The organism is Pseudomonas sp. GW460-LB5 (assembly GCF_059423245.1).
Genome location: NZ_JBWKXT010000015.1, coordinates 55,607 through 106,770 on the forward strand (window position 1 = coordinate 55,607; position 51,164 = coordinate 106,770).

Consider the following 51,164-nt stretch of genomic DNA (forward strand, 5'->3'; position numbering starts at 1 on the left):
AATTTCGCTGGCCAGGATTGACCGTGCACCTGATGCCAGATTTACTGTATATACATACAGTCTGTACTGGGCCTTTCATCATGACCATCACGTTATTGGGTGCGCCAGCCGGCGGCACCGAACCACTACCGCTCTATTCATTCCACGTTCCGGCCGGCTTCCCGTCGCCTGCTGCAGACCATCTGGAAGGCCATATTTCCCTCGATGAGTTATTCGACCTCCGTGCACCCCATGTGTATCTGGTGAAAGTGGAGGGGGACAGCATGCAAGGGGCGGGGATCTATTCAGGTGACATCGTCATCGTAGACCGCGGCCGTGAAGCCGGGCACGGCGATGTGGTGATTGCCGCCGTCAATAGTGAACCGGTCTGCAAGCGCCTTTACCGTCGCGACGGCGTGGTGATCCTGAAGTCAGAAAACCCCGCCTATCCGCCACGCTATGTCATGGAAGGCGACGAGCTCGTCATCTGGGGCGTGGTTCGATACAGCGTTCGCGATCATGCGCAGTGACCCGGTATTTGCACTGATCGATTGCAACTCGTTTTACGCGAGCTGCGAGCGGGTATTTCGGCCGGATCTGACCAAGACCCCTATCGTGGTGCTGAGCAACAACGATGGCTGCGTGATCGCCAGGTCATACGACGCCAAGCCATACGTGAAGATGGGTGAACCGTACTTCCAGGCGAGGGACAAGCTGCGTCGGCACGGCATCATGGCCTTCAGCAGTAATTACGCGCTGTACGGCGACATGAGCGAGCGTGTCATGTCCCTGATCGAATCGATGGTGCCTGACACTGAGGTCTACAGCATCGATGAATGCTTCGCCGATCTGTCGGGTATTCAGGAAAACCTGACCCAGTTCGGACGCAAGCTGCGGGCCAGGATCTTCCAGTGCACCAGTATCCCCGTGGGGGTCGGCATCGCTGGCACAAAGACGCTCGCCAAGCTGGCCAATCATACGGCGAAGCGCCTGCATGCGCAGACGGGCGGGGTGGTCGACATTACCGATCCGTTCAAGCGCGATTGGGTGCTGCGCAACACCGACGTGAAGGAGGTGTGGGGCATTGGCCGGCGAATGACCGCCCACCTCGAGGCAATGGGCATTCATACGGCGATGGACCTGGCCAAGGCTGACGCCCGCACGCTTCGGCAGAAATTCAGTGTGATCGTGGAGAAGACTGCCCGCGAGCTGGCGGGCACGCCGTGCCTGGAGCTGGACGAGGCCGAACCCCCTAAACAGGAAATCTGCTGTAGCCGGATGTTCGGCAAGCGGCTGACAGAGCTTGCGCCCATCCAGCAGGCAGTGGCCACTTACGTTGGCCGAGCAGCGGAGAAGCTCCGGGTTCAGGGCTCAGTGTGCAAGCGCATGCGTGTGAGCATTCGCACCGGCATGTTCAACCCGGATGAGGCGCACCACGCACAAGGCGCGCTGGTGGAGCTGCCATACCCAACCTGCGACACGCTGCTGATGACCCGACTGGCTACCGACGCGGTCGGGCAGGTCTTCAGGCCAGGGTTTCGCTACAGCAAGGCAGAGGTGCTGCTGATGGACCTGCGGCAACCAGATGAATTTTCAGGGGACTTGTTTGCGCCCAGGCAATCGGTGGCATGTCACCGATTGATGCAGATGATGGATGACATCAACCAGCGCTGGGGGCGAGGGACAATGCGAGCCGCCAGCGTGCCGGCAACACCGGACTGGGGCATGAGGAGAGAGATGATGAGCCAATCCTATACCACGCGGATTGATCAGCTGTGGACGGTCAAATGTTGAACCTGTCATCGGCTTGGCCCCGTCTGCTTCCCCTTCCATAGGCGTGTGGTGTACAGAAGAGGGGGACCGGCGGAGGAGTCTCGCTCCAAGCCGCCGGCCATAAAGGTCATTGCTCTACGATGCAGATCCAGCGGTGGTTGTATCTGTAAGGCGCTCTGGTAAATGCAACCTCTGATACCAGGTTCATGCCGTGCTGCTTAAGCGCCTCGGTCAGTTGAGCGAGTGTCTCTGCTTGGATAGTCATTGCTGTCACCTCGTCAGATTTACTGCGTTCATTATTCTTGACCGAACAGGCAGCTACCGAATTCATTTTTTTGAGTGACGGTTTCGAGCCTTTACGCGCAGCCAGTGACCATGTCATGCGCAAGCGCTATCGCTTTCTGTGTATTGGGTTACATCGGTGGGGTAAGGGCGACGAGCCGCGAAAAGCAGCTGCTTCATTATGAAAATGAGTCAGCCGGTTTTACCTGGAACAGGCTCATGACTGTGTCGAGGAATTGTGGCTTGTTGCCGCTTGGCTGCCCACGAGGCATTAAGCACGTTGACGCCCAGGCAGTGGGAAACGCAGTGAACTTCTGAGAGGGGTAATCGCTCTGAGGTTGGCCGTTACGTTAGATGCGTGGCGCCCCCCCTCTCTCAACGCTTATCTGCGGAATGACTGACATGTTTTCGGAAGACTTTTACGGCGTGTTTCTGGTAGCTGAGGCCGTGCTGGCATTCACTGTGCTGGCCGTTGCTTTTCACTGGAATCGAAGCGCATAACCCCTCAAGGATGGCGTCCTGCGTGCCCTCTCCCAGGCACTTATCTTGAACCTCTGCTCTGAAACGCTGGTCTTCAGCATGAGAGGCATCCTTCTTCGGCTTCCTCATCAAAGATTGAAATGTTCTGAAGCTAGGGTTGTACCGAAGCCAATTCCATTATTGACGGAGTCAGGAAATGGATTATTCCAGCATGGTTGAATCGTTGGACAAAATGCTGAAAGACGCGGCTGGCGCGCAGTCCGGGTTGCAGGGGGCAGGTGCCGGTTGTCATCGATGGAGTCGCTGCCATTCGTCCGCGACTTCGCCCATCGTCGACGGTGCCCCGGTTTTGATCCATGCCATAAAGGAGCGGTCGAACCGGAATGACGGGCCGCACTCACTGAGCAGAAACTGACGCACTTTGTGCGTGTTGCGGTAATGCTTGTCTAGCGCGGTGGTGCGGGTAATCGGCCCGGCGTGCCAGTCGACGCTCATGGTCTGCTCCTTGACTGCGAAAAGGCACAAAGCCCGTAGACCAAAAATCTACAGGCCTTGTCGGCGTGTGAAAATAGTCAGTCTTCGAACTGGATCACCATGCGGCCTTTGATCGTGCCCTCCAGCATCTCGTCAAAGATCTGGTTGATATCTTCGATCGGTCGCAGCGTCACCTTGGGCACGACTTTGCCTTCTGCGGCAAACTGGAAGGCTTCCTGCAGGTCCTGGCGTGTACCGACCAATGAGCCCACTACTTCAATCCCATCCAGCACCAGGCGGGGAATGTTCAGGTCCATGGACTCCGACGGAAGCCCGACAGCAACCAGTCGCCCGCCAGCGCGCAAGGCATCGACGGCCGAGTTGAATGCGCCTTTGGCGACGGCAGTCACTACGGCAGCGTGGGCGCCACCGGTCTTGGCCTGGATAACCTTCGCGGCGTCTTCGTTGAGCGGGTTGACCACCAAATCTGCGCCCATTTCGCTGGCGAAGCGCAGTTGCTGTTCATTGACGTCGATGGCGATCACTTTCGCGTTGAAGACGTTCTTGGCGTATTGCAGGGCCAGGTTGCCCAGCCCGCCGAGGCCGTAGATGGCGATCCACTGGCCGGGGCGGATGTTGGAGATTTTCACCGCCTTGTAGGTCGTGACGCCAGCGCAGGTAATGCTGCTGGCGGCAGCGGAATCGAGGCCGTCGGGTACTTTGACCGAGTAATCGGCGTTGACGATGCAGGCCTCTGCCATGCCGCCGTCCACGGTGTACCCGGAGTTCTTCACCTCGCGGCACAGGGTTTCGTTGCCGCTGTTGCAGTACTCGCAATGCCCGCAACCCTGATAGAACCAGGCAACACTGGCACGGTCGCCCGGTTTGAGCGAGGTAACCCCCGGCCCGACTGCCTGGACCACGCCGATACCTTCATGGCCCAGCACGACGCCGGTCTTGTCACCGAAGTCGCCATTCTTTACGTGCAGGTCGGTGTGGCACACACCGCAGCATTGCATCTTCAGCAGCGCTTCGCCGTGTTCGAGGGGGCGCAGGGCTTTCTCTACTATGTCCACGCGACGGCCTGGTGCAACGACAGCAGCTTTCATAAGAGCCTCCGTGTCTATCTGAGTGAGCTTGGGTTATCGCCGGGTTAGCATAGCCCTTGGCGGGCCGGGCAAAACTGCTACAGGTCATGCGCGGCTGGATTAGCAGGTGTAGCAGCGGCCCTGCGTATGCTTCATGAACACGTCGCAAAAAGAAAAGCCCGCGGCAATGATGCGGCGGGCTTCAAGAACGTACGGAGCAGGGTCAGTGTGCCGGTCTGGTTGTGAGTATTTCGTGAAGCTCAGGTCATGAGGCTGTCATGTTCCCTGGGCCATAAAAAAGCCCGCCATGAAAGGCGGGCAAAAGACGTTTGAAGGGAGAGCCTGCAGGCTGCACCCGGCCGGTTAACCCAGGATTAAGCGGAACACATTGACCTTGGCACCTGATCAGCCTATACAGGCCTGCCATCACCCCAGGAGCCAGCATGCACGACCAAGACGACCTGCACGAACCCGAGCATGATCACTTGCTTGACCATGAATTTCTCTACGAAGACATGGAGCCCGAGGCGGATGCCCAAGGCGCCGAGGATGAAGTGGAAGAAGATGAGGAAACGCTGGATGACCTTGATGATGAAGAGCGTGATCACCCAGCCTGGTTCGATGACTGCGAAGACGACTGACTCAGCGCCCGTCCACCGAGAAACGCCCAGGGCCGCTCACTGCCAGCAACAGCAAGCCACCCATGATGGCAAGGTTTTTCAGGAACTGGGTCATGTTGGCGCTGCGTTCGGGGTCGACCATGTTCCAGAACGGGTGGCCCAGCAGTGCCGTACCCAGCACGAACAGTGCGAATAGAAATGCCAGCGGGCGGGTGTAAAAGCCCAGGATGAGCAGGATGCCGACGACGAACTCCATGAGCACGGCAATCGCTGCCGCCAGCATGGGGGCAGGGGCGCCGAGCGACGTCATGTAGCCAACCGTGCCATCAAAGCCGGTCAGCTTGGCCCAGCCAGACAAGACGAACAAAATCATCAGCAGTACGCGGGCAATCAGGATAATGATGTCGCGTTGGCCATCTAGCAGCGAGTAGCGCATGGCGGCGTTCCAGTGGAAGAGGACACGCTCCACTTTAGCAGCTGCGCCAAGGATTGCTGGCAGGCAGCAAAAAGGCGCCGCAAGGGCGCCTTTTCGAGGAAGTTTGGTGCGAGTGGCGGGACTCGAACCCGCAAGGCTCACGCCGACAGATTTTAAGTCTGCTGTGTATACCAATTCCACCACACTCGCACGCTTGAAAGGGTCGTGACGACCAGCCCGCTTCTAGGCAGAAGGGCTTTGCAATCAAGCGCGCTTTATAACCCATTGTTATATTTGAGTCAACTGCAGCACCTATGATCAACAGAAGGGTTGGACCACTGGGCAATTGACACCTTGGTGTCATTACGCCACTGTTGCCGCCTTTATTGGATCCAAGAGTATGCCGCGATGACTCGGTCTGACCCTTGCACGCAAGTGGCGCGCCCACGGCTGTTCTGGCGGCTGCTATTTGCCCAGGTGATGGTGTTGGGCGCGTTTCTGTTCCTCAGCCTGATAAGCCTGGGTGGCTACCTGTTGATGCTCGGTTTCGATGCTGAGCACCCACAGCCGCAGCGGTGGATGGCTTTGGTGGGCGGAGGGGTTATCATGCTGGTTGGCCTGTGGCTGTTGAGGGTGGCGATGCCACGGCGCATCAGCCCCGTGCTGGTCGAGCCTGAACGCTGACCATCGCTAGCCGCTGGCGGGCACCCTCGGCTAACGTTTATGTCCCTTGCGCTGTGCCAGTGGAGTCTTCATGGTTTCAGCTGACTGCCTCGACAACCCCGTCATGCCTGAACACCGCTATGAGCAGCTGGTTCAGTCTGTGGTGGATTACGCCATCTACATGCTGAATACGTCTGGCCATGTGGTGTCGTGGAATGCCGGGGCGCAACGGATCAAAGGCTACCGCGCCGATGAAGTGATCGGCCAGCATTTCTCGCTGTTTTTCACCCCCCAGGACTGCGCCGACGGCCGCCCTGAGCGCTTGCTGCGCCAGGCGCTGGAGGAAGGAGTGGCGCAGGATGAGGGCTGGCGCGTGCGCAAGGATGGCACACAGTTCTGGGCCCTGGCGGCGCTGGATGTGATCCGCGATGACCAAGGGCAGATCATCGGCCTGGCCAAGGTCACGCGGGACATCACCGACCGCCGCGAGTCGGCGATGCAACTGGATGCAGTGCGCGCCCAGTTGTTCCAGGCGCAGAAGCTGGAAGCTCTCGGCCAGTTGACCGGGGGGCTGGCGCATGATTTCAACAACATGCTCACCATCATCATCAGTTCCGCGCGACTGGCGCTCGCCAGCAAAGACCCGGCGCGCATCGAGCGCATGTTGCAGCACATTCTCGTCGCCGGGCAGCGGGGCACTGAACTGACCCAGCAGCTGCTCAGCTTTGCTCGCCACCGTCAGCTCGATGTAGCGCGTGTCGCACCGGCAGACCTGGTCGCTGCTACCCGCGGCCTGTTGGAGCACGCACTGCCCAGCTCGATAGAGCTACAGGTGCAGTTGGAAGCGGACTTGCCGTTGATTGAAGTGGATGCCGGGCAGTTGCAGATGGTGCTGCTGAACCTGCTGTTCAACGCCCGCGATGCTATCGCAGAGGAGGGCCGGATAGGTCTGACAGTCGATGTGGTTGAGCTGGCTGGCGAGGTGGGAGGGCTGCACGGCAGCTTTGTGCGCTTCGTGGTGGAAGACAGTGGTGGAGGGATTGCACCAGAAATTCTGCCGCGCATCTTCGAGCCATTCTTCACGACCAAGGCGTTCGGCAAGGGTACTGGCCTGGGCCTTAGCCAGGTATATGGCTTTGCCAGGCAGAGCGGTGGCGCCATCCACGTCGACAGTGAGCCCGGCCATGGAACTTTCATGCAGCTTTACTTGCCAACGTATCAGGACAAGACCAACAGCCCACTCGACAGGTAAGCATCATGGCGCAGGCACTCAGGCGGTTGGTGACAGGTATCGAAGGGCTCGATGCGCTGCTCAAGGGGGGGCTGGTAGCCGGAGCCTCCTACATCATTCAAGGCCCGCCGGGTGCCGGCAAAACTATCCTGGCCAATCAGCTGGCCTACGGGCACGTGCGCTCGGGTGGCCGCGTGCTGGTCGCCACCTTGTTGAGCGAGTCGCATGAGCGGCTGTTCCAGTACCTGTCCACCCTGGACTTTTTTGACCCGACGCTGGTTGGCGATCAGATACAGTTTGTCAGTGCCTTCGATACCCTTGAGCAGGAAGGTCTGGATGCTGTGGTGCGGCTGCTGCGCCAGGAAATCGCCCGGCAGCAGGCCAGCCTGCTGATTGTCGACGGTGTGCTCAATGCCCGGGTGCGTGCCGAAACCACGCTGGACACCAAGAAATTCGTCTCCGAGCTGCAGGGCCATGCGGCCTTTGCCGGCTGCACCGTCCTGCTGCTCACCAGTGCGCGGCTGGACGAGGGCAGCCCGGAGCACACCATGGTCGACGGGGTAATCGAGTTGGGTGAGCAACTGGTGGGCAGCCGCGCCGTGCGCCATATCCAGTTGCGCAAGACCCGCGGCAGTGCGGCGTTGTCGGGGCGCCATGAATGCCTTATCAATGAAAGCGGCATGCAGGTCTATCCGCGCCTGGAAGCGTTGTTCAGCCACCCGAGCCAGATGGGCAGCGCCACCCCGGCGCGCATCAGCAGTGGTGTGTCATCCCTGGATGAGATGCTCGAAGGCGGCCTGGCGATGGGTTCGGTCAGCCTGTTGATCGGGCCCTCTGGTATTGGCAAGACATCATTGGGGCTAGCCTTTCTTGGCGCCAGCACCGTGCAGGCGCCGGGGCTGCATTTCGGCTTTTATGAAACGCCCGAACGCCTGCGCAACAAGGCTGCGTCGCTGGGTTATGACTTTGCAGCGATGGAGCAGGACGGTAGCCTGCAGTTGTGTTGGCAGCCGACTACCGAGGGCCTGCTAGACCAGATCGGCGCGCGCCTGCTCGAACGTGTCGAGGCGCAGGGCAGCAAGCGCGTGCTGATTGACAGCCTTGGGGCATTCAGTCGCCTGGCCGTCGATCCGGCGCGGCTCAATGGGTTTTTCCGCGCCATCGCCGGCGAGCTGCGTGCGCGTGATGTGAGCGTGATGTTGACTTGGGAAATGCGCGACATCTTCGGCGCGGAAATCAGCGCTCCGGCCCCGGACCTGTCGAGCATTGTCGACAACCTGATGCTGATGCGCTTCGTCGAGCTGGATTCTCAACTACGGCGCATGCTGTCGATCCTCAAGGTGCGTGACAGTCACCATGACCCGGCCTTGCACGAACTGTTGATCGGGCCGCAGGGCATTAGCTTGCGCAAGGCGTTCGAAGGCGCCAGTGGTGTGCTCTCGGGAACGCCCGTGCCGCAGGGGAGCGGGTGACGGAGCAAACCGATGAACACCATCCTGATCGTCGATGACGAATACCTGATTGCCGATATCCTTGGTTTTGCCCTGGAGGACGAAGGCTATCTGGTAGAAAAGGCGAGCAACGGCTGCAAGGCACTGGAGGCCTTGAAGGAAAAGCGCGTTGAGCTGGTGATCACCGACTACATGATGCCGCTGCTCAATGGTGAGGAGCTGGTTCGTGCCATGCGCCAAGACCCATTGCTGTGCGAATTGCCAGTCATTCTGATGAGCGGCGCACAGGCCAGCCAAGGATGCCCGGCCCTGTTCGCCGCCATATTCGACAAGCCTTTCGACATGGACGAGATGATCGCCAAGGTGCGCCAGTTGTTGGGCACCTGAGCCTGGCGATCAAGCGCAGCCATGTTCCCTGGGGGCTCAGTGTGAGTCTTCGTGTTTCTCCGGGGCCGGGCTGCCAGCCTGAATACGCTTGAAGATCTCTTCGCGATGGACCTGAACATCTTTCGGTGCATCGATACCGATCCTCACCTGCATCCCTTTGACGCCCAGAATGGTGACTTTGATGTCATCGTTGATGACGATGCTTTCGCCAACCTTACGGGTGAGTATCAGCATGTAGTTCTCCTTGGTAATGTAAGAGTCCGCCGGCCTATTTGCCGCAGCGGTGGGAGCTTGTCCCTCTTCCTTCTCATTAAAGACGCTTTCGGCGGATAAGAATTCCCAGACAGACAAATTCTGTTGCGTGTCTTCACTTGCAGGGGCCGGTGCAAACCGTCAACGGTTTGTCGGCCGAGGTGCTCGATGGCAAGGATAGGGGGCTTGGACGCTAATGGGAAATTTCTTCGCATCATGGGCTAGATAGACAGGCTTAATGGTCATCCTGTTCCTCAAGCGCCTGAAGAAACAGCAATAATGCCACTTCTTCGGGGTCCAGGCCTTTGCGTACACGGTTTTTTGGCAAACTGGCCAAACGCCCCAGTGCATAGTGCTCCAGTACTGCCGGGTGGATATAGCAGCGCCTGCAGACTGCCGGCGTATTACCCAAGCGCGTTGCGACCTGGCGGACTATCGCCGCGACCTGGCGTTTGGCTTCGCTTTCCGGCTCCCAGGCCAGCGGTTTAAGTAAGTCCAGCGCCAAGCTGCTGCCGGCCCAGGTGCGGTAATCCTTGGCGGTAAAGTCCGCGCCGGTCAGTTGCTGCAGAAACTGGTTCACCTCACCCGAGCCTACGCTGTGGCGCTGGCCGTCTTCATCCAGGTACTGGAACAGCGCTTGCCCAGGTAACTCCATGCAGCGTTTGAGCAGGCTGGCCAGGCGCCGGTCGTTGAGGGTGACATTGTGTTCGACGCCGCGCTTGCCGCGAAACTGGAAGCGGATGGTGCTGCCTCTGACTTGTACGTGGCGGTTGCGCAGGGTGGTCAGGCCGTACGACTGGTTATCGCGCAGGTAGCGCTGGTTGCCGATGCGGATCAGGGTGTGGTCCAGCAGGCTCACCACCAGCGCCATGACTTTTTCCCGGTCCAGCCCTGGGCGAGCCAAGTGGGCCTCCAGTTGCGCGCGCAGCTTGGGCAGCGCTTTGGCGAAGGCCAGCATGCGCCCGTACTTGTGCTGGTCGCGCAGTTCGCGCCACTGCGCGTGATAACGGTACTGCTTGCGGCCACGGGCATCACGGCCGGTTGCCTGCAGGTGGCCCTGCGGGTCGGTGCAGATCCACACATCGGTATAGGCCGGGGGGATTACCAGGGCGGCGATGCGCGCAAGGGTTTCGCTGTCGCGTACCCGTTGGCCATCCGGATCCAGGTAAATGAAACGGTCACGCCAGCGTCGCCGGGTCAGGCCCGGCTGGCTGTCGTCAACGTAATGCAGCGTGCGCGGCAGGGGGCAGTCGAGCATAGGGTGCGGGCCTTGATCGGGTCACTGATCAATGGACAACACCTGAGCGCAGGATGCTCAGCCTAAAAGGGCCACCGACTTGATCTGGGCGAACAGTACCTGGCCCGGGTGCAAGCCGAGCTGGTCTGCCGAGAAGCGGGTGATGCGCGCAAGCAGGGCATTGCCACCGGCATCCAGGCTGACCAGCACATGCGCCGGGTTGTCCGCCGGGCGGCTATCACGCACACGCACTGGCAGGCGGTTGAGGATGCTTGACGTACTGTCTGCCGCCAGTGCCAGGCTTACGTCCCGGGCCTGCACCTTGACCCGCAGCGTGCTGCCCATCGTATGCGCCGGGTGGGCGATGCGCAGCAGCGGCCCGCTACTGCCGGGCAGGCGCAAGTCGAGCAGGTCGTAGTGCGGATCGTGGCCCACCACCATGCCCTCGAACACCACGCCAGCATCGTCGCCCTGGGCCAGCGACAGGTCCAGGCGGGCCAGGGTTTCGCCGATCGGGCCGCTGGCGACCGCCCTGCCTTGTTCAAGCAAGACCAGATGGTCGGCCAGTCGCGCCACTTCATCCTGGGCATGGCTGACGTACACCAACGGGATGTCCAGTTCGTCGTGCAGGCGCTCCAGGTAGGGCAGGATCTCGCGCTTGCGAGGCCCGTCCAGCGCCGCCAGCGGTTCATCCATCAACAACAGCCGTGGGCTGCTGAGCAAGGCGCGGGCAATGCCCACCCGCTGCGCCTCGCCGCCAGACAAGGTTGCCGGGCGGCGCTCCAGCAAGTGGCCGATACCCAATAGCTGGCAAGCCTGGTCGAGGCTGACCTTGCGTTCAGCAGCCGCTACCCGGCGCCAGCCGAATTCCAGGTTACCGCGTACCGACAGGTGCGGGAACAGGCTGGCCTCCTGGAACACGTAGCCCACCGGGCGCAGGTGCGGCGCCTGGAAGTAGCCGCGGGCGCTGTCTTCCCAGACTTCGCCATTAACCTCGATGTAGGCACTGGCGGCCCGTTCCAGGCCGGCCAGGCAGCGAAGGCAGCTGGTCTTGCCGGAGCCCGAGTGGCCGAACAGCGCGCTGATGCCGCGCCCGGGCAGGTGCAGGTCAACGTCCAGGGTGAAGTCGTCGCGCGCCAGGTTCAGGCGCGCCACTATCGATGCGGTCATGTCAGCTCCAGCCAGCTTTGCCGCGGCGTCCGGCGTACAGCAAGAGCAGCACCAGGAAAGAGAACACCAGCATGGCACCGGCCAGCCAGTGGGCTTGCGAATACTCCATGGCCTCGACGTGATCGAAGATTTGCACCGACACCACTCGGGTCTTGTCGGGAATGTTGCCGCCGATCATCAGCACCACGCCAAATTCGCCCACGGTATGGGCGAAGCCGAGGATGCTGGCCGTGACGAAGCCGGGGCGGGCGAGCGGCAGCACCACATGAACGAAGGTGTCCCATGGGCTGGCGCGCAGGGTAGCGGCGACTTCCAGCGGTCGCTGGCCGATGGCGCCAAAGGCATTCTGCAGCGGCTGCACGACGAACGGCATGGAGTACACCGTCGAACCGATCACCAAGCCTGTGAAGCTGAACACCACGCTGCCCAGGCCCAGTGCCTGGGTAGCCTGGCCTAGCCAGCCGTGTGGCCCCAGGGCGATCAGCAGGTAAAAGCCGATCACCGTCGGAGGCAGTACCAGCGGCAGTGCCACTACCGCACCCACCGGGCCGCGTAGCCATGAGCGCGTGCGCGCCAGCCACCAGGCGATGGGGGTGCCGATGACCAGCAGGATCAGCGTGGTCAGGCTGGCCAGCTTGACGGTCAGCCAGATGGCACCCAGGTCACTGGCGTCCAGGGGCATCAGCGTTCATAGCCGTAGGACTTGATCACCGCTGCGGCTTTCGGACCTTTCAGGTATTCGACCAGCGCCTTGGCGGCAGCATTGTCCTTGCCTTTGTTAAGGATCACGGCGTCCTGGCGGATCGGGTCGTGCAGGTTGGCCGGTACGATCCAGGCCGAGCCGTTGGTTACCTTGCCGTCCTTGTAGATCTGCGACAGCGCAACGAAGCCCAGCTCGGCATTGCCGGTGGAGACGAACTGGAAGGCCTGGGTGATGTTCTGGCCTTCGACAATCTTGCCCTTGGTGGCTTCGGTGAGCTCCAGCTTGTCCAGCACCTGGGTGGCGGCCAGGCCGTAAGGTGCCGCTTTCGGGTTGGCGATGGACAGGTGTTTGTAGTCGTTCTTCTTCAGCACGTCACCCTTGGCGTCTACGTAGCCTTCTTTCGCCGACCACAGGGCCAGGGTGCCGATGGCGTAGGTGAAGCGCGACCCGGGGACAATTTCCTTTTCTTCTTCAAGCTTCTTCGGGGTGCTGTCGTCAGCGGCGAGGAACACTTCGAACGGTGCGCCGTTCTTGATCTGTGCGTAGAACTGCCCAGTGGCGCCGTAGGCCGCGACCAGTTTGTGGCCAGTGTCTTTTTCGAAGTCCTTGGCGATGGCCTGGATGGGGGCAGTGAAGTTGGCTGCGACCGCGACCTGGACTTCGTCGGCCCAGGCAGTGTTGAAGGCGAACAGGGTGGCCAGGGCGGTGGCGGCCAAGTGGGAGGGGCGGATACGCATCAAGACAGCTCCTTGGGGTTATCGTTATGTCCTGAACTATATAGCGATAGGCCATTTGCCGGGAAGGGGCTGGGTGATGCATTTGCAGGCTCGGCCTCTTCGCAGCACAAGGCTGCTCCTACAGGCGCCGCACCTTTTTAGGAGCAGCCTTGTGCTGCGAATAGGCCGAGCCTGTATATGAAGATGCCTAACGATTAACCAAGGCCAGTGCCTTTTCGGCAATCTCCCGGGTCAGCTCCCCCGCAGGCATGTGCCTACCCAACCTCAGAGCCTGCCCTGCCCAGAGGTTGCTGAAGTCACTGTTACCCTGCGGATCGGTGATCGCCCGCAAAGGCATCAGTGCCCCACCCGCCAGCGGGAAGCGCGGTGCCAGGTCGCTCATCGGCCCTAGCTCGCGCATGATGCGGTTGTTGATGCCACGCGCCGGTCGGCCGGTAAACAGGTTGGTCAACGCCGTGTCGCTGGCGGGCGCGCTGTCCAGCGCCTGGCGGTGCGCCGGCGAAACCTTGGCCTCGGGGCAGAACAGGTAAGCCGTGCCGATCTGCACTGCCGAAGCGCCCAAGGCCAGTGCCGCCACCAGGCCGCGGTGGTCACCGATACCGCCTGCGGCAATCACCGGCACGCTGACCGCGTCCACCACCTGCGGCACCAGGGCAAAGGTGCCGATCTGGCTGGTAATGTCGTTGCTGAGGAACATGCCCCGATGGCCACCGGCTTCATAACCCATGGCGATGATCGCGTCACAGCCATTGCGTTCCAGCCAGACTGCTTCTTCCACCGTCGTCGCGCTGGACAGGACCTTGGCACCACTGGCCTTCACCCGATGCAGCAGGTCAGCCTGGGGCAGGCCGAAGTGGAAGCTCACCACCTCCGGGCGCAGTTGCTCGATCAGCTGGCAGCTTTGTTCGTCGAACGGCGCACGGTTGGACACTGGCGTGGGGGCCGTGAAATCGGCACCCGTTTCGCTGTAATAAGGCTCAAGCGCCTGCTTCCAGCGTGCATCACGCTCGGCATCGGGCGCTGGCGGCTGATGGCAGAAGAAGTTCAGGTTCAGCGGGCGGCCCGGGCAAGCCTTTCGAAAGGCTGCGATCTCGCCACGCACCTGTTCGCCTGTGAGCATGGCGCAGGGCAGGGCGCCAAGCCCCCCGGCGTCGGCCACGGCAATGGCCATGGCCGAACCGCTGGCACCGGCCATGGGCGCCTGCAGAATGGGCAACTCGATGCCCAGCAGATCGAGGATACGACGGTCGGGCCAGTTGCTCATGCAGTTCTCCTTGGCGCGCAGCCTTACAGTGCCTTGCTCACCTGAATGTCGCTGATCTTGTCGGCGTCGTCGCCGTGGATCTTGCGCAGGGCATCGAGGGCCTGCTCCTGCGAGGCGTCGGGCATGACGGCGAAATCCCAGCGGCGCTCGCCGTCGAGCTTGTATTTGATGACGTATTTGATGTTCTGGGTCATGGCAGTCTTATCTGAGTTTCGACGAAGAGCGACGGATGATCTTGATCTTGTGGCTCAAGGTTGGCTTGCGCGTCACCGAGATCGGGCGCGTGGTCACGGTGTCGATGGTGATGTTCCAGAAACCGGTGCTGGGTACCGTAATTTTGGCCGGGAAGTCGACAAACTGACCGCCGTGGTAGGTGTGACGGCCGCCGTTCTTGAAGCTGCGGAAGTTGGCGTCGTTCATCAGGCGGATATTGCAGCGCTGGGAGCATTCGATGACGACGATGTCGTCCTCGTTGAGGTGCTCGCGCTGGTGGACGAATTTCATGTGATGCTCCGCAAGGGTTGGATCTGTAAAGGCAAAAGATACCACGATGTGTCGCTACACTGGCGCGCTCGATGGTCAGGCCCCGCTAAATCTGCCAATGCAGGGAGCAAAACGGCCTGGTTGTGGTCGAACTGGATTCTTGAAGGCTGAGGTGCTCTAAATGAAGTGGATGGTGGCGGTGGTGTCTTTGGCTCTGGGCGGTTGTGTGAGTGTTTCGGAACTGGAGCAATCCCACGAGACGCTGGATGTGATTTCCGGCAAGACCCCGCGTGAATATGCCGACTGCATCAAGCTAAAGCTGGCTGATACGCGCGATCCGTTGGTAGAGGAGCCACGTGGCGACGGCCTGCGCCTGATCGTGCCGCAGAAAATCAGCTCCGGGGCAGGCCCTGCGGCGCTGGTGGACATCGACAAGCGTGGCGGCGGCAGCAGCATCAAGCTGCATGAGCGGCTGAACAACTTCCCCCTGCGCCTGGGCGATGTGCGCACGGCGGCCACCCAGTGCATCTCCGGACATTGATCTGAGGCAACGGACCTTCCTGTCTTTGCTTATATGTTTTAAGCCTAAACATATAACAAAAGAAAAGGAGATTCGTGATGACACCGTTCAGACGCGCCCTGGTCGGCGGCATGCTGGTCCTGGCCTGGCCCATGGCACATGCCGTGGAGGGCCAGAAAATCTTCACCCAGGGTGGGGCCAACCCCGCCGCCATGGCGTGCCTCGGGTGCCATGGCCCGGACGGCAAAGGTATCGCCGCTGCCGGCTTTCCACGTCTGGCCGGGTTACCGGCCGGTTACCTCAGCAAGCAATTGCACGATTGGCGCAGCGGCAGCCGCAAGCAGCCGGTGATGGAGCCATTGGCCAAGGCCTTGACCGAGGATGAAATCGAGGCGGTGAGTGCCTATCTGGCCAGCCTGCCGGCCGACCCCGCCAGCAAGTTGTGGCGCCAGCAAATCGCCGTTGACCCTACCACCCGAATGGCCCTTTACGGCGACTGGAGTCGTCAGATCCCGGGGTGTGTGCAGTGCCATGGTCCTGGCGGCGGTGGCGTTGGCGAACACTTTCCGCCTTTGGCCGGCCAGCCTGCCAGTTACCTGGTGGCCCAGCTCAATGCCTGGCGTGACGGCAGCCGCAGCAATGACCCCAACCAGCTGATGGTTGGCGTGGCCAAGGCCATGACCGATGAGGAGATCAAGGCTGTTGCCGAGTTCTTCGCCCGCGCCGTCAGCCAGGAGGTCAAGCCATGAAACCGATGATTCCAACGCTGTTGCTGTTGGCCATGGGCAGCGCCCAGGCGGCCGTGCCGATCGCCATGGAAGATCAGTCGCAGTTGAACGTGCCTGGCCTGCAGGCTGCGCCGCAGTTCGTGCCGCCCGCTGAAAACGCGTTGCCCGACAACGCCTTTGGCAAGATGGTGCGCGAGGGCCATGCCCTGTTCGTCGATACACGCCGGCTGATGCCCGAGGCCGTGGGCAACGGCATGAACTGCAGTAACTGCCACCTCGACCAGGGGCGGCTGGCGCATTCGGCGCCGATGTGGGGCGCTTATCCGATGTACCCCGCATACCGCAAGAAAAACGACAAGGTGAATACCTATGCCGAGCGGATCCAGGGGTGCTTCCAGTTCAGCATGAATGGCAAGCCACCTGCCGCTGACAGCCCGCAAATGACGGCATTGGCGACCTATGCCTACTGGCTTTCGACCAAGGCGCCAACGGGGGTGGAAATTGCCGGGCGGGGTTACCCGGAAGTGCCGCAGCCCCAGGGCGGCTATGACTTCAAACGTGGCCAGCAGGTGTACCGCGAGCAATGCGCGATCTGCCATGGCGACAACGGTGAAGGGCAGAAGGTGGCCGGTGAGTACGTGATGCCGCCGTTGTGGGGCAAGGAGTCCTACAACTGGGGCGCCGGTATGCACCGTATCAACACAGCGGCGTCGTTCATCAAGTCCAACATGCCGCTGGGCAAGCCGGGCAGCCTCAGCGATCAGCAGGCCTGGGACGTGGCGGCGTGGATCAACCGCCACGAACGGCCGCAGGACCCGCGGTTGGTCGAGGGCTCCATCGAGAAGACGCGGGTGAAGTTCCATGCCAATGACGGCGTGAACCTGTATGGTCAGAAGGTAGATGGGGTGCTGATCGGGCAGGGCACCGGTAGCTGATGCAGCACCTGTGCCGGCCTCTTCGCGGGTGAACCCGCTCCCACAAAATCTGTGCAGAGCTCAGGCCTGATGCGGTACCTGTGGGAGCGGGTTTGCCCGCGAAAGGGCCGGTACAGGCACCCTTATTTTGCTGTCATCCGCCCGTCATGTGTGACGTTATTATTTACGATCCCCCGGAACTATCTACACTGGGTTATCTCTATGATGGCATCGGTCGCTATCGGGGGGCATTGTAAGGTGAGTGCCGCCTGATTAGACTGCGGCGAATTCCACAGGCCTAGCCTTTGTTAAGGACGTATATGATCAAAAAATGCTTGTTCCCGGCGGCCGGCTACGGCACTCGCTTCCTGCCCGCAACCAAAGCCATGCCCAAGGAAATGTTGCCGGTGGTCAACAAGCCACTGATCCAGTATGGCGTTGAAGAAGCATTGGATGCTGGTCTGAACGAAATCTCCATCGTGACCGGCCGCGGCAAGCGCGCCCTGGAAGACCACTTCGACATCAGCTACGAGCTGGAAAACCAGATCAAGGGCACCGACAAGGAAAAATACCTGGTGGGCATCCGTCGCCTGCTCGACGAGTGCTCGTTCTCCTACACCCGTCAGACCGAAATGAAAGGCCTGGGCCACGCGATCCTCACCGGCCGCCCGCTGATTGGCGACGAGCCGTTTGCAGTGGTGCTGGCGGACGACCTGTGCGTCAACCTTGACGGTGACGGTGTGCTGGCGCAGATGGTCAAGCTGTTCAAGCAATACCGCTGCTCGATCGTCGCGATCCAGGAAGTCGATCCGCAGGAAACCAACAAGTATGGCGTCATTGCCGGCGAGGAAATCCGTGACGGTATCTTCCGTGTGGACTCGATGGTCGAGAAGCCCAAGCCTGAAGATGCGCCATCGAACCTGGCCATCATCGGCCGCTACATCCTGACCCCGGATATCTTCGAGAAGATCGAGCAGACCGAGCCGGGCAAGGGTGGCGAGATCCAGATCACCGACGCGCTGATGAAGCAAGCGGCCGAAGGTAACGTGATCGCCTACAAGTTCAAGGGCAAGCGTTTCGACTGCGGTGGTGCCGAAGGCTACATCGAGGCGACCAACTTCTGCTTCGAGAACTTCTACAAGGCTGGCAAGGCTTACTGATAAGCCCCGCAGGTCATAGAGAGCCACCCTTCAGGGTGGCTTTTTTGTTTGCAGTGGCCAACGGCGTTATGCTGTGCGCCTGCCTAGGAGAGTGAATACATGGCCTACGATTTTGATCTGTTCGTGATTGGTGCCGGGTCCGGCGGTGTGCGCGCAGCGCGCTTTGCGGCGAGCTTCGGCGCAAAAGTGGCAGTGGCCGAAAGCCGCTACCTGGGTGGCACCTGCGTCAACGTCGGCTGCGTGCCAAAAAAACTGCTGGTGTACGGCGCGCATGTCGCGGACGAACTGGAGCAGGCCGCGGGTTACGGCTGGACCCTGGAAGAAGGGCATTTCGACTGGGGCACCCTGATTGCCAACAAGAACCGCGAGATCGAGCGCCTCAACGGCATCTACCGCAACCTGCTGGTCAACAGCGGCGTCACCCTGCTGCAGGGCCATGCACGCCTGACCGGTGCCAATGAAGTGGAGGTGGAAGGCCAGCGCTACACCGCCGAGCACATCCTTATCGCTACCGGTGGCTGGCCGCAGATCCCGGACATACCGGGCAAGGAACTGGCGATCACCTCCAACGAAGCGTTCTACCTCAAGGCGCTGCCAAGGCGGGTGCTGGTGGTCGGCGGTGGCTACATTGCCGTCGAGTTCGCCGGTATCTTCCAGGGCCTGGGGGCCGACACCACGCTGCTGTACCGTGGCGACCTGTTCCTGCGCGGCTTCGATGGCTCGGTGCGCACGCACCTGAAGGAAGAACTGGAAAAGCGTGGCCTCGATCTGCAATTCAATGCCGACATCCAGCGTATCGACAAGCTTGAAGATGGCAGCCTCAAGGCCACCCTGAAGGACGGCCGCGAGCTGGTTGCAGACTGTGTTTTCTACGCTACAGGCCGGCGCCCGATGCTGGACAACCTGGGCCTGGAAAACACCGGTGTCGAGCTGGATGCGCGTGGTTACATTCGTGTCGACGAGCAGTACCAGACGACTGCGCCTTCGATCCTGGCCATTGGCGATGTGATCGGCCGTGTGCAGCTTACCCCGGTGGCCCTGGCTGAAGGCATGGCCGTGGCGCGGCGCCTGTTCAAGCCGGAGCAGTACCGCCCGGTGGACTACCAGAACATCCCGACGGCGGTGTTCAGCCAGCCGCCTATCGGTACTGTTGGCCTGACCGAGGAGCAGGCGCTGGAGGCCGGGCACAAGGTGCAGGTGTTCGAAAGCCGTTTCCGCGCCATGAAGCTGACCCTGACCGACATTCAGGAAAAGACCCTGATGAAGTTGGTGGTGGATGCCGAGACTGACAAGGTGCTGGGTTGCCACATGGTTGGCCCTGACGCTGGCGAGATCATCCAGGGCTTGGGCATTGCCCTGAAGGCCGGTGCGACCAAGCAGCAATTCGACGAAACCATCGGCGTGCACCCGACGGCGGCCGAAGAGTTCGTGACCATGCGTACAGTCACTCGTTAATGGCACTGGCCTCATCGCCGGCAAGCCAGCTCCCACAGGTATTGCAAGTCCATGGGCCTGCGCGGTACCTGTGGGAGCTGGCTTGCCGGCGATGGGGCCAATGAATGCAGCGCAATCCTTTGCTCAGCCCATTCCCTTCTATTAATTAACCCCGGTTATAGCCAAAACCAATCACAAGCATGAGCTTTGCCAATGAGCCTTCAGCGGGATGATTAGTTAGGATTCTATCCATCAACTGATTCCAACCCCATGAAGGAGCGTCTCTCATGCCAATCATCAACAGCCAAGTCAAACCGTTCAACGCCACCGCCTACCACAAGGGGGAGTTCGTCCAGGTCAGCGAAGCCGACCTGAAAGGCAAGTGGTCTGTCGTGTTCTTCTACCCGGCTGACTTCACCTTCGTCTGCCCGACCGAGCTGGGTGACCTTGCCGACAACTACGCCGAGTTCCAGAAACTGGGTGTGGAAATCTACGGCGTGTCCACCGACACCCACTTCACCCACAAAGCCTGGCACGACACCTCGGACACCATCGGCAAGATCCAATACCCGCTGATCGGTGACCCGACCCACGTCATTTCGCGCAACTTCGACGTGCTGATCGAAGAAGCCGGCCTGGCGGATCGCGGTACCTTCGTGATCAACCCGGAAGGCCAGATCAAGATCGTCGAACTGAACGACGGTGGTGTAGGCCGCGATGCTGCCGAACTGCTGCGTAAAGTGAAGGCTGCCCAGTACGTTGCCGCCCACCCAGGCGAAGTGTGCCCGGCCAAGTGGAAAGAAGGCGAAGCCACTCTGGCGCCATCGCTGGACCTGGTAGGCAAGATCTAAGGTCATGCCCATAACGTGGGCGGTAAGCAGCCGCCAAAGCTGAAATACCTACCGCCCCGTCAAACGCCCGGGCGACATCGCCTGGGCGTTTTTGTATCCGAGTTTTGAAAAAAAAGGAATCGCCCGTATGTTGGACGCCACGCTTAAATCGCAACTGAAAACCTACCTGGAGCGGGTCACCCAGCCGATCGAGATCGTAGCCTCCCTCGACGACGGCGCGAAGTCCCGCGAATTGCACGACCTGCTGGTGGAAATTGCCGGTTTGTCGAACCTCATTACCTTCAGCGCAGACGGTACCGATGCCCGTCGCCCGTCGTTCTCGCTGAACCGCCCGGGTAGCGATATCAGCCTGCGCTTCGCCGGTATACCCATGGGCCACGAATTCACCTCGCTGGTGCTGGCGCTGCTGCAAGTGGGCGGTCACCCGTCCAAGGCCAGTGCCGAGGTGATCGAGCAGATCCAGGCGCTGGAAGGCGAGTTCACCTTCGAAACCTACTTCTCGCTGTCGTGCCAGAACTGCCCGGACGTGGTCCAGGCACTTAACCTGATGGCGGTGCTCAACCCCAATGTGCGCCACGTGGCCATTGATGGTGCGCTGTTCCAGGATGAAGTGGAAGCGCGCAAGATCATGGCGGTGCCCAGCGTGTACCTGAACGGCGAAGTGTTCGGCCAGGGCCGCATGGGGCTGGAAGAAATCCTAAGCAAGATCGACACCAATGCCGGCGCTCGCCAGGCCGAAAAGATCAACGCCAAGGATGCCTTTGACGTGCTGGTGGTCGGGGGTGGCCCAGCCGGGGCTGCAGCGGCCATCTACGCCGCACGCAAAGGCATCCGCACCGGTATCGCCGCCGAGCGTTTCGGTGGCCAGGTGCTCGATACGCTGGCCATCGAGAACTTCATCTCGGTGCAGGAAACCGAAGGGCCGAAGCTTGCCACTGCATTGGAAGAACACGTCAAGCAATACGATGTGGACATCATGAGCCTGCAGCGCGGCGAGGCGCTGATTCCGGCCACCGATGGCGGCCTGCATGAAGTACGCCTGGCCGGCGGCGCCTCGCTCAAGGCCAAGACCGTGATCCTGGCCACGGGCGCCCGCTGGCGCGAAATGAACGTGCCGGGCGAGCAGGAATACCGCGGTCGCGGCGTGGCCTACTGCCCGCACTGTGACGGCCCGCTGTTCAAAGGCAAGCGCGTGGCGGTGATTGGCGGCGGTAACTCAGGCGTGGAAGCGGCCATCGACCTGGCCGGTATCGTTGCCCAGGTGACGCTGATCGAGTTCGACAGCCAACTGCGTGCCGATGCGGTATTGCAACGCAAGCTGCACAGCCTGCCGAACGTGAAAGTGATCACCAGCGCGCTGACCACCGAAGTGCTGGGCAATGGTGAGAAAGTGACCGGCCTGCGCTACAAGGACCGCACGACCGATCAGCAGCACGAGGTGGCGCTGGAAGGCATCTTCGTGCAGATCGGCCTGCTGCCGAATACCGATTGGCTGAAAGGCACCGTCGAGCTGTCGCCGCGCGGCGAGATCATCGTCGATGCCAAGGGCCAGACCAGCATCCCAGGTGTGTTTGCCGCAGGTGACGTGACCACCGTGCCGTACAAGCAGATCGTGATTGCAGTGGGTGAAGGGGCCAAGGCTTCGCTGGCAGCCTTCGACCACCTGATTCGTACTTCGGCACCGGCATAAGCCTACGCTGGCCCTATCGCCGGCAAGCCAGCTCCCACAGGTGATCACAGCATTCGAAACTGTGGTGCACCTGGGGGAGCTGGTTTGCCGGCGGTAGGGCCTTCGAAGGCTGAGGGTGTCTATGATTAGTGCAGATCCCCTCAGGAATCACGCCTATGACCCTGATCAGCCGCGAACCCTGGTGGCTAGTACCCCCAAAGCCCGGCCAGCAAGAACAGGACCTGCACTGGGGCTACCTGGAAATCTACGCCGACGGCCGCGCCGTGTTTGTCGACCAGCGCCCCAGTGACCGGGAGCTGGCCGAACGCAAGAGCTGCCGCAACTTCCCCGAACGCGAGCCGTGACGGCTTAGCCTTCCAGCTCGGCCAGCCGCGCTTCCAGCGCCGCGATGCGGGCCTCGAGTGCTTCGATGCGGTCTTCCGAAACGCTGCCGCCACTGCTGCGCGCGTTACCTTCCTGTTGACGTGCAGCGAGGATGGTCTCGATCTCTGCCGGGTCGCCCAGCGCATGGGTGTAGCGGTCTTCACGCTGGCCGGCCTGGCGTGGCAGGTGCAAGGCCAGGCCGCGCGAGATCAGGCGCTCCAGCTGGTGCTGGATCTGCTCGGTGTCGTCAAAGTCGTGCAGGCGGTTGCTGCGGGTGAGCAGTTCGTTGAGGGTTTGCGGGCCGCGCAGGAACATCAGGCCCATCAAAATCAGCTGTGCCGGCACCAGCTCCAGGGCCTTGTCCACCCGTTGTTCCCAGCGGTCGGCACGGCTGCCCATCTGCAGGCGGGTCATCCCTTGCCCTTCGAGTGTGCGAAGGGCCTGCCCAACCTGGCCTTGGGTAAGGTTCATCACCGGCTCGCGGCTGGTCTTCTGGTTGCAGGCCAGGACCAGGGCATTAAGGGTCAGCGGGTAGCTTTCCGGGCTGGTGGCCTGCTTCTCGATCAGCGAACCGAGAATACGGATCTCAACGCTGCTGAAGCGGCCTTCATCGGCGGTTTCTTGTTCTGACATGGCCCTGTCTCAATTGCTGGGGAAAGGCCACTAGCCTAGGTAATGCGCCTGGCTTAAGCAATCATTGGCATCATCGCTAGCAGGCGCAGGCTTGCCTTCGATGGGCCGCAAAGCGGCCCTTTGGTCTGCTCAGGCGCTACGCCCCTCTTCGGCTTGGCACGCCGCCGCTGTGAACAGCACATCGGTCGACGAATTCAGCGCTGTCTCGGCCGAATCCTGCAGCACGCCGATAATGAAGCCCACCGCCACTACCTGCATGGCAATTTCGCTGGGGATGCCAAACAGGCTGCACGCCAGTGGAATCAGCAGCAGCGAGCCCCCGGCCACACCCGAGGCGCCACAGGCGCACACCGCCGCCACCACGCTGAGCAGCACGGCCGTTGGCAGGTCCACCGGGATACCCAGGGTATGCACCGCGGCCAGGGTCAGTACGGTAATGGTGATTGCCGCACCGGCCATGTTGATGGTTGCGCCCAACGGGATCGACACCGAGTAGGTGTCTTCATGCAGGCCAAGGCGCTCTGACAGTGCCAGGTTCACCGGGATGTTGGCCGCCGAGCTGCGAGTGAAGAACGCGGTAATGCCGCTTTCGCGCAGGCACAGCAGGGTCAACGGGTAGGGGTTGCGGCGGATTTTCCAGAACACGATCAGCGGGTTCATCACCAGCGCCACGAACAGCATGCAGCCGATCAGCACAGCCAGCAAGTGCAGGTAGCCGAGCAGGGCCTGCAGGCCCGACTGGGCGAGGGTGGAGCTGACCAGGCCAAAGATGCCCAGCGGGGCGAAGCGAATAACCACGCGCACGATAAGGGTCACGCCATTGGACAGGTCTTCGACCACGGTGCGGGTGGTTTCACCCGCATGGCGCAGGGCCACGCCCAGGCCGATAGCCCAGGTCAGCACGCCGATGAAGTTGGCGTTGAGCAGGGCATTGATCGGGTTGTCGACCGCGCTCAGCAGCAAGTTCTGCATCACCTCGGAGATGCCACCCGGGGCGCTCAACGTTGCCTCACCGCTGCTCAGCACCAGGTCGGAGGGGAACAGCATGCTGGCGACCACGGCTACGACCGCTGCGGCGAAGGTACCTAGCAGGTACAGCCAGAGGATCGGCCGGATATGGGTTTCCTGGCCGTGACGGTGGTTGGCGATCGAGGCCATGACCAGGATGAACACCAACACGGGCGCCACGGCCTTGAGGGCGCTGACGAACACCTTGCCCAGGAAGGCCAGGTCGCGGGCGATGGCAGGCGCGAGCAGGGCAACGGCGATGCCCGCGAGCAGGCCGATGACGATCTGTGTCACCAGGCTGGTGCGGTTGAGGAGGCGGAAGACAGGGGTCATGTGCAGCGGCATCTCGGAATCTGGAAAGGGCGAGACTTTACCATAGACCACGTGTACGGCTGTTCTGGCGTCTTCGCCGTGTACCGAGACGTGTGCAGTACCGGTGGGAGCGGTTTCACGGACAAAGACGCCACCACGATCACCAATGAAACAATTCCCGCCGCGCCCCCTCGGTAATCGCGACAATCCCCGGGTGCTTGACCTTGCGCTCTACCGAAATGGCATAGAACGATTCGTGCACGGCCTCGGTCTGGCCGATCAGCGCCACACCATATTGGCGGCACACCTCGTCGGCGATCACGCTGGGGGCGACGAAAATGCCGCTGCCCGACTGGCCGAACGCCTGCATCAGGGCACTGTCATCGAACTCGCCCACGATGCGGGGCTGCAGCTGTTGCTCGCCCAGCCACCGCAGCAAACGGCTGCGCACCACGGTTTCCTGCCCGGGCACCAGCAGCGGAGCATCCTGCAGGCAGGCGGGGAAGGGGCCGTTCAGGCGTTGTGCCAGTGCCGGCGTGGCGAAAAAGCTCAGCCCGCACTCGCCCAGCTTCTGGCTGTAGCCCTTGATGTCCAGATTGCTGGGCATGGGGCTGTCGGAAATCACCAGGTCCAGGCGCTGGATGGCCAGGTCTGCCAGCAACCGCTCAAGTTTGTCTTCGCGGCAGTTGATGCGCAGCACCTCATCCAGCTCCATGGTCGGTGCCAGCAGGCGGTAGACGATGGATTTGGGCACCACATCGGCCACCCCCACACGGAACAGGATCTGCTCCTGCGGGCCGGCGCGCAGCATGGCCTCCAGTTCGCCGCCAATCTGGAACATCTGTTCTGCGTACACCAGCGCCTGGCGGCCGGTCTCGGTCAGCTCCAGTTGGCGGCCGACGCGCTGGAACAGTTCCAGGCCGTAGGTTTGCTCGAACAGGCTGATTTGCCCGCTGATGGTCTGTGGTGTGAGGTTCAGCTGTTCGCTGGCGCGGGTGATGCTGCCCGTCTTGGCCACGGCCCAGAAGTAATGCAGCTGGCGATAGTTGAGCACCGTCGGTCGTCCCGATTCGTAAAACCCGAAGTATACGCCATGAAAATACGAATTTTCCTGAACTGTCGGCATCTCTAGAATGCACCGCATCAGGCGCCATGCGCCGCCGGGATATTTCAAACGAGGACACCATGCTGCAATTCAAATCCATCGGTACCCCATTGGTGCTGGCGTTGGCCCTGTTCACCCTGGCAGGCTGCGACCAAGCCGAGAAATCCGCCCAGCAGATGCTCGACCAGGCCGCCCAGTCGGCCAAGCAGGCCATTGACGACACCAACAAGGCCGCCCAGCAGGCGTTGAACGAGGCTATCGGCGGCGAAGCGCAACAGCCTGAAGATGCCGACAAGAAAAAAGACACCCAGGAAATCTGACCCTAAACCGCCGCTGCAGGATTTGAACAATGGAATACTTGCTGGAACTCGCCGCTAGCCCTACTGCCTGGGTTGCCCTGGCTACATTGGTGGCCATGGAAGTTGTGCTGGGCATCGACAACCTGATCTTCATCTCCATCCTGACCAATAAACTGCCGGTGGAGTACCGCTCCAAGGCACGGCGGATCGGGATCAGCATGGCCTTGGTCATGCGCCTGGCCTTGCTCAGCACGGTGGCCTGGATCGTACAGCTCACCGACCCTGTGGTCGAAGTGTTCGGTAACGCCTTCTCGTGGAAGGACATGATCCTGATTGCCGGTGGCCTGTTCCTGCTGTGGAAGGCGACCAAGGAAATTCACGAAAGCGTTGACCCGCACGGTGCCAAGGAAGAAGCCAAGGTCGGTTCGACTGTAACCCTGGGCTTTGCTGCGGCAATCTTCCAGATCCTGCTGCTGGACATCGTCTTCTCGGTCGACAGCATCATCACCGCTGTGGGCATGACCGAGCACTTGCCGATCATGATCATTGCCGTGATCACGGCAGTCATCGTGATGATGGTGGCCGCTGACCCGCTGGCCAACTTCATCAATGACAACCCGACCGTGGTCATGCTGGCCTTGGGCTTCCTGATCATGATCGGCATGACACTGATCGCCGAAGGCTTTGGCGCTCATGTGCCGAAGGGGTATGTGTATGCGGCCATGGCGTTCTCGACCGCGATCGAGATCCTCAACATTCTGGCTCGCCGGGCGCGTTTGAAGCGTGAGGCTGCTGAAGGTTGATGAAAAAAAGACGGGGCGCATTGCGCCCCGTTCGCGGGTTCTGAAATCTTAGTGCACCCCGGCTGGCCGTCGTGGCCGTCGCACAGGTTGCGGCTTGGCAGGTACCAGCGGTGGCCGGTGGTGGTGGGAATGGCGCCGCACGATACGCAGCACACCCCACAGCATGGCGGCTGCAACGCTCAGCCACATGCCCACCAGCATGAGGATTGCCATAGTCAGGCTCATCTGTGCCTCCCTCTCCAAGGGCAGCGCTCGGTCAGCCAGCGCTTGCCTTCCAGACACTGCTTTAGTCTAGCCCTTCGCCTGTGACGTTCCATCGAACAAAGGTCTATCCCTGAGTCCGATTCGCTCCAAGCCGCTGTCGGACTATACCCGCGCCGCTGTCGGACCTATGATCGGTGCCAGAGCCGGGCGCTGCCTGCCTGGCGTTGGAACAAGCGAGTGTCCATGCAGCAACATTCCGTCAAAACTGCCCCCCGGCGGCTGCTGGCCGTCTGTCTGATGGCAGCCACCCTGGCTGGCTGTGCCAGCGCACCGCCCGCCAATCTCAAAGGCCTGGCGCAGCGGGTCGAGATCAGCAGCGTGCCGTTCTACCGTGGCAACGCCAACCACAGCGGTGCCATGGCGCTGGCAGCGGTGCTGTCGCAACAGGGCGCGCCGATTACGCCTGGTTTGCTGGACAAGCCGCTGAACCTGCCCCAAGGCGCAGATGCGCTGGACACGGCTATCCCTCGCGTGGCACGTGACTACGGCATGGTGGTATACCCACTGGACAAGCAACTGGACGCGCTATTGACCCAGGTGGCGGCGGGCAACCCGGTGCTGCTGCGTTACGAAGAGGGTTCGGCCTGGTGGGGTGAGCCACGTTATGCGGTGCTGATCGGCTATGACCGCTACAAGCAGCGTGTGCTGCTGCGCTCGGGCATGCACCGGCGGCAGGTGATGGCGTTTGATGACTTTGCCTCGGCGTGGGCAAAGCAGGGGAGTTGGGCGGTGCTGGTGCAGCCACCGCGGCAACTGCCGGCCCAGGTGGATCGCCAGCGCTGGTTGCAGGCTGCGGATGAGCTGGCGCGGGCGGGGCAGGAAATTGCGGCGAAGCAGGCCATCAGCAGCCTGAACAAATAGCGGTGCCAGCTCCCACAGGTAGCGCACTGGGTTCGACGCCTGTGCGGTACCTGTGGGAGCTGGCTTGCCGGCGATAGCGCCAGGCCGGCTTACATCAGAAGCCCAGGCGATCGCGCAGGCTGTAGTACCAGGCGCCAATGGCGCTGAACGGCACGCGCAGCATCTGGCCACCCGGGAACGGGTAGTGCGGCAGGCCGGCGAAGGCGTCGAAACGCTCAGCCTGGCCGCGCAAGGCCTCGGCCAGCACTTTGCCCGCCAGGTGGGTGTAGGTCACGCCGTGGCCCGAGCAACCCTGCGAGTAATAGATGTTGTCGCCGATCCGGCCAACCTGGGGCAGGCGCGACAGGGTCAGCAGGAAGTTGCCGGTCCAGGCGTAGTCGATCTTCACGTTTTTCAGCTGCGGGAAGGCCTTGAGCATTTTCGGACGGATGATCGCCTCGATGTTGGCCGGGTCACGTGCCCCGTACACCACGCCACCGCCGAAGATCAGGCGCTTGTCGCTGGTCAGGCGGTAGTAGTCGAGCAGGTAGTTGCAGTCCTCGACGCAGTAATCCTGCGGCAGCAGGGTGCGCGCCAGTTCTTCGCCCAGGGGTTCGGTGGTGATCACCTGGGTACCGCATGGCATGGACTTGGCGGCCAGTTCCGGCACCAGGTTGCCCAGGTAGGCGTTGCCGGCGACGATGATGAACTTGGCGCGCACTTTGCCTTGCGGGGTGTGCACCACTGGGTTGGCACCGCGCTCGATACGCACGGCCGGGGTTTGCTCATAGATGATGCCCCCCAGCGACTCGACCGCAGCTGCTTCGCCCAAGGCCAGGTTCAGCGGGTGGATATGGCCGCCGCTCATGTCGAGCATGCCACCGATATAGCTGTCGCACGCAACCACTTCACGGATGCGCTTCTGGTCCATCAGCTCGAGCTGGTTGTGGCCGAAGCGTTCCCACAGGCGCTTTTGCGACTCCAGGTGGCCCATCTGCTTGCTGGTGAGGGCGGCGAACACGCCACCGTCTTTCAGGTCGCACTGGATGTTGTATTTGGCCACGCGCTCACGAATGATGCGCCCGCCTTCGAAGGCCATGTGGCCCAGCAGTTGTGCCTGCTTGGGGCCGACGGTGCGTTCGATGACGTCAATGTCGCGGCTGTAGCTGTTGACGATCTGGCCGCCGTTGCGGCCCGATGCGCCGAAACCGACCTTGGCCGCTTCGACGATGCTCACCTTGAAGCCGTTCTCCAGCAGGAACAGGGCGCTGGACAGGCCGGTGTAGCCGGCACCGATGATGCACACATCGGTTTCCACCTCACCCTGCAGCGCCGGACGTGGCGGCACCGGGTTGGCCGAGGCGGCGTAGTAGGACTGGGGGTAGGGGGTGTTAGCCATGCTGCAGGAACCTCGTGTTTTATATTTTTAACGAATGTACCGATGCTATCAATAATAATAAACACCCGCTAGTCGTCTGGTGAAAATCCTTTACGGGGGACCCGCCAGCAGCCTTTATATAAAGGGGTTAAGATTCAGTAGGTTAGCGCAAAAAAAAGTGTTGACAGGGTTTTTGGAATGCGTAGAATGCGCACCACACGACAGGCACATAGCTCAGTTGGTTAGAGCACCACCTTGACATGGTGGGGGTCGTTGGTTCGAGTCCAATTGTGCCTACCAAATCGAAGAAGGGGTGATCCGAAAGGGTCACCCCTTTTTTCATTAGCCATTGCTGTGGGTACCGCAAACTGCGGTAAGGGCACCCAGTGCTCACATTCGAAAGTTTTTGATTTTTCTCAAAAAAAAGCTTTACAGGTACGCATCGGATCACTAATATGCGCACCACACGACAGGCACATAGCTCAGTTGGTTAGAGCACCACCTTGACATGGTGGGGGTCGTTGGTTCGAGTCCAATTGTGCCTACCAAATCCCAAAAAGGGCGATCAGAGATGATCGCCCTTTTTGCATTCTGCCGCTAGAACGCCTTTGGCAGCCACAGCGCCAGTTGTGGGAAGGCAATCAGCAAACCGATCAGCGCGAGCAAAGCCAGGCAGAACGGCAGGGCGCCGTACACCACGTCCATGAAGTTGCCGCGACCACGGATGCTCTGCACCACGAAAAGGTTCATGCCGAACGGCGGGGTGATCTGGCCCATCTCGCACAGCACGATCAGCACCACCCCGAACCACAGCGGGTCAAAGCCCAGGTTGACGACGATTGGCACGATCAGCGGCGCCGTGGTGATGAGCATCGCCAGGGTGTCCATGAAACAGCCGAGCACGATATAGAACACGATGATCGCCAGCAGCGCGGTCGTGGGTGGCAGGTTCAGGTCGGTGACGAAGCTGACCAGGGTGGCGGTCAGCCCGATGGACGCCAGCACGAAGTTGAGGAAGAACGCCGACAAGGTGATGAAGATGATCATGCCGGTGGTGCGCAACGTGGCTTCGAAGGCCTGGCCCAGGCTTTGCCAGGTGAAAGCCCGACGCCACAGGCCCAAGCCCAAGGCGCTGAGTACCCCAAGTGCCGCCGACTCGCTGGCCGTTGCAAAGCCGCTGTAGATCGAGCCGATCACCAGAACGAAGATGGCCAGTGGCGGCAGCAGGTCGGGGATGCAGGCCAGGCGTTCTGCCCAGCGGGTGTGTTCTATGCGCCCACCCAATGGTGGGCGCACCAGGCAGGCCAGCACGATCAGTGCGACGAACAACAGGCTGAGGATGATGCTGGGGATGGTCGCGGCCAGGTATAGCTTGGGCACCGACACGTTGGCAATCAGGGCGAACAGGATCATGTTGATCGATGGCGGAATCAGGATACCCAGCGTGCCGCCAGCGGCGATGGAGCCAAGGAACAGCGGTGCGTTGTAACCTTTGCGTTCCTGCTCTGCGATGGCCAGGGTGGAAATGGTAGCGGCGGTTGCCACGCTGGAGCCGCTGGTGGTGGCAAACAGCGCGCTGGCGCCGATGTTGGCGTTCATCAGCCCGCCCGGCAGCCAGGATAGCCATTTCTCGACCGCCTGGTACATGCGCCCGGCCACTCCCGAACACACCAGCAGTTCACCCATCAGTACGTAGAGGGGGATGGCCACCAGCAGGAATTCGGCGCTGATGTTCCAGGCGATTTCGCCCATGGCATTGCTCAGCGGCAGGGTCGAGAACAACTGCGACAGCGACATCCCCAGCAAGCCGACACTGACGGCCGCGGCCACGCTCAGCGCCAACAGGGTCAGCAGCAGCAACAAGGTGATGCTCAGCATGGCGGGTGCTCCTGGGGAGGGTTGGCGGCGGGGTGTAGCGCTTGCTCGATTTCCTGCTCGACCGTGTTGATACCGATCAGTGCACTGACTGCCCCCCAGCGCCCGCGCAATAAATGCCCCAGGCTCACCAGCGCCAGGTTGAGGAGGGTCAGGGCGAAGAACAGGTAGCCGGCAAACCAGAGGGATTGCGGTATCCATTGCGGTACTTGCAAGGGGGTGTTGGACACTGAACGGTATTCGATGGAGTCCCACAATACATGCCAGGCGTGAAAGACCAAGGTGATGGCCAGCGCGGCCATGCAAGCCAGGGCGAACAGGTCGAGCGCCACCCGTGGTTTCAAGCCAAGGCGAGCGTAGAGGATGTCGACGCGGATGTGCGAACGCGTGAGCAAAGTGACCGGTAACGCCCAGGCGCTGGTGACTGCCAGAACATAGCCGGCAATTTCATCAGCGCCGCCCATGGAGATGCCCACGGTCTTGCGCAAGATCAGGTCGATGCCAATCAGCAGGGCGCAGCCGAGCAGGGCAAAGCCACCCACCCAGGTGCTGGCCTTGGCGATGGCGGTGATGGCCGCCAGGCTGGAACGGGCCGTCTTCATCTCTGTATGCTCCTAGGGAAAGGGTTTATGGGGCCAGGCGCATGCCGATGGCGCGGCCTGCGCTGGCATTCCATTGTTCGACACAACTGGGGCCACAACGCCTGCCCCAGTCGTTGGCGATTTCCAGCGCCATTTGGCGCACGCGCTGCTGTTCTTGCGGGTCGGGTGCCGACGCACTCATGTGCGCCAGATGGTGGATCTGGCAGTCAGGGCTGCCGACATTGCATGCCTTGGCGTACCGGTTTTCCCTGGCCGTCTCCTGCCAAAGGGCATCTTCCAGCACCTTCGACTGCGCCTGCAGCAGTTGCTGCACCTCAGGCGGCAACTGTTGCCAGCGCTTGAGGCCGATACCATAGAAGCCAACCGACCAGTCCACCGGCAGGTCGTACAGGTACCCGGCCACGTCGTACCATTTGGCCGCGTTACCCGAGCCGATACCGGTAATGGCGCAGTCGATGACGCCGGTCTGCATGGCGGTCACCACTTCGGCAAAGGGCAGGGTGACCGGCGCAGCGCCAATCGCTTTGACCAGCTCGGCCATGTTGCGCCCGCGGGTGCGGATTTTTCGGCCTTTGAGGTCGGCCAGCGATTGCACGGGCGCGCGGCAGAAAAACACCTGCGCAGTGTACGGCACGGTGGCCAGCAGCTTTATGCCATGGCGCTCGGCCATACGCTGTTCCAGCACCGGCTTGTAGGCGTCGGCGATGCGGCGGGCCCTGCCGATGTCGGCGGCCATGCCCGGCAGGTCGATGCCTTCGAAGGTAGCATCGTCACCGGCGACGAATGCGAACACGCCCATGCCAATGTCAACCGCGCCAAAGCGCATCAGGCGAATGATTTCCGGGCCCTTGAGGCCGCTCTCCGACAGCCCCAGCAGCTGGGCGGTGACCTTGCCGTGGGAGGCGCTGGGCAAGGAGCCGTTCCAGAACGGCTGTTCAACGGCGCGGAACGTGTAGTTGTGGCTACCACCACCGATCACGTTGAAACGGATTTGCGGGTAGTCCTGCGCCTGGGCGGCCGGGCTGCCCATCAGCACGCCAAGCGCCAGCGGTATGAGCAGGGAGATGAGCTTCACGGTAGGCCTCTTGTTGTTGTTCGGGGGCTACTTCGGGTGCGGTGTGGCGCTATCCGCGAGGGCGGGTCGCCGCCTCGATGGTCGACCGCGACCCGACGATGTCGGGAAACTTCTCGCCCTTGGCCAGCCGTGCGAGGGTGTGCTTTTCGTTGTGCTGGAAGTCGATTGCCCGTTGCGCCAGTTCTACCACCTTGCCTGGGCGCAGGAACACGATGCCGTTCTCGTCTGCCACCACGGCGTCGCCCGGGTACACGATGACCCCGCCGCACTGGATGGCAGTGCAGAACTCGCCTTCGTGGCCGATCACTCGCGTGGTGATGGCACTGGCACCGCGCGACCATACCGGCACGCCGTGCTCGCGCAATTCGCCAAGGTCGGTGACATAGCCGTCGACAATGATCCCGGCTACCCCGGCCTGCTTGGCGGCGTACGCCATGGCCCCACCCAGCGCGGCGGTGATGCGCTCGCCGCAGCGGTCCACGATCAGGAAATCGCCGGGGCGTGCGCAGCCCATGGCGTAGTGCAGGATGCCACCGTCATTGCCGGGCATGCGTACGGTTACGGCAGTGCCCACCGCGCGTACATTCTGCAAGTGTGCCTTGATGTCTGGGTGGGGTATGCCGTGGGTAATGAAATGACCGATAGTTGCCGGTTCCGCATTGATCAGTATTTCAAGTTCGTTGGCGTTAACCGGGGTAGGCAGAGCTTCGATGATATACATAGGGAGTTGTTGTTATGCCGGATGCTTTTTCGAAGGGTTTCGGTCATCCTAACAAGCGCCCTGAACGGTCGATAATAAAAATCCGTAAGCAGTAGCCGGAGCAGTTTTTATCATGCGTATCACGCTGATGCAGATCGAGGCATTCTACTGGACCGCTCGCCTGGGCGGTGTGCACGCGGCCTCACGGCATCTTCACCTGACGCAACCTGCGGTGTCGGCGCGCATCAAGGAAATGGAGTCGTTGCTCAGCGTCAAGCTGTTCGACCGCAGCAAGCAGCGCATGAGCCTCACCGCCGACGGCCACACGGCGCTGCGCCATGCCGAACTGGTACTGAACAACAGCACGCAGCTGGAGCAGTTTGCGGCCCAGCAGAAGCAACACCGGCGCCTGCGCCTGGGTGCAGACGAGTGCTCGGCCATGGTCGGGCTGACTGCGGTGATAAGCGAAATCAAGGCGCACTTCCCGGAAATCACCCTGGAAATCACCATCGATGTGGGCGCCGCGCTCAACCGCAAACTGAACGATCACGAACTGGACATCGCCCTGCTGACCAACCCGGCCACACGCGAGGATGTGACCGATGTGTTCCTTGGCTGGATGACGTTTCAGTGGGTGGCGGCGCGGCACCTGGAGATTGCCGACGGGCCGTTTCTGCCGCAGCAGGCGCGGCAGTATTCGATCGTTACCCACAGCGCGCCGTCGACACTGTATTCGGTGGTGGACCGCTGGTTGCAGGAAAGCGGCTCGGCGAGCCACGCTTTTCATTCCAGCAACTCGCTGGCGTTTATTGCCAAGATGGTATCGGCGGGGCATGCCATTGGCATATTGCCGGTGCCACTGATTCGCGACATGTTGGCGGTGGACATGCTGAAGACATTACCGTGCGACCCGGCGATTCCTGCGGCAAAGTTCTGCCTTTCCTATTTGACTGAACGGCCAGACATGCAACTGGGTGAACTGGTATCGATCATTCGGGCGACACTGGTAAAGCAGAACTTTCTGGTAGATTGATTAGTCCCGAGCCCGCAGGCACCGTAGCAGCCCGAAAACTGCGCGGTGCCTGCAGGCGCCGGTTGTGTGGCGTGTCAGCCGGTCAGGTGAGCGCCTGTTTTACTGCAGCGATATGTTGCCCGGCCTGGTTGAGCCATGACAGATCACTGCCCATCAGCAGCATGTCGCTGCCCATGTCCAGCAAACGCCCGGCGGTGACCCGGTCGGCCGGAAAGCACGGCACCATCACCTTGATCGAGCGGGCGTGGCATTTTTCGATCAGCACCTGCAGGCGTTGCCGCACCTCGGGGTTGCCCAGGCGGTAGTCGACCGGTAGCCCGCGTGAAAGTGAGTAGTCCGCCGGCCCGAAGTGCACTGCATCGATCCCTTCCACATCGAGAATCTCATCGATGTTGTCAAAAAACTCATAGCTTTCGGCCATGGGCACGATCACGCTGCGGTCGTTTTCTGCCTGCGTATAACGCGCCCAGTCGAAACCTGGCCCGGCGAACCCGGCCGAGCGCACCGAGCTGTCGCCACCGCGGCGTCCCAAGGGCGGGAACTTGCTGTAATGGATGATCTGACGCATCTGCGCGGCGTTGTGCACTTGCGGCACGATCACCCCGGCAGCGCCCATTTCCAGGGCCTTGCGTATATCCCACTCCAGCGTGCCCCGCACCCGTACCAGGCTGGGGATTGCAGCGCTGCTGGCGGCCAGCAGCAGTTTTTCCATGTCGCGGTCCACGCCCAGCGCGGTGTGCTCGGCGTCAATGAAGACGAAGTCCAGGCCCCAGTTGCCGGCCACCTCGATGGCCATGCAGGCGGTGCTGTAGATGTTCATGCCGAACGTGGCACCGCGCGCCATGCGGGCCTTCAGCAAGGTGTGTGTAGTGCTTTGGTTCATGTTCGAGGCCGCCTTGGGTCAGATGCGGTAGGTTTCAGGCAGCCGGTCGCGGAACGGGTGCACTTCGAATATGCCCGGGTCACGGATCAGCGATTTGTTGCGGGCCTTGGCCAGGTCGATCTCGGCGGTGTACACGCCGTCTTCCAGGCCGGCGCGCACCAGGGTCTTGCCGGACGGTTCGATGATATGGCTGGTGCCGATGAACTGCATGCCCTCGTCCATGTCGTTGCGGTTGGGAGCAACGAAGTACACCATGTTTTCAGCGGCGCGCACGGTGCTGAAAATGTCCGGCAGCATGCGTGCCTGTTCTGGCCAGGCAGCAGGCAGTACGACGATGTCGGCACCTTCCAGGGCCAGGGTGCGTACCACTTCGGGGAAGCGGATTTCGTAGCAGATGGCCAGGCCGATGCGGCCGATGTCGGTATCGAACACAGGTGTTGCCCAATCGCTGGGGCGGTCGGTGAAGCGGTCGCCGATCATGAATGGCAAGTGGCGCTTGCGGTGCAGGCCGATGATGCCTTGCGCGCCGATCAGCGCGGCGGTGTTGTACACCGAGCTGGCGTGCCGCTCGTAGAAGCCGACCACGATCAGGATGCCGGTCTGCGCCGATACCTCCAGCAGCGGCGCCAGGGCGTCGAGGCTGATGGCGCCGCACTCGAGGTCTTCACGGCTGTCGAACGCGCCGCCGGTGAGCAGGCATTCGGCAAAGGCGATCAGCCGCGAGCCTTCTGCAGCGGTCTGGCGTGCCAGCGTGGCAACCTTGTCGACGGTCAGGGCCGGGTTGCCGGCCACCGGGTGAATCTGGGCTACGGAGATTTTCATGCTGTTCCTTGATGGCAGTTGAAAGGCGCCGCAATGCGCGGCGCGAGGGCGTCACTGTGGCTGGTAGCCCATGGCCTGGTAGACCTTGCTGACCAGTTGGGGATTGATCTGTGCGGCGTACTTGTCGACCACGGGGCGAATCTTGGCCTGGATGCGCGCCACCTCGTCGGGCGGCAGTTGGTTGACTTGCATGCCCGCGCCCTGCAGGTCGGCGATGGCCTTGCTGTCCGCCTCCCGGGAGATGCGCCGTTGTTCCAGCCGCACTTCCTGGGCAACCTCGGTCAGCAGTTGCTGCTCATCCTTGTTGAGGCTGTCCCAGAACGTCTTGCCGATCAGCACAATCTGTGGGTTGTAGTTGTGCCGGGTCAGGCTCAGGTACTTCTGCACCTCGTTGAAGCGTGAGGCGAGGATCAGCGCCGCCGGGTTTTCCTGGCCGTCCACGGTGCCGGTCTCCAGTGCCGTGTGCACCTCGGTGAAAGGCAGCGGCGTCGGGTTGGCACCGAGTGCCGCCCACACGTCCAGGAACAGCGGCGATTGCTGGGCGCGAATCTTCAGCCCGGCAATGTCTTCAAGCTTTTGCACCGGCCGCACATTGTTGGTCAGGTTGCGCTCGCCCAGCTCCCAGAACGCCAGGCCTACCAGATTTTTCGCTGGCAACTGGTCGGTGAGCATCTTGCCTACCTCGCCGTCGAGCATGGCATCGACCTTGGCGGTGTCGGTGTACAGGAACGGGAAGTCGAGGATGCCGAAGTCGGTGATGTGGTTAAGCATCAGCCCGGCGTTCCAGGTCATCATTTCCACCACGCCACCCTGTAAGGAAGACAGCACCTGTACGTCGCCGCCCAGGACACCGTTGGGGAAGGTGCGCACCTTGATCTTGCCTTCGCTGCGCTCCTGAACCTTCTTGGCGAACAGTTCCATGCCGATGGCCGGTGGCGTGCCTTTGGGGCTGGTGGCGGCGAACTTGATGACGCGGGCGTTGTAGTCGGCGGCCATGCTCAAGCTGCTGGACAGCAACAGGGCGGCGATGAGGGCGAGTTTCTTCATGGACAGTACCTTTATTGTTATAGGGGGGATCAATGCCCGAACCACTGGGCGGGAACGGTGACCAGTTCGGGGAAGATGACCAGCAGGAACAGCACGATGATTTCCGCGATCAGGAACGGGAACGTGCCTTTGAGCAGTGCCTCGTAACGCATGCGACCGATGCCGCAGACCACGTTGAGCACCGTGCCCACCGGCGGGGTGATCAGGCCGATCGAGCAGTTGATCATGAACAGCACGCCGAAATAGATTGGGTCGATGTTCGCAGCGGTCACCACCGGTACCAGGATTGGTGCGAGCAGCAAAATGGTGGGGGTGAGGTCCATGACCATGGAAATCACCAGGATCAGCAGCATCAGCACTACGATCAGCAGCCGCGGGTTGTCCATCACTGGCTGGATCAGGTCGATGATTTGCCCGGGGATGTCGGCGATGGTAATCATCCAGGCCGGGATCGAAGCGGCAGCTACCAGGAACATCACGGCAGCGGTGGTCTTGCCGGCGCGCAGCAGCAGTTGGTTGAGCGACTTGAGGCTGAGCTCGCGGTAGATCAGCGACGACACCAGCAGGGCATAGACACTGGCCACCGCACCGGCCTCGGTCGGGGTGACCACGCCAAAACGCAGGCCGACGACGATGATCACCGGCAGCATCAGCGCCCAGAAGCTGTCCACCAGGGCCTTGAGGCGCTCCTTGCCGCTGGCCTTGGGGCTCAGTTGCACATCGTTGTTACGCCGCGACATCAGCCACCAGGCCACCACCAGTGCGGCGGCGATCATCAGCCCCGGGGCGATGCCGGCGAGGAACAGCTTGGTGATCGACAGCCCCGAAGCCACGCCCAGCACAACGAAACCGATACTGGGTGGAATGATTGAACCCAGCACCGACACCGATGCGATCAGGCCCCCGGAGCGGTCACGGTTGTAGCCGGCGATGACCATCATCGGCAGCAACAGGGCGGTCAGCGAGGCGGCGTCGGCCAAGGCCGAACCGGACAGGCTCGACAGCAGCACGCCGGCAAAAATGGTGACGTAGCCAAGCCCGCCGCGCAGGTGGCCGACCAGGGTGATGGCCAGCTTGATGATGCGCTTGGACAAGCCGCCGCTGTTCATTACCTCGCCAGCGATGATGAACAGCGGAATTGCCAGCAGCGGGAAGCTGCCGGCCGAGTTGATGATGTTCTGCGCGATGATCTGGCCATCGAACAGGCCCAGCAGCCACATCAACGCCACGCCGCAAAGGATCAGGGCATAGGCGATGGGGGCGCCGATTAGGATGGCGGCCATCAGCACGCCGACGAAAACAGACAGGGCCATTATTCGACTGCTCCATCTTTGAGCGAAGTTTCGGTCTGGGCGGGCGCCGGGAGGGTGCCCGTCAGGTTCCTGACCAGCTGGGTGCAGATCAGCAGCGCGCTGAGGATGCAGAACACCAGGCCCGCGCCGTAGAACAGCGCCATGGAAATACCCGTGGAGGGAGCACCGACATGCAGGTTGATCAGGGTCTGCTTCCAGCTGCCGTCGAGAAACAGCCAGGTCACATACAGCATCAGCAGTTGTGTCAGTGCCAGCAGCCAGCGGGCCACGCCAGGCGAGACGCGTCGGGTGACGATGTCGACGCCGATGTGGCTGTGTTCGTGCAGCATCAGCTGCGCGCCAGCAAACACCAGCCATACAAACGCCAGGCGGGAAATCTCTTCGCTGAAGAACAACCCTGAATTGAAGCCATAGCGCAGCACGACGTTGGTGAAGATCAGGCAGGTGATGCCGACCAGACAACCTACCACCAGCGTCTTGAGGATGATGAAGTAACCATCGACCAGGGTTTTCATGGCGCCTCCTGAGGCAGAGCTGCCCAGGAAGCGCCAAAAGCGCCCGGTGCGATCATGCGGACGCGAGCATCCACCTGTATGTATGAGCGGGACATGGGTTCACCTTTATTATTATTCGACATACGTCGTCGTATGACTGCCCCGATTCTTCTACGAAACGCCCGGCTTGCGCTGCCTCAAGTTTTTTATCAGCGGGATAAGAAATGGCGATCAGCGCAGACGCAGCGGGTTGTTGTCCTATGACTTGGTTGCAAGGTGTAACGTATGGTCGCGGTTCTTGCGCATGGCCCTCGTGCTAGAATCCGCCCCTTCGAATCTGGAGGTACACGCGTGCGCAAACTGGCTGTGGTAATGGCAGTGCTTGCCCTGGCGGGCTGTGAAAACGAGGTCGAAGGCGTGCACAAGCAGGTGGCCGAACACCTGCATAACCCCAAAACCGCCAAGTTCGGCAACGTGCGGATCGACACACAGGGCACCATCTGCGGCCAGGTTCGCGGCAAGGACGATGCCGGGCAGTACGAAGCCTACCGCAGCTATGTGGCGATCAAGCGTGACGGCCAGTACGACATCATCGTCGACGACACCGGCAACAACCTGCGCATCCGCGAGGTGTGCGGCGGCGCCGATCTGCAGCGCCGTGCCGATGCACTGGCTGGCCAGCCGGCACCCGAGGGCTGGGACGTGGAAGTGATCCAGGGTGCCAACATGGGCGCGCTGAGCGACATGACCGCGCGGCTCATCGAGAAGGGTATCCCGTCTTCGGTGGAATACCGCAACGGCAAGCCGGTGGTGCTGATGGGGCCGTTCCCAACCCGTGAAGAAGCTCAAGCGCGCAAGGACGAAGTGATGGCCAAGCTGGGCACCGATTCGGTGGTCATCCAGCATGGCGCAACCCGCTAGAACTGCAGCAGTGGGTGGGAGCCCGGTGCCTTCGCGGCAGTTGTGGGAGCGGGCATGCCCCCCCCCCCCCCCACAACTGTTGCCGTCATAAGGCCCCGCCAACTGGGTGTGTGCAGCTTTGTGAGGCGTGTGTTAGACATTGTTCACACAAGTTTGGCTATGCTTGGGTTGGAAGATGCCGAACGGGGGAGGGGCCTCATGTCTACACTGGAGCGGGCCATTGCCGTGGCCGCCAGGGCGCATGAAGGGCAATACGACAAGGGCGGGGTGGCGTATATTCTCCACCCGCTACGCGTGATGATGCGGGTGTCCACACCCGAGCAACGTATTGTCGCAGTCCTTCACGATGTGATCGAGGACACCCCGCTGACCGTGTCCGACCTGGCGCGCGAGGGTTTTACCCTGAAAATCCTTGCCGCCTTGCTGGCACTCAGTCGCCGTGAGGGCGAGCCGTACCAGGATTTCGTGGTACGCCTGGGCGATGACCCGTTGGCGCGAACCGTCAAGTTGGCCGACCTGGCCGATAACAGTGACCTTTCACGCATTCCTTGCCCTGGCCCCGCCGACCTGGCCCGGCTGGCCCGTTACCGGGAAGCCAGCGCCTATCTCCAGGCACTGGCCTGAGGCTCAACCGCACGCCTTGAGGTTGACTGGCCCGACAAACTCGTTTCCCCGCCCCATCACGCAGGCGACCTGTTGGTTGCGTTGCTGCTCCCAAACCTGCGGCGGGTAGGTCTTGTTCCAGGCCTCGAACAACTGGCGGTCCTGTTTGGACAGGCGCAGGTTGTACTGCTTGCTCATGTAGAAGTAGGTGCGGGCGATCATGCCGCGAATCGACGGGCGCGGCATCACTTTCCTGCCCTTGAAGTCGACCTGGGTCAGGCAGCTACCGTACTGGCCGCGTTGTTCCGGCAACCAGCCGAAACTGAAGTTGCTGCGGTCGCCGTTGACCTCACCGATGCTGGGCACCAGGTTGTGCAGGTCGGCTTCGGCGCGTTTGTACACTTCGTCATGCTGCGCGCACTGCTTGCGACCGCCGCTCTGCCAGCATTGGCGCTGATGGCCAATTTGCCAGGCAGGCACGATGTGTTCCCACTCGATGCGCGACGCGCGCTGGGCATTCTTGCGTGGGGCATAGCCGCAGGACGCCAGGTCGACCTTGTTGCCCTTGTATTTGCACCCGCAATAAAACTCGGTCGATTGCGGGGCATAGAGCTTCCAGGCGACCTTCTTGGCCTCCTGGAAGGTGCGTGGGGCATCGGCTTGAACAAGCGGCGTGGTCAGTAACAGGCAGGCTGCCGCGAAAAGCGAAACTCTCATGCGCGGTCAGTCTTCCTTCGGCACAGTCCAGAAAATCTGCACACCGCCATCGTCGCGGTGGGCGAGGGTCACGTTGTCGTTTTCTGCGATCTCCTCCAGCAAGCTTTCCCAGTCTTCCGGGCTTTCCTGTTCCAGGCGGAAGATCAGCGCCGCACGGCTGCGCTGTGCGGTGGGGCTGTTGATGATCTTCTGGATGCGTACACCCAGCTGTTCATAGCTGCTCGGAGTGGCGGAGGCGGTGCTGGACACAGGAAATTCCTTATTTTTGCTGTATGTGCATACAGTATTTCAGCGTAAGTAAATTCGCAACAGCTTGTCAGGAAAAAAACCACCGTTCGCGCTGGCGCTGCCGGTCTGGTGTAATACCGGCAATTTCCGGAAGCTGCGCATGTATCGATTTCTTTCTCGTTTTCCTTCATCTACAAGTCTGGTCCTGCTGTTTGCAGGTGGCATGAGCGTTAATGGCAGTGCCAAGGCCAGTTCACCCGATGTCGTCGTCATGGCACCGCTGGTGGTGACCGGTGCCTATGCCCCCACCAGCACATTCGACCTGCCGTTTTCGGTGGATACCGTTGACCTGTCCCACGGCACCGATGGCCAACTTGGCGTCAACCTGTCAGAAGTGCTGAGCAAAGTCCCTGGGCTGGTGGTGCAGAACCGTCAGAACTATGCGCAAGACCTGCAGATTTCGTCGCGGGGCTACGGTGCACGCTCGGCCTTCGGCGTGCGTGGCATCAAGCTGCTAAGCGACGGCATACCGGCCAGCACGCCCGACGGGCAAGGGCAGGCCGCCACGCTGAACCTGGATGTGGCCGACCGTATTGAAGTGCTGCGCGGCCCGGCAGCGACACTGTATGGCAGCAACGCCGGTGGTGTGATCCAGATGTTTACCCGGGACGGGCAGGGGCCTGCGCGCGTGGGTGCCGAAACCACCTTCGGCAGCGACGGCTTCAACAAGAATCACCTGTCGGCAGAGGGCGGGAACGACACCGCAGGGTTCGTGCTGGATGCCTCGCGCCTGGATACCGATGGCTATCGCGACCACAGTGCCGCACGCCGTGACCAGACCTTCGCCAAGGTCAACTTCAAGCCCGACGACGACTCGCGCATGGCGCTGATCTACAGCAGCCTGGAGCAGAACAACACGCAGGACCCGCTGGGGCAGACCTGGGATGCCTACAAGCATGACCCACGTTCCACGGCAGCAGTGGCCGAAACCTACAACACCCGCAAAAGCATCGACAACCAGCAACTGGGCATGAACTACGAACGCTACTTTGGCGATGCCACGCTGCAGTTCAACCTGTACGCGGGGCGACGCAGCGTGGTGCAGTATTTGTCCATCCCCAAATCGGTGGCCTCCAACAGCCAGCGTGGCGGCGGGGTCGTTGACTTCGACCGCGAGTTCCACGGCGGCACCCTGCGCTGGATACAGCCGGTTGCGAATGTGCCCGGCAACCTAACCTTCACGGTCGGCGCCGATTACGACCAGAGCAAGGACGACCGACGCGGTTATCAGAATTTCAGCGGTGACCAACTGGGCCTTAAAGGTGAGTTGCGCCGCGACGAGAAAGACACCGCTACCAGCCTGGACCCTTACCTTCAGGCGCATTGGGAAATCGGCAACTGGACCAGTGAGCTGGGGCTGCGCTACAGCACCATGGAAATGCGTGTCGACGACCACTACTTGGCCAACGGTGACTCCAGCGGCTCGAAGAAGTATCAGCAGGCCACGCCATCGCTGTCGGTGATGTACGCGTTCACGCCTGATCTGCGCGGTTACGTGAGCGTCGGCAAAGGCTTCGAAACCCCCGCGCAGGCCGAAATGGCCTATGCGCCAGGTGTGCTCGAAAGCTTCAACTTCGGCCTCAAGCCCGCCACCAGCATGCAGTACGAATTGGGTGTGAAGTACCGGCTTGGCGAGCGCACGCGCCTGAATGCAGCGGTGTACGAGATTCATACCGATGACGAAATCGTCGTCGCCAGCGCTACGGATGGTCGAACCAGCTATCGCAATGCGGGGCGTACTGTACGACGCGGCTTTGAGGCGAGCCTGCAAAGTGACTTGAGCCAGCAGTGGCAGACCACCTTGGTGTATACCCGCACTGATGCCCGCTATGCCGACGACATCAGCCAGACCATCCAAAGTGGCAACCGCCTGCCAGGTGTGCCGCTGGACAACCTGTATGGCGAGCTGGTCTGGAAGCCAGTGTCGTCCATCAGCATGGGGGTTGAAGGGCAGTACCGCAGTAAGGTGTATGTGGACGACAGCAACAACGCCAAGGCCGCACCTGCGTATGCGGTATTCAACTGGCGGACCCGGTTCGAGCAACATGTGGGGCCTTGGACGTTCCACCAGCTGGTGCGGCTGGACAACCTGTTTGACCGGCAGTATGTAGGCTCGGTCATTGTCGGCGACGGCAACGGGCGTTACTACGAGGCAGCGCCCGGGCGGTCGTGGTATGCGGGGGCGGGGTTGGAGTACCGGTTCAGGTAGCTGGCAACATCCTGACGAAGCATGCAGTGCGGTGAATGGCGGGGTGAACCCGATCTCATGGAATAAACGCTAACTCGGTGCCTTAGCAGGGGGGCAGTGGGAGCGGGCTTGCCCGACGCAAGGCCGCTCCCACAGTGGGCGCGAGGTACTCAGTATTCCCAGAAGATCCGCTGCAGCTCTTTGCTGTCCTGGGTCTTGGTCATGGCGACCATCTCCAGAATACGAGCCTTCTGCGGGTTCAGGTCGTGGGCTACTACCCAGTCGTTCTTGTCATCCGGCTGTTCGGCATTGCGCAGCACAAAGCCACCCTGGTTGACGTGCGACGAACGGATGATCTGCACGCCGTTCTTGCGCAGCTCCTGCAACGCCGGCACCACCCGCGACGACACCGAACCGTTGCCGGTACCGGCGTGGATCAGCGCCTTGGCACCGTTCTGCGCCAGTGCCTTGTAAGCGGTGTCGGTCACGTTGCCATAGCCATAGGCAATGTCCACCTGTGGCAGGCTGCTGATCTGCTTGATGTCGAACTCGGAATTGACCGTGTGGCGCTTGGCTGGCAGGCGGAACCAGTAGGACTTGCCTTCTACCACCATGCCCATTGGGCCCCAGGCGCTCTTGAAAGCTTCGGTCTTGATGTTGACTGACTTGCTCACGTCACGGCCCGACTGGATCTCGTCGTTCATGGTCACCAGCACGCCCTTGCCGCGCGACTGCTTGTCGCCGGCCACGGCCACGGCGTTGTACAGGTTGAGCATGCCGTCGGCAGACATGGCGGTGCCCGGGCGCATCGAGCCGACCACCACGATTGGCTTGTCGGTCTTTTCCACCAGGTTGAGGAAGTAGGCGGTTTCTTCGAGGGTGTCGGTGCCGTGGGTAATGACGATACCGTCGACGTCCTTGCTCTCGGCCAGTTCGGCAACCCGCTTGCCAAGCTTGAGCAAGTCCTCGTTGGTGATGCTTTCAGAGGCGATCTGCATCACCTGCTCGCCGCGTACGTTGGCGATGTCGGCCAGTTCCGGCACGCCGGCAATCAGCTTGTCGATGCCCAGCTTGGCAGCCTGGTAGGTGGCGCTGTTGGCCGCGCTGGCGCCGGCGCCGGCAATGGTGCCGCCAGTGGCGAGGATGACGACGTTGGCCAGTTTCTGCTGGGTTTCGGCTTCTTTGGCAGAGGCGGTGGCTGGCAGGATCAGCAGCAGGGCGAGTGCGCTGGGGGCGAAGGTTTTGAGTGCGGCGTTCATCATTATTGTTCTCTCTTCCTAATGAGATTGTTGTTATTTCGCACAGAGCGGTAGGCATATTTCGTACCAAGCCATCGTGCGCCCCTTGTAGGGGCGGCCTTGCGTCGCGATGGGCTGCGTAGCAGCCCCGACAATATGGGGTGTTGCACCTAAAACGGAGCCGCTACGCGACCCTTTCGCGACACAAGGACGTTCCTGCAAGAGACAATGTTCCATTCGTAATTCCGAACAAGCATAGGAAAGGCTGTTCGGTTTTCCGGAAAAAACTGCATAATCGGCTCCAGCAGCATCTGCCTTCGACAGCCAAACGGATTTGACAAACGCCGGTCTTGTTTCCATAGTTAGCCAACGCAAACGTTTGCGATCCGATAAAAAAACAAGATTCGGAGTCATCGTCCATGAAACTGCCGTTCCCCGGTCGTCTGCTGGCCCTCGCTGTCGTTTCCTCCCTTTCACTCGCACTTCCCCTGGCTGCCGCTCACGCCGAAGACAAACCCAAAGTCGCTCTGGTGATGAAGTCACTGGCCAACGAATTTTTCCGCACCATGGAAGACGGCGCCAAGGACTACCAAAAAAGTCACGCCGACGAATTTGAGCTGATTGCCAACGGCATCAAGAACGAGACCGACACCGGCGAGCAGATTCGCATTGTCGAACAAATGGTCAATGCCGGCGCCAAGGCGCTGGTGATTGCCCCGGCTGATTCCAAGGCGCTGGTGTCGGCGGTGAAGAAGGCCATGGACCAGGGTGTGGTGGTGATCAACATCGACAACCGCCTGGACCCTGATCTGCTCAAGAGCAAAGGCATCAGCGTGCCGTTCGTGGGCCCCGACAACCGCAAAGGCGCGCGCCTGGTCGGCGACTACCTGGCCAGCCAGAAGCTCAAGGCAGGCGACCAGGTGGGCATCATCGAAGGGGTCCCGACCACCACCAACGCCCAGCAGCGCACCGCCGGTTTCAAGGACGCCATGGACGCCGCAAAGATGGAAATCGTCTCGGTACAAAGCGGCAATTGGGAAATCGACAAAGGCAATGCCGTCGCCGCCTCCATGCTTAACGAATACCCCGACCTGAAGGCCTTGCTGGCCGGCAACGACAGTATGGCCCTGGGCGCCGTATCGGCCGTGCGCGCCGCCGGCAAGGCCGGCCAGGTGCAAGTGGTGGGCTACGACAACATCAACGCCATCAAGCCGATGCTTGCCGATGGTCGCGTGCTGGCCACCCTCGACCAGGCCGCCAGCCAGCAAGCGGTGTACGGCATCCAGGCTGCGCTGAAAATGGTCAAGGGCGAGAAACCGGATGTGGATGCCGACAACGTCATCCAGACCCCGGTCCAACTCATCACCAAGAAGCCCTGATGCTGCCAGGAGACACGGCCATGCCTGCATCGGCCAATGAAGTGGTGCTCGCCGCCAACGGCCTGGGCAAGACGTACGCCCAGCCGGTGCTGGGCGAAGTCAGCCTGAACCTGCGGGCTGGCGAAGTACTGGCCCTGACTGGCGAGAACGGCGCGGGCAAGAGTACGCTTTCCAAGCTCATCAGCGGCCTGGAGGCGCCCACCACCGGGCACATGACCTACCGCGGCCAGGCATACGCGCCCGGCAGCCGCAGCGAGGCCGAGCGCCTTGGCGTGCGTATGGTCATGCAGGAGTTGAACCTGCTGCCCACGCTGACCGTGGCGGAAAACCTGTTTCTCGACAACCTGCCCAGCCGCTTTGGCTGGATCAGCCAAAAGCGCCTGCGCCAGCTGGCTACGGCCGCCATGGCCCAGGTCGGGCTTGACGCCATCAACCCGGACACCCCGGTCGGCGAACTGGGCATAGGCCATCAGCAGATGGTCGAAATTGCCCGCAACCTGATCGGTGACTGCCATGTGCTGATCTTCGATGAACCTACCGCCATGCTCACCGCGCGCGAGGTGGAGTTGCTGTTCACCCAGATCGAGCGCCTGCGCGCGCGGGGCGTGGCCATCGTGTATATCTCGCATCGCCTCGAAGAACTGCAGCGCGTGGCCCAACGCATCGTTGTGCTGCGCGATGGCAAGCTGGTGTGCGACGAGCCGATCCAACGCTACAGCAGCACCGAGCTGGTCAACCTGATGGTCGGCCGCGAGCTGGGCGAGCATATCGACCTGGGCCGCCGGCAGATCGGTGCACCGCTGCTCAAGGTCGACAAGCTCAGCCGTGCGGACAAGGTGCGCGAAGTGTCATTCGAGGTGAGGGCAGGGGAGATCTTCGGCATATCCGGCCTGATCGGCGCCGGCCGTACCGAGCTGTTGCGCCTGATCTACGGTGCCGATCGCGCCGACAGCGGCTGCATCGCGCTGGGCCTGCCGCCGCAGCCGGTAAGTATCGACTCGCCCAAAGCCGCGGTGCGCGCTGGTATCGCGCTGATCACCGAAGACCGCAAAGGCGAGGGCCTGCTGCTGACGCAGTCGATCAGCGCCAACATCGCCCTGGGCAACCTGGGTGCGGTATCGCGGGCCGGCGTGCTCGACGGCGAGGCGGAACAGGCTTTGGCCGAACGCCAGATCCAGGCCATGCGCATTCGCAGTGCCGGCGCGCAACAAGTGGTGGGCGAGCTGTCTGGCGGTAATCAGCAAAAAGTGGTGATTGGCCGCTGGCTGGAGCGCGACTGCCAGGTGCTGCTGTTCGACGAGCCCACCCGTGGCATCGATGTGGGTGCCAAATTCGATATCTATGGCCTGTTGGCCGAGCTGGCGCGCCAGGGTAAGGCCCTGGTGGTGGTGTCCAGCGACCTGCGCGAGCTGATGTTGATCTGCGACCGCATCGCGGTGCTGTCCGCCGGCCGCCTGATCGACACCTTCGAACGTGACCATTGGAGCCAGGATCAGCTGCTTGCGGCCGCCTTTGCCGGCTATCAGAAACGTGACGGAATGCTGCACGGTGCAGCCCCCAGGATGGACGCATGAAAACCACCCCGCTCGATAGCCAAGGCGCCGCCCCTGTGCGCCGCAGTGGCACGTACTTTGGCCTGGGCACCTACCTGGGCCTGGCCGCCGCCTTGCTGGCCATGATTGTGCTGTTCTCGTTTCTTAGCAGCCACTTCTGGTCGTACAACACCTTCAGTACCCTGGCCAACCAGATCCCCGACCTGATGGTGCTGGCCGTGGGCATGACCTTCGTGCTGATCATTGGTGGCATTGACCTGTCGGTGGGCTCGGTGCTGGCGTTGGCGGCTTCTGCAGTGAGTGTGGCAATCCTCGGCTGGGGCTGGGGCGTGCTGCCCTCGGCGCTGCTGGGCATGGCCGTGGCCGCGCTGGCCGGCAGCATCACCGGCGGCGTTACCGTGGCCTGGCGCATCCCGTCGTTCATCGTCTCGCTCGGGGTGCTGGAAATGGCCCGCGGCCTGGCCTACCAGTTCACCGACTCGCGCACCGCCTACATCGGCGATGCCTATGCCTGGTTCTCCAACCCGGTTGCCTTTGGTATTTCGCCAGCATTCATCATCGCCTTGCTGGTGATTGTGCTGGCCCACCTGGTGCTGACCCGCACGGTGTTCGGCCGTTACCTGATCGGCATTGGGACCAACGAAGAAGCCGTACGCCTGGCAGGCATCGACCCGCGCCCGTACAAAGTGCTGGTATTCGCCCTGATGGGGCTGCTGGCAGGCCTGGCCGCGCTGTTCCAGATATCGCGCCTGGAAGCAGCCGACCCCAACGCCGGCTCCGGCCTGGAGCTGCAGGTGATCGCCGCCGTGGTGATTGGCGGTACCAGCCTGATGGGTGGGCGCGGCTCGGTCATCAGCACCTTCTTTGGCGTACTGATCATTTCCGTGCTGGCCGCCGGGCTGGCGCAGATTGGCGCCAGCGAGCCGACCAAACGCATCATTACCGGGGCGGTCATCGTCATCGCCGTGGTACTCGACACTTACCGCAGCCGGCGTGCAGGCCGGCGGAACTGACTATATGGCAACCATCAAAGACGTCGCGGCATTGGCGGGCATTTCCTACACCACCGTGTCCCATGTATTGAACAAGACCCGGCCGGTCAGCGAACACGTGCGGCAGAAGGTTGAAGCCGCCATTATCGAGCTGGACTACGTGCCCAGCGCGGTGGCGCGTTCACTCAAGGCGCGCAGCACAGCCACCATCGGCCTGCTGGTGCCCAACAGCGTCAACCCGTACTTCGCCGAGCTGGCACGGGGCATTGAAGATGCCTGCGAACGCAACGGCTACTGTGTGATTTTGTGCAACTCCGACGATAACCCACAGAAGCAGCGCAGTTACCTGCGCGTGCTGCTGGAAAAGCGCATCGATGGCCTGGTGGTGGCCTCGGTGGGCCAGGACAGCGACCTGCTGCAAAGCCTGGCCTGCGTGCGCACGCCCATGGTGATCGTCGACCGTGAGCTGGAAGGCGTGGATGCCGACCTGGTGCGCATCGACCACGAGCACGGCGCCTACCTGGCTACCCAGCATCTGCTAGAGCTTGGCCACCGCGACGTCGCCTATATTGGCGGCCCCGCCGAAACCGGGGTTACCCAGCTGCGCCTGAACGGCTTCCGCCGTGCCATGGCCGAAGCCGGCGTGCCGGTACTGGGCAGCCGTGTGCTGCACTGCGACTTCACCAGCCCGGGTGGGCATGCGGCAGCGGCGCAGGTACTGGAGGGCAAACGGCCCACGGCGATTTTTGCCGGCAACGACATGATCGGGTTTGGCGTGCTGCGTGCGGCAGCCGAACGCAATATCAGCGTGCCGGGCGAGCTGTCGGTGATCGGTTTCGACGACATCGAGCTCAGCCGCTATGTGTACCCGCCGCTGACCACGGTAGGCCAGTCGATTCGCGAGCTGGGCGAGAGCGCCGCCTCTTTGCTGCTGTCGCGTATCGGCACACCGCGCCAAGGTGCGGCGGAGCAACGCATCGTTGCGCCGCGCATCGTACTGCGTGAGTCCACCGGGCCGCGCCCGGACCTGTTCAACGATTACCGCTAACGCTAAGGAAATGTCATGAATGCCAAGGTTGTGGTGGTCGGCAGCCTCAATATGGACCTGGTGGCTCGCGCCCAGCGCCTGCCCCGGGCCGGCGAAACACTCCCCGGCGATAGCTTTTTCACCGTGCCGGGCGGCAAGGGCGCCAACCAGGCCGTGGCGGTGGCACGGCTGGGCGGTAGCGTGGCAATGATCGGCAATGTGGGTGACGATGACTATGGCCGGCAACTGCATCGGGCCCTTTATGTCGAGGGCATCGATTGCCAGGGCGTCAGCACGTGCCCAGGGGTATCCAGCGGTGTGGCACTGATTACCGTGGATGCTGCCAGCCAGAACTGCATTGTCATCATTCCTGGCGGCAACGGCCTGCTGACGCCGCACTCGGTACAGCGCTTCGATGCGCTGCTGCAGGCAGCCGAGGTGGTCATCTGCCAACTGGAAGTGCCGGCCGACACCGTGGCCTGGACCCTGGCCAGGGCCCGTGAACTGGGCAAGCAGGTGATCCTGAACCCGGCGCCGGCCACCGGGCCCTTGCCGGCGGGCTGGTTTGCCTGCATCAATTACCTCACACCTAACGAAAGCGAGGCCGAAGCCCTGACCGGCGTGGCTGTTACGGACCAGGACAGTGCGCGGCGTGCTGGCGAGCGCTTGCTGCAACTGGGGGCGGGTAAAGTGATCATCACCCTGGGCGCGCAAGGGGCCTTGCTGGTGACTGCCCAAGGTCATCAGCACTACCCGGCGCCGGTGGTGCAGCCGCTGGACACCACCGCTGCTGGTGATACTTTCATCGGTGGCTTTGCTGCCGGGCTGGTGCGGGGGCTGGAGGAGGGCGAAGCCATTGCCTTTGGCCAGCGTGCCGCAGCCTTGTCGGTTACCCGTGCTGGCGCCCAGCCGTCGATCCCTTACCTGGCGGAGCTGACACCATGAAGAAAACCCCCTTGCTGAACGTTGCCCTGTCGCGGGTCATTGCCGGCATGGGGCATGGCGATATCCTGGTGATCGGCGATGCCGGGCTGCCGGTGCCACCAGGCGTGGAACTGATCGACCTGGCCATCACGCCCGGTCTGCCGGATTTCGCCAGCGTGTTGCGGGCGGTGCTGAGCGAGCTGCAGGTAGAGCGGCATGTGCTGGCTGAAGAAATGCAGAAAGTGGTGCCGCCAGCGCTGATCGAAATCGAGCGGCTGAAGGGCAAGCTGGGCAAGCGCGAATGGCTGAGCCATGAGGATTTCAAGGTGTTGTCGCGCAGTGCCCGTGCAGTGGTGCGTACCGGTGAGTGCCAGCCTTACAGCAACATCGCCCTCATCTCCGGCGTCACTTTCTGACAGCCACCGCGCTTTTTGTAGGAGCGGCCTTGTGCCGCGATGGGGCGCGAAGCGGCCCCAGATTTTCAGCTTCGCAGCAAAAC

At 61.7% G+C, this 51,164-nt stretch carries 57 protein-coding genes and 3 tRNA genes; 30 read left to right on the forward strand and 30 right to left on the reverse strand.

Going from position 1 to position 51,164, the window contains the following annotated elements:
* The first annotated feature begins 80 nt into the window (after positions 1-80).
* Complete coding sequence (locus AC07XM_RS11760; protein WP_016487949.1) at positions 81-509, forward strand: LexA family protein; 429 nt, start codon at positions 81-83, stop codon at positions 507-509.
* On the forward strand, positions 499-1,773 hold the full coding sequence (locus AC07XM_RS11765) for a Y-family DNA polymerase (protein ID WP_102689107.1): 1,275 nt from the start codon (positions 499-501) through the stop codon (positions 1,771-1,773). The genes AC07XM_RS11760 and AC07XM_RS11765 overlap by 11 nt, the downstream gene beginning before the upstream one ends.
* Before the next feature lie 106 nt (positions 1,774-1,879).
* Here the strand turns inward: AC07XM_RS11765 and AC07XM_RS11770 are convergent, their stop codons facing one another.
* The 3 genes from AC07XM_RS11770 to adhP all read right to left on the reverse strand — a co-directional run bounded on the left by AC07XM_RS11770 (position 1,880) and on the right by adhP (position 4,097).
* Entirely contained in the window at positions 1,880-2,134 is a 255-nt protein-coding gene (locus AC07XM_RS11770) for a hypothetical protein (RefSeq protein WP_146024521.1), read from the reverse strand.
* A 668-nt stretch (positions 2,135-2,802) separates the two neighbouring features.
* Complete coding sequence (locus tag AC07XM_RS11775) at positions 2,803-3,009, reverse strand: DUF6434 domain-containing protein (RefSeq protein WP_016487945.1); 207 nt, start codon at positions 3,007-3,009, stop codon at positions 2,803-2,805.
* A gap of 77 nt (positions 3,010-3,086) precedes the next feature.
* The gene (gene adhP, locus AC07XM_RS11780) at positions 3,087-4,097 is read right to left on the reverse strand and encodes an alcohol dehydrogenase AdhP (RefSeq protein WP_016487944.1); all 1,011 of its coding nucleotides are present in this window, start codon (positions 4,095-4,097) and stop codon (positions 3,087-3,089) included.
* 422 nt (positions 4,098-4,519) lie between these two features.
* Here adhP and AC07XM_RS11785 point away from each other — a divergent pair, with 422 nt between their 5' ends.
* Positions 4,520-4,717 (forward strand): hypothetical protein, encoded by a 198-nt coding sequence (locus AC07XM_RS11785; RefSeq protein ID WP_016487943.1) that lies wholly within the window; start codon positions 4,520-4,522, stop codon positions 4,715-4,717.
* A gap of 1 nt (position 4,718) precedes the next feature.
* Here AC07XM_RS11785 and AC07XM_RS11790 read toward each other — a convergent pair whose 3' ends face one another.
* Complete coding sequence (locus tag AC07XM_RS11790) at positions 4,719-5,132, reverse strand: DoxX family protein (RefSeq protein ID WP_016487942.1); 414 nt, start codon at positions 5,130-5,132, stop codon at positions 4,719-4,721.
* A gap of 104 nt (positions 5,133-5,236) precedes the next feature.
* Positions 5,237-5,321: transfer RNA gene (locus tag AC07XM_RS11795), tRNA-Leu, on the reverse strand.
* A gap of 198 nt (positions 5,322-5,519) precedes the next feature.
* Between AC07XM_RS11795 and AC07XM_RS11800 the strand changes: the two genes are divergently transcribed.
* The 4 genes from AC07XM_RS11800 (at position 5,520) to AC07XM_RS11815 (ending at position 8,843) form a co-directional block, all read left to right on the forward strand.
* Positions 5,520-5,795 carry a hypothetical protein gene (locus AC07XM_RS11800; protein WP_016487941.1) on the forward strand — a complete coding sequence of 92 codons (276 nt, stop codon included), beginning with the start codon at positions 5,520-5,522 and terminating at the stop codon, positions 5,793-5,795.
* A gap of 70 nt (positions 5,796-5,865) precedes the next feature.
* Positions 5,866-7,026 carry a two-component system sensor histidine kinase NtrB gene (locus AC07XM_RS11805; protein ID WP_102689108.1) on the forward strand — a complete coding sequence of 387 codons (1,161 nt, stop codon included), beginning with the start codon at positions 5,866-5,868 and terminating at the stop codon, positions 7,024-7,026.
* A 5-nt stretch (positions 7,027-7,031) separates the two neighbouring features.
* Positions 7,032-8,477 (forward strand): ATPase domain-containing protein, encoded by a 1,446-nt coding sequence (locus tag AC07XM_RS11810; RefSeq protein WP_016487939.1) that lies wholly within the window; start codon positions 7,032-7,034, stop codon positions 8,475-8,477.
* A gap of 12 nt (positions 8,478-8,489) precedes the next feature.
* On the forward strand, positions 8,490-8,843 hold the full coding sequence (locus AC07XM_RS11815; RefSeq protein ID WP_016487938.1) for a response regulator: 354 nt from the start codon (positions 8,490-8,492) through the stop codon (positions 8,841-8,843).
* Positions 8,844-8,879: 36 nt separating this feature from the next.
* Here the strand turns inward: AC07XM_RS11815 and csrA are convergent, their stop codons facing one another.
* The 8 genes from csrA to AC07XM_RS11855 all read right to left on the reverse strand — a co-directional run bounded on the left by csrA (position 8,880) and on the right by AC07XM_RS11855 (position 14,710).
* Positions 8,880-9,077 carry a carbon storage regulator CsrA gene (csrA, locus tag AC07XM_RS11820; RefSeq protein WP_012051904.1) on the reverse strand — a complete coding sequence of 66 codons (198 nt, stop codon included), beginning with the start codon at positions 9,075-9,077 and terminating at the stop codon, positions 8,880-8,882.
* A 253-nt stretch (positions 9,078-9,330) separates the two neighbouring features.
* Complete coding sequence (locus AC07XM_RS11825; protein WP_102689109.1) at positions 9,331-10,353, reverse strand: DNA topoisomerase IB; 1,023 nt, start codon at positions 10,351-10,353, stop codon at positions 9,331-9,333.
* Between the two features lie 57 nt (positions 10,354-10,410).
* Complete coding sequence (gene modC / locus AC07XM_RS11830; protein WP_016487936.1) at positions 10,411-11,502, reverse strand: molybdenum ABC transporter ATP-binding protein; 1,092 nt, start codon at positions 11,500-11,502, stop codon at positions 10,411-10,413.
* Between the two features lies 1 nt (position 11,503).
* Positions 11,504-12,184, reverse strand: a complete 681-nt coding sequence (gene modB, locus AC07XM_RS11835) for a molybdate ABC transporter permease subunit (RefSeq protein WP_016487935.1) — start codon at positions 12,182-12,184, stop codon at positions 11,504-11,506.
* A complete protein-coding gene (gene modA / locus AC07XM_RS11840) occupies positions 12,184-12,942 on the reverse strand; it encodes a molybdate ABC transporter substrate-binding protein (RefSeq protein WP_060517203.1) in 759 nt (252 codons plus the stop codon). The genes modB and modA overlap by 1 nt, the downstream gene beginning before the upstream one ends.
* Positions 12,943-13,129: 187 nt before the next feature.
* Entirely contained in the window at positions 13,130-14,206 is a 1,077-nt protein-coding gene (locus AC07XM_RS11845; protein ID WP_016487933.1) for an NAD(P)H-dependent flavin oxidoreductase, read from the reverse strand.
* Positions 14,207-14,229: 23 nt separating this feature from the next.
* Positions 14,230-14,400: a hypothetical protein gene (locus AC07XM_RS11850; protein WP_095115567.1), complete on the reverse strand. Its 171-nt coding sequence runs from the start codon at positions 14,398-14,400 to the stop codon at positions 14,230-14,232.
* Positions 14,401-14,407: 7 nt separating this feature from the next.
* Positions 14,408-14,710 carry a DUF1883 domain-containing protein gene (locus tag AC07XM_RS11855; RefSeq protein WP_016487931.1) on the reverse strand — a complete coding sequence of 101 codons (303 nt, stop codon included), beginning with the start codon at positions 14,708-14,710 and terminating at the stop codon, positions 14,408-14,410.
* A gap of 160 nt (positions 14,711-14,870) precedes the next feature.
* Between AC07XM_RS11855 and AC07XM_RS11860 the strand changes: the two genes are divergently transcribed.
* The 8 genes from AC07XM_RS11860 to AC07XM_RS11895 all read left to right on the forward strand — a co-directional run bounded on the left by AC07XM_RS11860 (position 14,871) and on the right by AC07XM_RS11895 (position 22,330).
* The gene (locus AC07XM_RS11860) at positions 14,871-15,230 is read left to right on the forward strand and encodes a hypothetical protein (protein WP_016487930.1); all 360 of its coding nucleotides are present in this window, start codon (positions 14,871-14,873) and stop codon (positions 15,228-15,230) included.
* Positions 15,231-15,307: 77 nt separating this feature from the next.
* The gene (locus tag AC07XM_RS11865; RefSeq protein ID WP_016487929.1) at positions 15,308-15,958 is read left to right on the forward strand and encodes a c-type cytochrome; all 651 of its coding nucleotides are present in this window, start codon (positions 15,308-15,310) and stop codon (positions 15,956-15,958) included.
* Positions 15,955-16,872 carry a c-type cytochrome gene (locus AC07XM_RS11870; RefSeq protein WP_016487928.1) on the forward strand — a complete coding sequence of 306 codons (918 nt, stop codon included), beginning with the start codon at positions 15,955-15,957 and terminating at the stop codon, positions 16,870-16,872. Before AC07XM_RS11865 ends, AC07XM_RS11870 begins: the two co-directional genes overlap by 4 nt.
* A gap of 299 nt (positions 16,873-17,171) precedes the next feature.
* Positions 17,172-18,011 carry a UTP--glucose-1-phosphate uridylyltransferase GalU gene (galU, locus tag AC07XM_RS11875; RefSeq protein WP_016487927.1) on the forward strand — a complete coding sequence of 280 codons (840 nt, stop codon included), beginning with the start codon at positions 17,172-17,174 and terminating at the stop codon, positions 18,009-18,011.
* A gap of 99 nt (positions 18,012-18,110) precedes the next feature.
* Complete coding sequence (gene gorA, locus AC07XM_RS11880) at positions 18,111-19,466, forward strand: glutathione-disulfide reductase (RefSeq protein WP_016487925.1); 1,356 nt, start codon at positions 18,111-18,113, stop codon at positions 19,464-19,466.
* A gap of 266 nt (positions 19,467-19,732) precedes the next feature.
* Positions 19,733-20,296, forward strand: a complete 564-nt coding sequence (gene ahpC / locus AC07XM_RS11885; protein ID WP_004375926.1) for an alkyl hydroperoxide reductase subunit C — start codon at positions 19,733-19,735, stop codon at positions 20,294-20,296.
* Between the two features lie 127 nt (positions 20,297-20,423).
* Positions 20,424-21,986, forward strand: a complete 1,563-nt coding sequence (ahpF, locus tag AC07XM_RS11890) for an alkyl hydroperoxide reductase subunit F (protein WP_102689110.1) — start codon at positions 20,424-20,426, stop codon at positions 21,984-21,986.
* Between the two features lie 155 nt (positions 21,987-22,141).
* Positions 22,142-22,330, forward strand: a complete 189-nt coding sequence (locus AC07XM_RS11895; protein WP_016487923.1) for a hypothetical protein — start codon at positions 22,142-22,144, stop codon at positions 22,328-22,330.
* A 4-nt stretch (positions 22,331-22,334) separates the two neighbouring features.
* Here the strand turns inward: AC07XM_RS11895 and AC07XM_RS11900 are convergent, their stop codons facing one another.
* The 3 genes from AC07XM_RS11900 to nhaR form a co-directional block, all read right to left on the reverse strand.
* Positions 22,335-22,982, reverse strand: a complete 648-nt coding sequence (locus AC07XM_RS11900; protein ID WP_102689111.1) for a YceH family protein — start codon at positions 22,980-22,982, stop codon at positions 22,335-22,337.
* Between the two features lie 129 nt (positions 22,983-23,111).
* Positions 23,112-24,323: a serine/threonine transporter SstT gene (gene sstT, locus AC07XM_RS11905; protein ID WP_031312121.1), complete on the reverse strand. Its 1,212-nt coding sequence runs from the start codon at positions 24,321-24,323 to the stop codon at positions 23,112-23,114.
* A gap of 139 nt (positions 24,324-24,462) precedes the next feature.
* Positions 24,463-25,356 carry a transcriptional activator NhaR gene (nhaR, locus tag AC07XM_RS11910; protein ID WP_060517211.1) on the reverse strand — a complete coding sequence of 298 codons (894 nt, stop codon included), beginning with the start codon at positions 25,354-25,356 and terminating at the stop codon, positions 24,463-24,465.
* Positions 25,357-25,487: 131 nt separating this feature from the next.
* On the opposite strand from nhaR, the gene AC07XM_RS11915 reads away from it, so the two are divergent.
* A complete protein-coding gene (locus tag AC07XM_RS11915; protein WP_024717747.1) occupies positions 25,488-25,727 on the forward strand; it encodes a hypothetical protein in 240 nt (79 codons plus the stop codon).
* A 29-nt stretch (positions 25,728-25,756) separates the two neighbouring features.
* Complete coding sequence (locus tag AC07XM_RS11920; RefSeq protein ID WP_016487918.1) at positions 25,757-26,509, forward strand: TerC family protein; 753 nt, start codon at positions 25,757-25,759, stop codon at positions 26,507-26,509.
* 48 nt (positions 26,510-26,557) lie between these two features.
* On the opposite strand, the gene AC07XM_RS11925 is transcribed toward AC07XM_RS11920, so the two are convergent.
* Positions 26,558-26,734 (reverse strand): hypothetical protein, encoded by a 177-nt coding sequence (locus AC07XM_RS11925; protein ID WP_016487917.1) that lies wholly within the window; start codon positions 26,732-26,734, stop codon positions 26,558-26,560.
* Positions 26,735-26,956: 222 nt separating this feature from the next.
* Here AC07XM_RS11925 and AC07XM_RS11930 point away from each other — a divergent pair, with 222 nt between their 5' ends.
* A complete protein-coding gene (locus AC07XM_RS11930; protein ID WP_060517213.1) occupies positions 26,957-27,634 on the forward strand; it encodes a peptidase C39 family protein in 678 nt (225 codons plus the stop codon).
* 94 nt (positions 27,635-27,728) lie between these two features.
* Here AC07XM_RS11930 and AC07XM_RS11935 read toward each other — a convergent pair whose 3' ends face one another.
* Entirely contained in the window at positions 27,729-29,012 is a 1,284-nt protein-coding gene (locus tag AC07XM_RS11935; protein ID WP_003250557.1) for an NAD(P)/FAD-dependent oxidoreductase, read from the reverse strand.
* 202 nt (positions 29,013-29,214) lie between these two features.
* Between AC07XM_RS11935 and AC07XM_RS11940 the strand changes: the two genes are divergently transcribed.
* Positions 29,215-29,291 (forward strand) — tRNA-Val (locus AC07XM_RS11940).
* 171 nt (positions 29,292-29,462) lie between these two features.
* Positions 29,463-29,539: transfer RNA gene (locus AC07XM_RS11945), tRNA-Val, on the forward strand.
* A gap of 49 nt (positions 29,540-29,588) precedes the next feature.
* Here AC07XM_RS11945 and AC07XM_RS11950 read toward each other — a convergent pair.
* The 4 genes from AC07XM_RS11950 to AC07XM_RS11965 are packed head-to-tail and all read right to left on the reverse strand — an operon-like array spanning position 29,589 to position 33,264.
* On the reverse strand, positions 29,589-30,869 hold the full coding sequence (locus AC07XM_RS11950) for a TRAP transporter large permease (protein ID WP_016487911.1): 1,281 nt from the start codon (positions 30,867-30,869) through the stop codon (positions 29,589-29,591).
* Positions 30,863-31,468 (reverse strand): TRAP transporter small permease subunit, encoded by a 606-nt coding sequence (locus tag AC07XM_RS11955; protein WP_102689112.1) that lies wholly within the window; start codon positions 31,466-31,468, stop codon positions 30,863-30,865. The genes AC07XM_RS11950 and AC07XM_RS11955 overlap by 7 nt, the downstream gene beginning before the upstream one ends.
* Before the next feature lie 25 nt (positions 31,469-31,493).
* Entirely contained in the window at positions 31,494-32,543 is a 1,050-nt protein-coding gene (locus tag AC07XM_RS11960; RefSeq protein WP_082421998.1) for a TRAP transporter substrate-binding protein, read from the reverse strand.
* Between the two features lie 49 nt (positions 32,544-32,592).
* The gene (locus tag AC07XM_RS11965; RefSeq protein ID WP_016487908.1) at positions 32,593-33,264 is read right to left on the reverse strand and encodes an RraA family protein; all 672 of its coding nucleotides are present in this window, start codon (positions 33,262-33,264) and stop codon (positions 32,593-32,595) included.
* A 112-nt stretch (positions 33,265-33,376) separates the two neighbouring features.
* Between AC07XM_RS11965 and AC07XM_RS11970 the strand changes: the two genes are divergently transcribed.
* Positions 33,377-34,276 carry a LysR family transcriptional regulator gene (locus tag AC07XM_RS11970; RefSeq protein WP_016487907.1) on the forward strand — a complete coding sequence of 300 codons (900 nt, stop codon included), beginning with the start codon at positions 33,377-33,379 and terminating at the stop codon, positions 34,274-34,276.
* An 82-nt stretch (positions 34,277-34,358) separates the two neighbouring features.
* Here the strand turns inward: AC07XM_RS11970 and AC07XM_RS11975 are convergent, their stop codons facing one another.
* The 5 genes from AC07XM_RS11975 to AC07XM_RS11995 are packed head-to-tail and all read right to left on the reverse strand — an operon-like array spanning position 34,359 to position 38,856.
* Positions 34,359-35,159, reverse strand: coding sequence for an HpcH/HpaI aldolase family protein (locus tag AC07XM_RS11975; RefSeq protein ID WP_023048475.1), 801 nt, complete (start codon positions 35,157-35,159; stop codon positions 34,359-34,361).
* 18 nt (positions 35,160-35,177) lie between these two features.
* Positions 35,178-35,981, reverse strand: coding sequence for a carbon-nitrogen hydrolase family protein (locus AC07XM_RS11980; RefSeq protein WP_102689113.1), 804 nt, complete (start codon positions 35,979-35,981; stop codon positions 35,178-35,180).
* 51 nt (positions 35,982-36,032) lie between these two features.
* Positions 36,033-37,028 carry a TRAP transporter substrate-binding protein gene (locus AC07XM_RS11985; protein ID WP_016487904.1) on the reverse strand — a complete coding sequence of 332 codons (996 nt, stop codon included), beginning with the start codon at positions 37,026-37,028 and terminating at the stop codon, positions 36,033-36,035.
* 29 nt (positions 37,029-37,057) lie between these two features.
* A complete protein-coding gene (locus AC07XM_RS11990; RefSeq protein ID WP_102689114.1) occupies positions 37,058-38,341 on the reverse strand; it encodes a TRAP transporter large permease subunit in 1,284 nt (427 codons plus the stop codon).
* Positions 38,341-38,856, reverse strand: a complete 516-nt coding sequence (locus AC07XM_RS11995; protein WP_102689115.1) for a TRAP transporter small permease — start codon at positions 38,854-38,856, stop codon at positions 38,341-38,343. Before AC07XM_RS11995 ends, AC07XM_RS11990 begins: the two co-directional genes overlap by 1 nt.
* A gap of 330 nt (positions 38,857-39,186) precedes the next feature.
* Between AC07XM_RS11995 and AC07XM_RS12000 the strand changes: the two genes are divergently transcribed.
* Both AC07XM_RS12000 and AC07XM_RS12005 read left to right on the forward strand, forming a co-directional pair.
* Positions 39,187-39,756 (forward strand): SPOR domain-containing protein, encoded by a 570-nt coding sequence (locus tag AC07XM_RS12000; RefSeq protein WP_016487901.1) that lies wholly within the window; start codon positions 39,187-39,189, stop codon positions 39,754-39,756.
* Between the two features lie 198 nt (positions 39,757-39,954).
* A complete protein-coding gene (locus tag AC07XM_RS12005) occupies positions 39,955-40,380 on the forward strand; it encodes a GTP diphosphokinase (protein WP_016487900.1) in 426 nt (141 codons plus the stop codon).
* 3 nt (positions 40,381-40,383) lie between these two features.
* Here AC07XM_RS12005 and AC07XM_RS12010 read toward each other — a convergent pair whose 3' ends face one another.
* Both AC07XM_RS12010 and AC07XM_RS12015 read right to left on the reverse strand, forming a co-directional pair.
* Entirely contained in the window at positions 40,384-41,076 is a 693-nt protein-coding gene (locus AC07XM_RS12010) for an endonuclease (RefSeq protein ID WP_102689116.1), read from the reverse strand.
* Positions 41,077-41,082: 6 nt separating this feature from the next.
* Positions 41,083-41,325 (reverse strand): DUF1654 domain-containing protein, encoded by a 243-nt coding sequence (locus AC07XM_RS12015; protein WP_016487898.1) that lies wholly within the window; start codon positions 41,323-41,325, stop codon positions 41,083-41,085.
* 202 nt (positions 41,326-41,527) lie between these two features.
* Between AC07XM_RS12015 and AC07XM_RS12020 the strand changes: the two genes are divergently transcribed.
* Positions 41,528-43,573: a TonB-dependent receptor family protein gene (locus tag AC07XM_RS12020; RefSeq protein ID WP_102689117.1), complete on the forward strand. Its 2,046-nt coding sequence runs from the start codon at positions 41,528-41,530 to the stop codon at positions 43,571-43,573.
* Between the two features lie 149 nt (positions 43,574-43,722).
* Here AC07XM_RS12020 and AC07XM_RS12025 read toward each other — a convergent pair whose 3' ends face one another.
* Positions 43,723-44,811: an asparaginase gene (locus AC07XM_RS12025; RefSeq protein ID WP_102689119.1), complete on the reverse strand. Its 1,089-nt coding sequence runs from the start codon at positions 44,809-44,811 to the stop codon at positions 43,723-43,725.
* 398 nt (positions 44,812-45,209) lie between these two features.
* Here AC07XM_RS12025 and AC07XM_RS12030 point away from each other — a divergent pair, with 398 nt between their 5' ends.
* Genes AC07XM_RS12030 through rbsD form a run of 6 tightly spaced genes read left to right on the forward strand, consistent with a single transcriptional unit; the run spans position 45,210 to position 51,081 of the window.
* Complete coding sequence (locus AC07XM_RS12030; protein WP_031312265.1) at positions 45,210-46,169, forward strand: sugar ABC transporter substrate-binding protein; 960 nt, start codon at positions 45,210-45,212, stop codon at positions 46,167-46,169.
* A 20-nt stretch (positions 46,170-46,189) separates the two neighbouring features.
* Positions 46,190-47,743: a sugar ABC transporter ATP-binding protein gene (locus AC07XM_RS12035; protein ID WP_095115557.1), complete on the forward strand. Its 1,554-nt coding sequence runs from the start codon at positions 46,190-46,192 to the stop codon at positions 47,741-47,743.
* Positions 47,740-48,735, forward strand: coding sequence for an ABC transporter permease (locus AC07XM_RS12040; protein ID WP_060517224.1), 996 nt, complete (start codon positions 47,740-47,742; stop codon positions 48,733-48,735). Before AC07XM_RS12035 ends, AC07XM_RS12040 begins: the two co-directional genes overlap by 4 nt.
* Positions 48,736-48,739: 4 nt before the next feature.
* Entirely contained in the window at positions 48,740-49,762 is a 1,023-nt protein-coding gene (locus tag AC07XM_RS12045) for a LacI family DNA-binding transcriptional regulator (RefSeq protein WP_016487892.1), read from the forward strand.
* A gap of 15 nt (positions 49,763-49,777) precedes the next feature.
* The gene (gene rbsK, locus AC07XM_RS12050) at positions 49,778-50,686 is read left to right on the forward strand and encodes a ribokinase (protein WP_060517225.1); all 909 of its coding nucleotides are present in this window, start codon (positions 49,778-49,780) and stop codon (positions 50,684-50,686) included.
* Positions 50,683-51,081, forward strand: a complete 399-nt coding sequence (gene rbsD, locus AC07XM_RS12055) for a D-ribose pyranase (protein WP_016487890.1) — start codon at positions 50,683-50,685, stop codon at positions 51,079-51,081. The genes rbsK and rbsD overlap by 4 nt, the downstream gene beginning before the upstream one ends.
* The last annotated feature ends 83 nt before the right edge of the window (positions 51,082-51,164 follow it).

Excerpts from the sequence above, each read along its gene's own strand:
- AC07XM_RS11925 (WP_016487917.1), bottom strand. The coding sequence starts at position 26,734 with ATGAGCCTGACTATGGCAATCCTCATGCTGGTGGGCATGTGGCTGAGC.
- AC07XM_RS11770 (WP_146024521.1), bottom strand. The coding sequence starts at position 2,134 with ATGACATGGTCACTGGCTGCGCGTAAAGGCTCGAAACCGTCACTCAAA.
- AC07XM_RS11895 (WP_016487923.1), top strand. The coding sequence starts at position 22,142 with ATGACCCTGATCAGCCGCGAACCCTGGTGGCTAGTACCCCCAAAGCCC.
- AC07XM_RS11790 (WP_016487942.1), bottom strand. The coding sequence starts at position 5,132 with ATGCGCTACTCGCTGCTAGATGGCCAACGCGACATCATTATCCTGATT.
- AC07XM_RS11920 (WP_016487918.1), top strand. The coding sequence starts at position 25,757 with ATGGAATACTTGCTGGAACTCGCCGCTAGCCCTACTGCCTGGGTTGCC.
- AC07XM_RS11980 (WP_102689113.1), bottom strand. The coding sequence starts at position 35,981 with ATGAAAATCTCCGTAGCCCAGATTCACCCGGTGGCCGGCAACCCGGCC.
- modC (WP_016487936.1), bottom strand. The coding sequence starts at position 11,502 with ATGACCGCATCGATAGTGGCGCGCCTGAACCTGGCGCGCGACGACTTC.
- AC07XM_RS12045 (WP_016487892.1), top strand. The coding sequence starts at position 48,740 with ATGGCAACCATCAAAGACGTCGCGGCATTGGCGGGCATTTCCTACACC.
- AC07XM_RS11995 (WP_102689115.1), bottom strand. The coding sequence starts at position 38,856 with ATGAAAACCCTGGTCGATGGTTACTTCATCATCCTCAAGACGCTGGTG.
- AC07XM_RS11765 (WP_102689107.1), top strand. The coding sequence starts at position 499 with ATGCGCAGTGACCCGGTATTTGCACTGATCGATTGCAACTCGTTTTAC.
- AC07XM_RS11815 (WP_016487938.1), top strand. The coding sequence starts at position 8,490 with ATGAACACCATCCTGATCGTCGATGACGAATACCTGATTGCCGATATC.
- AC07XM_RS12025 (WP_102689119.1), bottom strand. The coding sequence starts at position 44,811 with ATGAACGCCGCACTCAAAACCTTCGCCCCCAGCGCACTCGCCCTGCTG.
- ahpF (WP_102689110.1), top strand. The coding sequence starts at position 20,424 with ATGTTGGACGCCACGCTTAAATCGCAACTGAAAACCTACCTGGAGCGG.
- AC07XM_RS11915 (WP_024717747.1), top strand. The coding sequence starts at position 25,488 with ATGCTGCAATTCAAATCCATCGGTACCCCATTGGTGCTGGCGTTGGCC.
- AC07XM_RS11825 (WP_102689109.1), bottom strand. The coding sequence starts at position 10,353 with ATGCTCGACTGCCCCCTGCCGCGCACGCTGCATTACGTTGACGACAGC.
- AC07XM_RS11810 (WP_016487939.1), top strand. The coding sequence starts at position 7,032 with ATGGCGCAGGCACTCAGGCGGTTGGTGACAGGTATCGAAGGGCTCGAT.
- AC07XM_RS12040 (WP_060517224.1), top strand. The coding sequence starts at position 47,740 with ATGAAAACCACCCCGCTCGATAGCCAAGGCGCCGCCCCTGTGCGCCGC.
- AC07XM_RS11785 (WP_016487943.1), top strand. The coding sequence starts at position 4,520 with ATGCACGACCAAGACGACCTGCACGAACCCGAGCATGATCACTTGCTT.
- AC07XM_RS12005 (WP_016487900.1), top strand. The coding sequence starts at position 39,955 with ATGTCTACACTGGAGCGGGCCATTGCCGTGGCCGCCAGGGCGCATGAA.
- AC07XM_RS11900 (WP_102689111.1), bottom strand. The coding sequence starts at position 22,982 with ATGTCAGAACAAGAAACCGCCGATGAAGGCCGCTTCAGCAGCGTTGAG.
- AC07XM_RS11935 (WP_003250557.1), bottom strand. The coding sequence starts at position 29,012 with ATGGCTAACACCCCCTACCCCCAGTCCTACTACGCCGCCTCGGCCAAC.
- gorA (WP_016487925.1), top strand. The coding sequence starts at position 18,111 with ATGGCCTACGATTTTGATCTGTTCGTGATTGGTGCCGGGTCCGGCGGT.
- AC07XM_RS11855 (WP_016487931.1), bottom strand. The coding sequence starts at position 14,710 with ATGAAATTCGTCCACCAGCGCGAGCACCTCAACGAGGACGACATCGTC.
- sstT (WP_031312121.1), bottom strand. The coding sequence starts at position 24,323 with ATGACCCCTGTCTTCCGCCTCCTCAACCGCACCAGCCTGGTGACACAG.
- AC07XM_RS11870 (WP_016487928.1), top strand. The coding sequence starts at position 15,955 with ATGAAACCGATGATTCCAACGCTGTTGCTGTTGGCCATGGGCAGCGCC.
- AC07XM_RS11985 (WP_016487904.1), bottom strand. The coding sequence starts at position 37,028 with ATGAAGAAACTCGCCCTCATCGCCGCCCTGTTGCTGTCCAGCAGCTTG.
- AC07XM_RS11805 (WP_102689108.1), top strand. The coding sequence starts at position 5,866 with ATGGTTTCAGCTGACTGCCTCGACAACCCCGTCATGCCTGAACACCGC.
- AC07XM_RS11955 (WP_102689112.1), bottom strand. The coding sequence starts at position 31,468 with ATGAAGACGGCCCGTTCCAGCCTGGCGGCCATCACCGCCATCGCCAAG.
- galU (WP_016487927.1), top strand. The coding sequence starts at position 17,172 with ATGATCAAAAAATGCTTGTTCCCGGCGGCCGGCTACGGCACTCGCTTC.
- AC07XM_RS11850 (WP_095115567.1), bottom strand. The coding sequence starts at position 14,400 with ATGACCCAGAACATCAAATACGTCATCAAATACAAGCTCGACGGCGAG.
- csrA (WP_012051904.1), bottom strand. The coding sequence starts at position 9,077 with ATGCTGATACTCACCCGTAAGGTTGGCGAAAGCATCGTCATCAACGAT.
- AC07XM_RS11775 (WP_016487945.1), bottom strand. The coding sequence starts at position 3,009 with ATGAGCGTCGACTGGCACGCCGGGCCGATTACCCGCACCACCGCGCTA.
- AC07XM_RS11970 (WP_016487907.1), top strand. The coding sequence starts at position 33,377 with ATGCGTATCACGCTGATGCAGATCGAGGCATTCTACTGGACCGCTCGC.
- rbsK (WP_060517225.1), top strand. The coding sequence starts at position 49,778 with ATGAATGCCAAGGTTGTGGTGGTCGGCAGCCTCAATATGGACCTGGTG.
- ahpC (WP_004375926.1), top strand. The coding sequence starts at position 19,733 with ATGCCAATCATCAACAGCCAAGTCAAACCGTTCAACGCCACCGCCTAC.
- AC07XM_RS11865 (WP_016487929.1), top strand. The coding sequence starts at position 15,308 with ATGACACCGTTCAGACGCGCCCTGGTCGGCGGCATGCTGGTCCTGGCC.
- AC07XM_RS11950 (WP_016487911.1), bottom strand. The coding sequence starts at position 30,869 with ATGCTGAGCATCACCTTGTTGCTGCTGCTGACCCTGTTGGCGCTGAGC.
- AC07XM_RS11990 (WP_102689114.1), bottom strand. The coding sequence starts at position 38,341 with ATGGCCCTGTCTGTTTTCGTCGGCGTGCTGATGGCCGCCATCCTAATC.
- AC07XM_RS12010 (WP_102689116.1), bottom strand. The coding sequence starts at position 41,076 with ATGAGAGTTTCGCTTTTCGCGGCAGCCTGCCTGTTACTGACCACGCCG.
- AC07XM_RS11860 (WP_016487930.1), top strand. The coding sequence starts at position 14,871 with ATGAAGTGGATGGTGGCGGTGGTGTCTTTGGCTCTGGGCGGTTGTGTG.
- modA (WP_060517203.1), bottom strand. The coding sequence starts at position 12,942 with ATGCGTATCCGCCCCTCCCACTTGGCCGCCACCGCCCTGGCCACCCTG.
- AC07XM_RS12020 (WP_102689117.1), top strand. The coding sequence starts at position 41,528 with ATGAGCGTTAATGGCAGTGCCAAGGCCAGTTCACCCGATGTCGTCGTC.
- AC07XM_RS11845 (WP_016487933.1), bottom strand. The coding sequence starts at position 14,206 with ATGAGCAACTGGCCCGACCGTCGTATCCTCGATCTGCTGGGCATCGAG.
- AC07XM_RS11975 (WP_023048475.1), bottom strand. The coding sequence starts at position 35,159 with ATGAACCAAAGCACTACACACACCTTGCTGAAGGCCCGCATGGCGCGC.
- AC07XM_RS11760 (WP_016487949.1), top strand. The coding sequence starts at position 81 with ATGACCATCACGTTATTGGGTGCGCCAGCCGGCGGCACCGAACCACTA.
- AC07XM_RS12035 (WP_095115557.1), top strand. The coding sequence starts at position 46,190 with ATGCCTGCATCGGCCAATGAAGTGGTGCTCGCCGCCAACGGCCTGGGC.
- AC07XM_RS11930 (WP_060517213.1), top strand. The coding sequence starts at position 26,957 with ATGCAGCAACATTCCGTCAAAACTGCCCCCCGGCGGCTGCTGGCCGTC.
- modB (WP_016487935.1), bottom strand. The coding sequence starts at position 12,184 with ATGCCCCTGGACGCCAGTGACCTGGGTGCCATCTGGCTGACCGTCAAG.
- rbsD (WP_016487890.1), top strand. The coding sequence starts at position 50,683 with ATGAAGAAAACCCCCTTGCTGAACGTTGCCCTGTCGCGGGTCATTGCC.
- AC07XM_RS11965 (WP_016487908.1), bottom strand. The coding sequence starts at position 33,264 with ATGTATATCATCGAAGCTCTGCCTACCCCGGTTAACGCCAACGAACTT.
- AC07XM_RS12030 (WP_031312265.1), top strand. The coding sequence starts at position 45,210 with ATGAAACTGCCGTTCCCCGGTCGTCTGCTGGCCCTCGCTGTCGTTTCC.
- AC07XM_RS11800 (WP_016487941.1), top strand. The coding sequence starts at position 5,520 with ATGACTCGGTCTGACCCTTGCACGCAAGTGGCGCGCCCACGGCTGTTC.
- adhP (WP_016487944.1), bottom strand. The coding sequence starts at position 4,097 with ATGAAAGCTGCTGTCGTTGCACCAGGCCGTCGCGTGGACATAGTAGAG.